The sequence below is a fragment of the Rhodoblastus acidophilus genome, from assembly GCF_900187365.1.
GTDB lineage: Bacteria > Pseudomonadota > Alphaproteobacteria > Rhizobiales > Beijerinckiaceae > Rhodoblastus > Rhodoblastus acidophilus.
In genome coordinates this window covers 334853-390828 of the sequence record NZ_FYDG01000002.1, presented here as the reverse complement: position 1 = coordinate 390828, position 55976 = coordinate 334853, and the positions used below count along the sequence as shown (strand labels likewise).

Sequence of the window (55976 nt, the reverse complement as noted above, 5' to 3'; positions counted from 1 at the left end):
TCGAGGCGGCCGCGCTGTCGGAACGGACGCGGAAACCCAACTATCGCGTGCGCGTGCGCCACACCATGGTCTATTCCCGGCCCGACATCAAATCGGCGCCGCTGGACGCGCTGCCGTTCGGCGCCGAGGTTCATGTCGTCGCCGCCAGCGCCGAATTTTGCGAACTGGCCGACGGCGGCCATGTGTTCAGCCGCCATCTCGCGCCGAGCGCCCGGCCTTTGAGCGATTTCGTCGGGCTGGCCGAGATGTTCCTGCACACGCCCTACCTGTGGGGCGGCAAGACCGACATGGGCATCGACTGTTCCGGCCTGGTGCAGGTGACGCTCAACGCCATCGGCGTGGCGGCGCCGCGCGACACCGACCTGATGGAGGCCACGCTCGGCCGTCCCGCCGACGTCGACGACCGCATGCGGGGCTTGCGGCGCGGCGACCTGATCTTTTGGCGCGGCCATGTCGCGCTGATGGTGGACGAGCACAACATCATCCACGCCAACGGCCATTCGATGACGGTGACGGTCGAGCCGCTGCAGATCGCCCGCGACCGCATCCGGTCGAAGAATTTCTCCGAGGTGACGGCGGTGCGGCGGGTTTAGGCCCCGCCGTCAGTCATCAGGCCGCGAGCACCGTCTTCAGAAACTTGTCGAGCGCCCCGTTCAGTTCCTCGTTGCGCAGAGACAGCGTCTTGGCCGCATTGCGGACGCTGGCCGAGGCGTCGCGGGATTGGCGCGCATGTTCGGCCACGGTCGCGATGGCGTGGGAGACGGTGTCGGCGCCGCGCGCCGCCGCGGTCACGCTCGACGCGATGTTTTGCGAGGCGACGCCTTGCTGCTGGACGGCGGACGAAATCGACCCGCAACATCCGTTGAGATCGTGGATCAGCGCATTGATCGCCTCGATGGCCTGAACCGAATCTCCCGTCGAATCCTGAATGTCCCGGACCTGCTGGGTGATCTCGCTGGTCGCCTTGGCGGTCTGCCCGGCGAGGGTTTTGACTTCCTGCGCCACCACGGCGAATCCCTTGCCGGCCTCGCCGGCGCGCGCGGCCTCGATCGTCGCGTTGAGCGCGAGCAGATTGGTCTGCTCGGCGATGGTGGCGATCAGGTCGACGATCGCGCCGATCCTGTTGGCGGATTCGGCGAGCCGCCGCACCTTGGCCGACGTGTCGGAGGCGTTGGCTTCCGCCTGTCCCGCCATCCGGGCGGAATCGGCGGCGCCGCGGCCGATCTCGCCGACCGAGGCGCTCAATTGTCCCGTGGCGTCCGCCACCGTCCGCACATGGCTCGACGTGTGGTCGGACGCGGCCGCCACCTCCGCGATCTGGCTCGAGGTTTCGTCGGCCGACCGGGTCATGGTTTCGGAACAGCTGCGCAGCTCCCCGGCGGCGTGGGCGACGTCGGCGATGACGCCGCTGACCGACGACTGGAATTCATGCACGATTTCCGCGATGACTTGCTGGCGATGCGCCGCGCGTTCGTCGTCGGCGCGGGCCTGAAGCACGCGCAGATCTTCGGCTTCCCGCAACTTGTGCTGGAAGCGGCGGGTCGTTTCCCACAGGTCGCCGATCTCGCCGCCCATGACGTTTCCGGGCACTTCGACCGACAAATTCCCGATCGCCATCGACTGAAGCACATTGGTCACCTGCTTCAGCGGATGGGCGATCTTGGCGGCGCCGAACCACAAAGCCGCGGCGACGCCGACGATCAGCATCGCCACCGACGACGCGATCAGCACCACCGTGGTCATTTGCGAAAAATGCTGCTTTTCCGCGCGTAAAATCGCCAATTGGCGGGTCACGGCGTCGACGTTGTCGGACAGCGTCTTTTGCAGCGCCAGCCTCTGTTCGCGCACCTCCGGCGCCTTGAGCGCGTTCATGCCTTCCTCGGCCCCCGATTGCGCCGCGAGATCCTGTAAAGCGAGGCGCTGTCGGATGAAATTGCCGGCTTCGGCGCGAAACGCGTCGAATTTCGCGGTTTCCTCGGGCGGGATCAGGCGGCTCCAATCGGCGACCGAGGCTTCCAGCGCCTTGATGTTGCGCCCCATTTCCTTGCGGTAGTCGTCGCGCTCGGCCGGGGTGCGGGCGATGATCGCGCCGCGGTTGGACCCGGTGACCGCCGCGATGGAGCCGTTGATCTGTTCGGCGTGGAACGCCCGTTGCGCCAGGGCGTCGAGTTCATCGGCATAGGCGCTCTGCTTCTGCAGCGCATAGACGCCAAGACCGGCGGACGCGCCGACCGCCAGCCCCAGCATCAGCACCAGAATTAAAATTCGACCTTTGACGGTCATCGAACATCCTCGCGCAATGATTGAAGATAATGTCGATCACGCTTTTAAATTGCATTGGATATGAACTGTTTAATGCAGTCGCGCGCCTTTTCGCCCGCGCGACGTCCAAGCGCCGGCGCCGGCGGGCCTGCGGCGCGGCCATGTGCGGTAAAACAATATAAAACAGGGTGTTATCGGTTGTTCGTCCGCGTCTATTCCATTTTCGCAACCCAGCCGGCCAAATAGGGCATGGGTCGAAATCGCGCGGCCGTCAAAGCGTCCGCCGCGCCCGCGCCGCCAGTTCCCCGATCAGCCCGCGCCGGAACGCCAGCACGCAGATCACGAAAATCGCGCCCTGGATCACCGTCATCCATTGCGAAAAATTCGGGCCGCCGATGCGGTTCAGCACTTCGGGAATCGCCATCACGAAGATCGCGCCGATCACCGGGCCGGTCATGGTTCCCATGCCGCCGAGCAGGACCATCAGGATCACTTCGCCCGACATGGTCCAGTGCATGTCGGTGAGGGTGGCGCTTTGCGTCACCAGCGCCTTGGCGCCACCGGCGAGGCCGGCGAGCGCCGCCGACAGGCCGAAAGCGACGCGCTTGTAGGCGTCGACGCTATAGCCGAGCGAAATCGCGCGGGACTCGTTCTCGCGGATCGCCTTGAGCGCCGCGCCGAACGGCGAATGCACGATGCGGTGGATCGCCAGCAGGCCGGCGAGGAAAAGCGCGAGGACGAAATAGTACATCGCGCGGTCGTCGCTCAGCGGCAGCAGCCCCAGCAACTTGCCGCGGGGGACGCCCTGAATCCCGTCCTCGCCATGGGTGAGCGGGGCTTGCAGGGCGAGAAAATAGCCCATTTGCGCCAAAGCGAGGGTGATCATGGAGAAATAGATGCCCTGCCGCCGGATCGACAGCGCGCCGACGCCCAGGCCCAGCGCGCCCGCGAAGGCGGTGGCCGCGATCAGCGCCAGTTCGGGCGGCCAGGCCCAGACTTTGGCGGCTTGCGCGGCGACATAGGCGGCGCCGCCGAAAAACAGCGCATGGCCGAACGACAGCAGCCCGGAATAGCCGACCAGCAGGTTGAAGGCCGCCGCGAACAGCGCGAAGCACAACGCCGTCGCCAGAAAGAACGGATAGATCGCCAGCGGCGCGACGGCCAGCAGCGCCGCGAGCACCGCGAAAGCGAGAAATTCCGCCGGTTTGGGCCGGGCCGCCGTGGGCTGCGAGGAGGGAAGCGCGTGGGTCAAATTTTCTTTCCGAACAATCCCGCCGGCTTCACCAGCAGCACGGCGACCATGATGACGAAGACGACGACATTGGCCGCCTGCGGGTAAAACACTTTGGTCAGGCCCTCGACCAGGCCGAGCAGGAAGCCCGCGCCGATGGCGCCGAGGATCGAGCCCATGCCGCCGATCACCACCACGGCGAAGACGACGATGATGAAATCGGCCCCCATCAGCGGGCGCACCTGATAGATCGGCGCCGCCAGCACCCCCGCGAGCGCGGCCAACCCCACCCCGAAGCCGTAGGTCAGCGTGATCAGGCGCGGCACGTTGAGGCCGAAGGCGCGCGTCAGTTCGGGGTTCTCGGTGCAGGCGCGCAGGATGGCGCCGAGCCGCGTCTTCTCGATCATGAACCAGGTGAACAGGCAGACCGCCAGCGAGAAGACGACGACCCAGGCGCGATAGGCCGGCAGGTACATGAAGCCGAGATTAAAGCCGCCTTTCAGCAGGTCGGGCGGCGGGTACGGCTGGCCCGAGGCGCCGAACAGGTTCTGGAACACGCCCTGGATGATCAGGGCGAGGCCGAAAGTGAGCAGCAGGCCGTAAATGTGATCGAGGCCGGCGAGGCGCTTCATCATGGTGCGTTCGAGCGCCATGCCGAGCAGCGCCACGCCGACCGGCGCCAGGACCAGCGCCGGCCAATAACCGATGTGGAACGTGTTGAGCAGGAACCAGGCCACGAAGGCGCCGACCATGTAGAGGGCGCCATGGGCGAAATTGACGATGTTCAGCATGCCGAAAATCACGGCGAGGCCCAGGCTTAACATGGCGTAAAACGCGCCATTGATCAGGCCGAGCAGGAGTTGGCCGAAAAGGGCTTGAGTCGAGATGCCGAGCAGCGGGATCATGTTGGACGCCCAGTGACGGCGCCTCTCCCTCTCCCCGCGCGCGGGGAGAGGGCAGGGGTGAGGGGGGCCTGCGAATTAAAGAGCATTTGTTCAGGAGACCGCGACCCGCGCGGCGGACAAGTCAAGGCCAATCCGAGAGTCCCCCTCACCCTAACCCTCTCCCCGTAAACGGGGAGAGGGGATTGGGCGTCGCGCTTCACCAAGTTCGTCACTTCTTCACCAGCGGGCATTCGCTTTGCGACAGCGGGCGGAACGCCTCCTCGGCGGGGATGGTGGCGACCACCTTGGCGTAATCCCAGGGATATTTGGATTCCGCCGGGGTCTTCACCTGCAGCAGATAGGCCGGGTGGATCTTGCGGCCGTCCTCGCGAATGGACCCCTTGCCGAACGCGTCGTCGTCGGTCGGCAGCGCCTTCATCTTCGCCACCACCGCCGCGCCGTCGGCGGGCGAACCCAGCGCGTCCACGGCTTTCAGATAATGCAGCGTCGCCGAATAGACGCCCGCCTGCACCATGGTCGGCTTGGCCGCGTTGCGGGACTTTTTCGAGAATTTTTCCGCGAAGGCGCGCGCGCCGTCGTTGAGGTCCCAGTAATAGGTGGCGGTGAATTCGAGGCCCTGCGCCACGGTGAGGCCGATCGAATGGATGTCGGACAGGAAGATCAGCAGCGCCGCCAGTTTCTGGCCGCTATGGGTGACGCCGAACTCCGCCGCCTGCTTGATGGCGTTGGCGGAATCGGCGCCGGCGTTGGCGAGGCCGATCACCTTGGCCTTGGACGATTGCGCCTGCAGCAGTTGCGAGGAGAAATCGGCGTTGTTGAGCGGCGCCATCACATCGCCCAGCACCTGCCCGCCATTGGCCTTGACCACCGCCGAGGTGTCGCGCTCCAGCGCCTTGCCAAACGCATAGTCGGCGGTGATGAAATACCAACTGTCCCCGCCCGCTTTGGTCAGCGCCTTGCCGGTGCCGTTGGCCAGCGCATAGGTGTCGTAGGTCCAGTGGATCTGGTTGGGCGTGCAGGCTTTTCCCGTCAGATCGGAGGTCGCCGCGCCGGAGTTGAGAAAAACCTTGTTCTTGTCCTTGACGATCTGGCTGACCGCCAGCGCCACCCCGGAATTCAGCGTGTCCACGATCACGTCGGCCTTGCCCTGGTCGAACCATTCGCGGGCGAGGCTGGCGCCGACATCGACCTTGTTGAGATGGTCGGCGTAAATCAGCTCGACTTTCCAGCCTTTTGCGGCCAGGCCGGATTCGTCGATCGCCAGTTGCGCCGCAAGTTGCGAGCCGACGCCGCCGACATCGGCATAGGGGCCGGACCCGTCGGTGAGCACGCCGACCTTGACCACCTTGTCGGCGGCGAAAGCGGCGCCCGCGAAGGCGGCGCTCGCCAGACACGTCAGCGCGACGCCGAGCGAAATCGCTTGTTTCATCAACGGTCCTCCCAGTCCCGCTCCTTTGCGGAGCCTTGAAATTCAGACGCCGAGATAGGCGTGGAGCTTGTCCATGTTTTCGGGCAGCTCGGCGGCGGCGAAGGCGTCGATGACCCGGCCGTGCTCCATCACGTAAAATCGGTCGGCGAGGCCCGAGGCCCAGCGAAAATTCTGCTCGACCAGCAGCACGGTGAAGCCGCGCGGCTTCAAGCGCCGGATCGCCGCGCCGATCTGCTTGACGATGATCGGGGCCAGCCCCTCCGTCGGCTCGTCGAGCATGAGCAGGCGGGCGCCGGTGCGCAGGATGCGGCCGATCGCCAGCATCTGCTGCTCGCCGCCGGACAGCTTGCCGCCCATGCTGGTCGAACGCTCCCGCAGGTTGGGGAACAGCTCGTAAATTTCATCGAGCGACAGCCCGCCCGGCGCGATTTTCGGCGGCAGCAGCAGATTTTCCAGCACGGTGAGGCTGGCGAACACGCCGCGCTCCTCCGGGCACAGCGCGACGCCGCGCCGGGCGATCTTGTCGGAGGGCAGGGCGATGGTTTCGGCGCCGTCGAAACGGATCGAGCCTTCGCGCCGCGGCGCCATGCCCATGGCGCATTTCAGCGTGGTGGTCTTGCCGGCGCCGTTGCGGCCGAGCAGCGTGACCACCTCGCCCGCGCGCACCTCGAAATCGACGCCGTGCAGCGCATGCGATTCGCCATACCAGGCTTGCAGGCCGGACACTTTGAGCAGCGGCTCGGACTTCGTCCGATCAGACATGGTCCGGTCAGACATGGGCCGGCTCCGCCATTTCGCCAAGATACGCCTGCTGCACCGCGGGGTTGGCGGAGACGGCGGCGTAGTCGCCTTCGGCCAGAATCTTGCCGCGCGTGAGCACCGTGATCACGTCGCACAGGCTGGCGACGACGTTGAGATTGTGCTCGACCATCAGCACCGTGCGCCCCTCCGCCGCGCGCTTGATCAGGGCGGCGATGCGCCCGACGTCCTCCTGGCCGAGGCCCGCCAGCGGCTCGTCGAGCAGCAGCATTTTGGGGGCGAGCGCCAGCGTGGTCGCCAGCTCCAGCGCGCGCTTGCGGCCATACGGCATTTCCCCGGCGAGCGTCTCCTCCCAGCCGGTCAGCCCGACTTCGGCCATCAGGGCGCGGGCGTCGGCGTCATAGCGTTTAAGGATTCGATCCGAGCGCCAGAAGTCGAAGGATTCGCCGCGCCGGCGCTGCAGGGCGGCGCGCACGTTCTCCAGCGCGGTGAGGTGGGGGAAGACGGCGGAGATCTGGAACGAGCGCGCCAGTCCCATCCGCGCCACTTCGGCCGGACCCGCCCGCGAAATGTCGGCGCCCTCGTAAAGGATGGTCCCGCGCGTGGGCGCGAGAAATTTCGTCAGCAGGTTGAAGCAGGTGCTCTTGCCGGCGCCATTGGGCCCGATCAGCCCGTGGATCGTATGGCGGCGCACGCGCAGGCCGACGTCGCTTACGGCGGTAAAGCCGGCGAATTGCTTCGTCAACCCCGAGGTTTCCAGGGCATAGACCGTCATAAGGCGGCATTCCTCCCGACGGCGCTTGCGCGCCGCCATTCCCGACGGAGTTTCGGCTCCGTTGTCACACGGTCCCTTGTGGGACTCTCTGCCACCCAGAGTAGGCGCCGGCGCGGCGTGGAATCAAGCGGTGACGCGCGGAAATTCTCGTTCTTTAGTCCAAAGTCTCAGGTTCGTGGCGGCGCTGTGTCGCCGCCGAACCCTGGCTATTGGGCGAAAGTCGGCGCGACAAAGTGTCGCAATTCTCTTGCAAAGTTCGCGTGATGGTCTCGCCATAGCCTGTGTTTGGCGCTATGGAGGCGGCGGAACGCGTTATTTGACTTGCGTCAATGAACGCGTTGCCAGGGGCGGGCAATGGTCCGCGCAATGGCGATCTGGTAGGCTTTACGGCGCTGGATTGATTTCATTGGGGCGAAAACATGGCGCAAGCAGACTCACTCACCACGGCGCCGCCATCCGGCGGCAAAAGCATGACCTTTGGCGAAATCACGATGATCGTGGTGTCGCTCGTCGGCGCGATCGGCGCGCTGTTCATCGCATCGAAGGCCTACACCGCCCCCTATGCGTTCCACATGATCGTTTTCGCCCTGGCGGGTTTCGGCGGCGTCATTGCGACGCTCAAGCGGTACAAGAGCCGTCCCGCGGTGATCCCGCAGGAAATCGACGGCAAGCCGAACTATAATTACGGCCCGATCAAGTTCACCTCCATCGCGGCGGTGTTCTGGGGCATCGCCGGGTTCCTGGTCGGCCTGATCATCGCGCTCGAACTGGCCTTCCCCGACCTGTCGATGGGTCTGCCCTGGCTGAACTTCGGCCGTCTGCGCCCGCTGCACACTTCGGCGGTCATTTTCGCCTTTGGCGGCAACGTCCTGCTCGCGACCTCGTTCTACGCCGTGCAGCGCACCTGCCGCGCCCGCCTCGCCGGCGAAATCGCGCCCTGGTTCGTCGTGCTCGGCTACAACCTGTTCATCGTCATCGCCGGCACCGGCTACCTGCTGGGCATCACCCAGTCCAAGGAATACGCCGAGCCGGAATGGTATTCGGACCTCTGGCTGACCATCGTCTGGGTCGGATACCTGCTGGTGTTCCTGGCGACCTTGTGGAAGCGCAAGGAGCCCCACATTTACGTCGCCAACTGGTTCACCCTGGCGTTCATCATCACCATCGCCATGTTGCACCTTGGCAACAACGCCTCGATCCCCGTCTCGATCTTCTCGCCCAAGTCCTACATCGTCTGGTCCGGCGTGCAGGACGCCATGTTCCAGTGGTGGTACGGCCATAACGCCGTCGGCTTCTACCTGACCGCCGCCTTCCTCGCGATCATGTATTACTTCGTGCCCAAGCGCGCGGAGCGCCCGGTTTATTCCTATCGCCTGTCGATCATCCACTTCTGGGCCCTGATCTTCATGTATATCTGGGCCGGCCCGCACCATCTGCACTATACGGCGCTGCCGGACTGGACGCAGACGCTCGGCATGACCTTCTCGATCATGCTGTGGATGCCCTCGTGGGGCGGCATGATCAACGGCCTGATGACGCTGTCGGGCGCCTGGGACAAGCTGCGCACCGACCCCGTCCTGCGCATGCTCGTCGTGTCCGTCGCCTTCTACGGCATGTCGACCTTCGAAGGTCCGCTCATGTCGATCAAGGTGGTCAACTCGCTGTCGCACTACACCGACTGGACCATCGGCCACGTGCATTCCGGCGCTCTGGGCTGGGTGGGCTTCGTCTCCTTCGGCGCGCTCTACTGCCTGATCCCCTGGGTGTTCAATCGCAGGCTCTACTCGCTGAAGCTGGTGAACTGGCACTTCTGGATCGCCACCATCGGCATCGTGCTCTACATCACGGCCATGTGGGTGTCGGGCATTCTGCAGGGTCTGATGTGGCGCGCCTACACCGCCAACGGCTTCCTGGAATATTCCTTCATCGAGACCGTCGAAGCCATGTTCCCCTTCTATGTGATCCGTGCGGCGGGCGGCGGCCTGTTCCTGATCGGCGCGCTGATCATGGCCTTCAACTTCTACAAGACCATCCGTTCGCCTGAACAGGCGAGCGCCCCCGAAGCCGCTCTCGCGCTTGCCGAATAAGGAGATCGAACATGTCCCTGTGGAGCAAGCACGCGATCTTCGAAAAGCACTCGCTGGTGCTGACCGTCGGCATTCTCATCGTGGTCGCCATCGGCGGCCTCGTGGAGATCGGCCCGCTCTTCTACCTGAAGAGCACCATCGAAACCGTCGACGGCGTGCGTCCCTACACGCCGCTCGAACTCGCCGGACGCAACATCTACATCCGCGAGGGCTGCTATCTCTGCCATTCGCAGATGATCCGCTCGCTGCGCGACGAGGTGGAGCGTTACGGCCATTACTCGCTGGCCGCGGAGTCCAAATATGACCATCCGTTCCAGTGGGGCTCCAAGCGCACCGGTCCCGATCTCGCCCGCATCGGCGGCAAGTATTCGGACGACTGGCAGCGCGGCCATCTGAACAATCCGCGTTCGGTGGTGCCCGGCTCGGTCATGCCGCGCTATGGCTTCCTCGAAAGCGCGCCGCTCGATTACGCGCACATTCAGGAAGACATGAAGGTGCTGCAGATCGAAGGCGTGCCCTACACCGACGAGATGATCGCCAAGGCGAAGGACGACCTGAAGGTCCAGCTCAACGCCGAAGATGGGGCGACGGCCGATCTGGCCAAGCGCTATCCCAAGGTCGCCGCGCACGCCAGCAATGGCGCCGCCGGTCCGACCGAGCAGGACGCGCTCGTGGCCTATCTGCAAATGCTGGGCACGACGGTGGACTTCTCGCAGTTCAACGACAAGGCCAACTGGCGCTGAGAGGCGAACATGGACGTCGAAGTTTTCTTCGCTCAAATGAAAATCGTGAGCATCCTGCTGGTCGTGATCGCATTCCTGGGCGTGATCGCCTTCGCGCTCTGGCCATCGAAGAAGAAAAGCTTCGACGCCGCCGCGCGCCTGCCGCTCAACGAGGATTGAACGATGGTTGATCACACGCATCAAGACATAGACGCGGCCACGGGCACAGCCACCACGGGCCACGAATGGGACGGCATCAAGGAATTGAACACGCCGCTGCCGCGCTGGTGGCTGTGGGTGTTCTACGCCTGCATCGTCTGGGCCTTCGGCTACTGGGTCGTCTATCCGGCGATCCCGCTGCCCGGCGGCCACACCAAGGGGCTCTTGAACTGGGCCTCGCGCGACGCCGTCATGCAGGAAGTCGAAAGCCTCAAGGCGACCCGCGCGCCCTTCGTCGGCAAGATCGAGCAGGCCTCGCTGCAGGACATCAGCGCCGATCCGAAACTGGCCGAATTCGCCCGCGCCTACGGCAAGTCGGCGTTCGGCAACAATTGCGCGCCCTGCCATGGCTCGGGCGGCCAGGGCGCCGTCGGCTATCCCAACCTCGCCGGCGACCGCTGGCTGTGGGGCGGTTCGCTCGACCAGATCGCCGCGACCATCACCCATGGCGTGCGCAGCGGCGACGCCGAAGGCCACGACCCGGCCGGCGCGGCGGGCATGCCCGCCTGGTCGCAGATGGGCCTGAACGCCCAGCAGATCGACCAGGTCGCCGATTACGTCGTGTCACTGATCGCGCCGACCAAGGCCGACGTCTCCGCCGGCCAAAAAATCTTCGCGGAGAATTGCGTGGCCTGCCACGGCGAGGACGCGAAGGGCAACACCGATCTGGGCGCGCCCAACCTGACCTCCAAGTCCAAGTGGCTCTACGGTTCGGACAAGGCGACGGTGGTGCAGACCATCGCCAACGGCCGCGCCGGCCACATGCCGGCCTGGGGCGCCAAGCTCGACACGGCCACCATCAAGTCGCTGACGATCTACGTCCACTCTCTGGGCGGCGGCCAGTAAGCCGCGCGGAACGCCGCGACCCTCTGCGGCGAAGCCGGTCATGCCGGCTTCGCCTTTTCGTTTTAAATTTCGCCAAGCTCTGGCGATTATAATCAAGGCGAACCTTGATTTTACTCAAATGAGAGCGAATTAAGCATCGACTGCGCAGGCGCGCGGGGCCTATAGAGCAGGACGCTCCCCCCTTTTCGGCCGCGCGCAGGCGCGATGCAACGGATACGGCGACATGACGGTCAGCGCGCAAAAAGCCCCTATCATCCGGAAAGCGGCGCCGGAGCCCGAACCCTCGGACTCGCTTTACGAGGGGCGCAAGCAGATCTATCCGCAGAGCGTGTCCGGCCGGTTCCGCAACATCAAATGGGGCCTGCTGATCGGCGGCATGCTGCTCTATTATTTCCTGCCGTTCGTGCGCTGGGACCGCGGTCCAGACCAGCCCAGCCAGGCTGTGCTGGTCGATCTGGCCAACGGCCGCTTCTATTTCTTCGGCGTCGAGATCTGGCCCCAGGAAGTCTATTACATCACGGGACTGCTGATCCTCGCCGCCTTCACCTTGTTCCTGATGAATGCGCTCGCCGGGCGCGTCTGGTGCGGCTATCTCTGCCCGCAGACCGTCTGGACCGATCTCTTCCTGCTGATCGAGCGCTGGACCCAGGGCGAGCGCCGCGAGCGCCTGAAAAAGGCGGGCCAGCCGTGGACGTTGCAGACGGTGGTCGAGACGGCGCTGAAACATGTGCTGTGGCTGGCGATCGCCTGGTGGACCGGCGGCGCCTGGGTGCTGTATTTCGCGGACGCGCCGACGCTGGTGAAGCAGCTCGCCACCTTCCAGGCGCCGATGGAGGCGTATGTCTGGATCGGCATCCTCACCTTCACCACCTATACGCTGGCCGGCTTCGCCCGCGAACAGGTCTGCCTGTACATGTGCCCGTGGCCGCGCATCCAGGCGGCGCTGACCGACGAATGGGCGCTCAACGTCACCTATCGCGTCGATCGCGGCGAGCCGCGCGGCTCGGTCAAGAAGGCCAAGGTTTTACGCGCGGAGGGGAAGCCTGCGGGCGATTGCGTCGATTGCAACCAATGCGTGGTGGTCTGCCCGACCGGCGTCGACATCCGCAACGGATTGGACATGGGCTGCATCCAATGCGGCCTGTGCATCGACGCCTGCGACAATGTGATGAGCCGGATCGGCCGTCCCACCGGCCTGATCGGCTATGACACCGACAACAATGTCGAGCGCCGCGCCCAGGGGCTTGCGGCGCTGCCGCCGAAAATCCTTCGCGCCCGCACGCTGATTTATATCGCGCTGATCGCCGGCGTCGCCGCCATCATGGGCGTCAGCCTCGCCACCCGGAACACCCTGGGCATCGACGTGATGCACGACCGCAACCCGATCTATGTGGCGCTGTCCGACGGGTCGCTGCGCAACGGCTATACGATCCGCGCCCTCAACAAGCACGGGTCCGCCCGCGATTTCAAATTGACGCTGGAGGGTCTGCCGCGCGGCCAGATCGAGATCCTCGGCCAGAAAGCCGAGGGCGGCGCCGTCAGCGTCCACGTCGAAGCCGACCAGACGCTGGAACTGCGCGTGATGGTCACCACGCCGCCGGACGCGCCGCCGCCCGCGAGCACGCCGATCAAGCTGGTGCTCACCGACCCCAAGACGGGCGAGCAGACGACGCGCGCCGATTTTTTCAAAGGCCCCTGAGATTGCCGGAAGGACAAAAAATGATTGAAGACAGTGATTATCATCCGAAGGGCGCGCCGCTCACCGGGCGCAAGGTGCTCCTGATCCTGATCGGCTTTTTCGGCGTGATGCTGGCGGTCAATTTCTACATGGCGCGCGCGGCGATCAAGACCCATCCGGGCCTCGACATCGCCCATCCCTATGACGCCGGCGTCGCCTATAACAAGGAAATCGCCGCCGCCAAGGCGCAGGAGGCGCTGGGCTGGACGGTTGACCTGAGCCGCGTCGTCCAGGGCGCCGTCACCGCCATCACGGTCACGGTCAAAGACCGCGACGGGCGCCCGGTCAACGATTTGGTGGCGAGCCTGCATTTCGTCTATCCTGCGACCAGCCGGCTCGACCAGGTGGTGGTGGTCGGCTCCGTGGCCGACGGCGTCTACGCCGGGGCGGCCGAGTTGCAGCGCGGGCATTGGGAGGTCGAGGTGGTGCTTCAGCGCGAGGGCCAGCAGATATTCCGGTCGCGCAACACGTTCAACGTCGAGTAAGCGATGGGCGCCGCGCCGGATTTCTCGCATTTCGTTCGCAACGACGAGGACGGGCGCTCGCGCCTCGACCTCGCCATTGACGGCATCACCTGCGCGGCCTGCCTGCCCGATATCGAGACGGCCATGCGCCGGTTGCCTGGCGTAAAACTGGCGCGGCTCAACCTCACCAGTCACCGGCTCGCGCTCACCTACGATCCGCAGCAGGTCGAGCCGGGGCGCTTCACCGGCGCGCTCGAGGCGATCGGCTATCGCGCCTATCCCTACGAGCAAAGGCAGGTCGAGGCGGACGAGCAGGCCCGCTTCAATCTGCTGCTGAAATGCCTGGGCGTGGCCGTGTTCGCGGCCATGAACATCATGCTGCTGTCGATTTCGGTCTGGTCGGGCCAATCGACGTCGCTGCCGCCGGAAACCCGCGATTTCTTCCATTTCGTTTCGGCGCTGATCGCGCTGCCCGCCGCCGCCTATGCGGGACAGCCGTTTTTCAGTTCGGCCTGGGCGGCGATCCGGCAGCGCCGGCTCAACATGGACGTCCCCATCACCATCGGCGTGACGCTGGCGCTGGGCCTGTCGGTCTATGAGACCCAGCATCATGCGGATCACGCCTATTTCGATTCCGCCATCATGCTGCTGGCGTTTCTGCTGGCGGGCCGCGTGCTGGATCAGGCGATGCGCCGCCGCACAAAAACCGCCGCCGGCAATCTCGCCGCGCTGAAAGGCGAGAACGCCTTGCGGCGCGACGGCGCGGAATGGGTTCTGGTGCCCGTCGCGGCGCTGGCGGCGGGCGACCGCCTGCTGGTGCGCGCCGGCGAGCGCGTGCCCGCCGACGGCGTGATCGTCGAGGGGGCGAGCGCGCTCGATGAAAGCGCCATCACCGGCGAGACCGATCCCAAGCCGGCGCAGGCCGGCGACAATGTCTATGCCGGCACGGTCAATGGCGAGGGCGCGCTCACCGTCGATGTCACCGCCGCCGGCCATTCCGCCCTGATCGACGAGGCGGCGCGGCTGATCGAGCAGGCGGGGGCGGCGCGCTCGAAATACATGCAGCTGTCGGATCGCGTGTCCCAGTTTTACGCGCCCGCAGTGCATCTCACGGCGCTGGTCACGGGCCTGTCCTGGTGGCTGTTCTTCGGCGCCACGGCGCACGATGCGCTGGTGATCGCCATTTCCGTCCTGATCATCACCTGCCCCTGCGCGCTGGCGCTGGCCGTGCCGACCGTGCAGGCGATGGCGTCGGGCGCCTTCTTCCGCTCCGGCCTGTTTCTCAACGACGCGCGCGGGCTGGAGAAACTCGGCGAGATCGACGCGGTGGTGTTCGACAAGACGGGCACGCTGACCCTGCCGCAGCCCGGAATCGCCAATGCCGACGCGATCCCCGCCGACCTGCTGGAGCTCGCCGGACGGCTCGCGCGCTCAAGCCATCATCCGCTCGCGCTGGCTCTGGCGCGCAGTCTGCGCGGCGGCGCGCCGCTGCCGGACGCGCGCGAGACGGCGGGGCAGGGGGTCGCGGCGCCTTATGAGGGTTTTGAGGCGCGGCTCGGCTCGGCCAGCTTTTGCGACGCCGAATTTTTGGCCGCCGAAGCGGAGGTCAGCGCGATTTATGTGCGCGCCGGCGAAAAGGTCGCGCGCCTCGATATCCGCCAGAGTTTGCGGCCCGACGCGGCAAAAATTGTCGCCCACCTGCGCGCGGAAAAGCTCGACCTGCACATTCTCTCCGGCGACCGCCCCGAGGCGGTGGCGCCGGTTGCGGACCAACTCGGGATCGCCGACTGGCGCGGCGGCCAGAAACCGGCCGACAAGATCGCCTTTGTCGAGCGGCTGAAGGCGCAGGGCAAGAAGGTGCTGATGGTCGGCGACGGTTTGAACGACGCCCCCGCGCTCGCCGCCGCCCATGCCTCGATCTCGCCGATCGACGCCGTGCATCTGACCCAGGCGCAGGCCGACGCCGTTTTCCTTGGCGAAAAGCTGCTGCCGGTCGCCGCCGCCCAGGCCATCGCCCGGCGGGCGCGGGCGCTGATGACCCAGAACCTGACCTTCGCCATCCTCTATAACGCCGTCGCCGTGCCCGTCGCCATGGCGGGACAGGCCTCGCCGCTGTTCGCCGCCGCCGCAATGTCCGGATCGTCCATTCTGGTGACGCTCAACGCGCTGCGCTTGCGCGGGCCGGGGAAACGCGTCACTCTCCTGGCCAAATCGTAAAGCGAGAGATCAGCCATGAACGTTCTGGTCTTCCTCATTCCCTTGGCGATTCTGCTGGGGCTGCTCGCGCTCTACGGTCTGTTCTGGTCGCTCAAGCGCAATCAATATGAGGATCTCGACGGCGCCGCCTATCGCATCCTGCTCGACGACGACATAGAGAAGAAATGACCGCCATCGACCGGGGCAGCGACATGCCGGAGCCTCAGGACGGCGCAGGCCTCGCCCGCGCCGGGCGTCTCGCCTGTTTCTGCCCGCCCGGCGCGCCCGCGCCCGGTTCCGCCGGCCTTGAAGCGGAGGGCCGCTGGAGCCCCGGCGTGGCCACGCTGGCCGGCGGCTTCGCGCTGTCGGTGCTGTCGCAGAGCCTGACCCTCGGCATGCTGCCGCTGGCGGGGCGGTTGCTGGCGCCGTCGCCGCATCTGATGTCCGCGCCCTATATCGCCATGCTCTCAGGCGCGGCGCTGGCGACTTTTCCGGCCTCTTTCCTGCTCGACGCTTTCGGGCGCCGCGCCGCGCTGGCGCTGGGCGCGAGCCTCGGCGTCGCCGGCGGTCTGATCATGGCCTGGGCCTTGAGCGTTTCGCTATTCGCCCCGTTCTGCCTCGGCGCCTTCTGGCTCGGCGTGGCCCAGGGTTTTTCGCTGTTCTACCGTCATGAGGCGGCGCTGGGTTCCGATTCTCGGGGTCGCGCGCGGGCGGCGTTGATCGTGTTCGGCAGCGGCGCGCTGGCGGGCCTGATCGGCCCGGCGCTCGCGGGCCTCGTCGCGCAATATGCGCCGGAAAAATTGTTCGCCGCGACGGCGCTGGCCGCCGCCGCCACCCAGGTTCTCGTGCTGGTTCTCGCCGTGCTGACCACGGCGCGCGCGCCGATCCTGCCGTCCGCCGCCGTTTCGCGCGCGACCGAGGCGCCGGATTGGAAGGCGTTCGTCGCGCCGAGCGCGATCGCCGCGCTGGCGTGGTTCGGCATGACGGCGGCCATGGTGGGCGCGCCCGGCGCCATGTCGGGCTGCGGCGTCGCCGCGCCCGATATTTTCTCGGTGGTGTCCTGGCACGTGATCGCCATGTACGCCCCGGCGTTTTTCGCCGGCGCGCTGGCGCGGCGTCTCGGCGCCGACGCCACGGCGGGGCTGGGTCTGGCGCTGGTCGCGGGCGCCTGGGCGCTGGAAATCCACGCCGGCGACGCCTGGCGCTTCGCCGCCGCGCTGATTGTGGTCGCCATGGGCTGGAGCCTCGCCACCGCCGGGGCGTCGCTGCGGCTATATCGCGCGCGAAAAAAGCCGTCGCGCGCCATGCTGGCGGCGCATGACGCGCTGCTGTTCGTTTCGGCCATGGGCGGCGCCTTCGCCGCCGCTTTCCTGCCGGTGAGCTGACATGGTGGGGATCGCCAAAATCCTGTCGATCGCCGGCTCCGACCCGTCCGGAGGCGCGGGAATCCAGGCCGATCTGAAAACCTTTTCGGCCCTGGGTTGCTATGGCATGGCGGCGATCAGCGCCCTCACCGCGCAAAATACGCAGGGCGTGCGGGCGGTCAGCATGGTCGCCCCCGATTTTTTGGCGCAGCAGATCGAGGCCATTTTCGCCGACATTGACGTCGACGCGGTGAAGATCGGCATGATCGGCGCGCCCGACAATGCGCGGGTGATCGGCGCGGCCCTGAGTTCGGCGCGGGCGAAAAACATCGTGCTCGATCCCGTTCTGGTGGCGACCAGCGGGCATGAACTCGGCGGCGACGTGATGGTGGCGCCGTTGCAAGAAATGTTTCCGCTGGCGCGGCTCATCACGCCCAATCTGATCGAAGCCGCGCGCCTTGTCGGCGGCGCGGGTCCCGGCGGGGCGGAGGACATGCGGGCGCTGGCGCTGCGGCTGCGCGACCTCGGCGCGCCGGCGGTGCTGGTGAAAGGCGGCCATCTCGCCGAAGGCGATGCGCTCGATGTGCTGTATGACGGCGCCGATTTTATCGAATTCACCGCCCCGCGCATAAAAACGCGCAACACCCATGGCACCGGCTGCGCCTTGTCCTCGGCCATCGCCGCTTTGCTCGGGCAGGGGCGGGGTTTGCGCGAGGCCGTCGGCGAGGGCAAGGCGTGGCTGACGCGGGCGCTGCAGGCGGGGGCCGAACTGCGCATCGGCGCGGGTCACGGGCCGCCGGATCATTTCTGCGATTTCCGTCGCTCTTGAACCGTCGCGCGCGCGTCACGGCGAGGGGGTATTGCTAATGAAACGCCGCGAGCCGACCATGGATCTGATTGTCGAAAAGCGCCGCATGACCATTCCCGAGCTGCGCCTGCTCGGCGGCGCCGCGCTCAGGGACGTTCCCGTGGGTTTCGAGGCCTACGGACGGCTGGCCCCGGCGCGCGACAATGCGATTCTCGTCTGTCACTATTTTTCGGGAACCAGCCACGCCGCCGGCCGCTATTGCGCCGAGGACGCCAAGCCCGGCTATTGGGACGAGATCATCGGCCCGGGCAAGGCGGTGGACACGGAGAAATTCTTCGTCATTTCGGTCGATACGCTGTGCAATCTCAACGCTTTCGATCCGAACGTGACCACGCTGGGACCGGCCAGCCTCAACCCGGCGACAGGCGAGCCCTATGGCCTGCGCTTTCCCGCCGTCGCCATCGCCGATTTCGTGCGGCTGCAAAAGGCCGTGCTCGACGCGCTGGGCATCGGACGGCTGCACGCGGTGATGGGGCCGTCGATGGGCGGGCTGCAGACGTTTGAATGGGCGGCGTCATTTCCCGATCGTGTCGGCCGGATCGTCCCGGCGATCGCCGCGCCGAATTTCGGCGGCTGGCTGATTGGCTGGCTGTCGCAATGGGCGCAGCCGATCCGGCTCGATCCCGCCTGGCGCGGCGGCGACTATTACGCAAGTGGCGCGCCGAAAGCAGGGTTGGAAGCGGCGCTGCGGCTGATCACGCTCAACGCGTTCGACGCTGATTGGGCCGACCATGTCATCGGCCGGGGGCTGAAGCAGGGCGGCGATCCCGCAGATCTGGCCGCCGAGCCTTTCGCCATCGAGCAGGCACTCACCGACGCGGCGCGCGAGAAAATGCCGCTGATGGACGCCAACGCCTTGCTCTATCTCGTGCGCGCCAATCAAACCTACATCCCCGGCGCGGGCGCCGGGGCGCGCGACGCCGATGACGGCTTGAGCCGCATCATATGCCCGTCCCTGATGATCCATGCGCCGGGCGATCAGGTTTTTCGCGCCGAATGGGTCGAGGCGGCCGCGCGGAAGATCGGCGCCGAAACGGTTCCGCTGCATGGGCCTTACGGCCATTATAACGGCATTCTCAAGATCGCCGACGCGGCGGAGCGCATCCGGGATTTTCTGGAAGGATGAGCGCGCCGGCGCTCACGCGCCGAGGCGGGTCACCAGTTTTTCGTAGAGCGGGTTTTTCGCCGTGAACACGTAATCGCTCTGGCGCACGATCACGTCTTCCGCGCCCTGGCCGATCAACCAGTCGGCCAGCGCCGGCGCCTGCGCCTTGGGCGCGAACATGGTGATGCGGCCGTCGGCGTTGCGGCGGCGCAAGCGCGCGCCAAAACCGTCGAGGCTTTTGGCGAATCCGTCCGGCTCGCTGTGCAGCGTCGCCACCAGCTCGCGGGTCGAGCGGGCCTCTTCCTCGGCCGCGATGCGCGCCAGGATTTGCCGCGCCGTCTCGCGCAGGTCGGGGCTCCAGGGCGCCGTCACCGACGCCACCAGATTGGCCTCCGAGCGCAGGATCACGCCGTCGTCCAGCACTTTCAAGCCATTGGCGACCAGCGTCGCGCCGGTCGAGGTGATGTCCACGATCACTTCCGCCAGCCCGGCGGCGGGCGCGCCCTCGGTGGCTCCGAGGCTTTCGACGATGTGGTAGTCGGTGACGCCGTGATCCCGGAAGAAGGCGCGGGTGGTGTTGACGTACTTCGTCGCCACCCGCATCCGCATGCCGCGCCGGGCGCGAAAACTCAGCGCGACATCGTCGAGATCGTCCATGTCGCGCACGTCGATCCAGGCCTGCGGCACGGCCACCACCACATTGGCGTGGCCGAAGCCGAGCTTGGTCAGCAGTTCGACCTTGTCCTGCGCCTCGGCCTCGACCACCAGATCTTCGCCGGTGATGCCGAAATGCACCGCGCCGGAAGCGAGATTGCGCACGATTTCGGAGGCGGACAGGAAGGCGACCTCGACATTGTCGACGCCCCCGAGCACGCCGCGATAGTCGCGCGCGCCGCGCGCCTGCTGCACGGCGAGGCCGGCGCGGGCGAAAAAGGCGTTGGCGTTTTCCTGCAGGCGCCCTTTCGAGGGCACCGCCAGAACGAGTTTTTCGCTCATGTCAGAGCCGCTCCATCCAGATGGCGGCGCCGACCGCCGGAATGTTGGTTTTCGCGCCGAGCGTCTTCAACAGGCCGTCGTAGCGCCCGCCGGCGATGGCGGGCCGGGCGACGGCCGGGTCGCCCTTGCAGGCCTCGAACACGAAGCCGGTGTAATAATCGACATTGCGCGCGAAGCCGGCGGAAAACTCCAGCGTGTTGAGGTCGATGCCGCGCGCGGCCAAAAAGTTCAGGCGGCGGTCGAAGCCGTCCATCTCCGGCCCGAGGTCGAGGGCGGCGGCGTCGAACAGCGCGCGCAATTGCGCGGAGGCCTGATCGGGCTGGCCGGCGATGGCGAAGAATTCCTGCAGCAGGCCGCGCTTGGCGGCGTCGAGGCCGCTGCCGCCGCGCAGCTCCGCCTGTTCGAGGAAGCGGTCGGCGATTTCGCCGGCGGTGCGGCCGCCGAGCGCGGAAATGTCGGCGATCTTCAGCAGATCTTCCACCAGCGCGCGGGCGCCGGCCTTGTCGGCGCCGTCGAGCGCGGCCAGCACGCCGGAATGATCGGATTTGTCAGGCTTGGGGCTGAAAATCTCGTCGATGGCCTGGCCCTTGGCGAGACCGGACCTTATGCGGCGCAGCCAGACGGCGGGCAGTTCAAGCCGGTCGAGCAGCGCCGAGATCAGCGAGGCGTCGCCGATGCGCACGCGCCAGGAATCCCCGCCGGCGCCGGCCGTCTCCAGCGCCAGGGCCAGGATTTCGGCGTCGGCGGCCTCGCGGTCGGCGCGGCCGAAATTTTCCAGGCCCGCCTGAACGAATTCCGGCTTTTTGCCGGCGCTGAGCCGGAACACCGGGCCGCCCGCGCAGACTGCGGCGGGCTTGCCGGCGTCGGGCGAGCCGAGATAGGCCAGCGACAGCGGAATGGTGAATTCGGGGCGCAGGCAATATTCGCGCGTCCCGTCGGAGGTGAGCAGCAGCCGCCCGCGCATGTCCTCGCCGGACAGGTCGAGAAACACCGCCGCCGGCTGCAGGATGCCGGGATCGCAGGCGCGATAGCCCGCGCCCTCCAGCTTCCGCAGTAAACCCTCTATGTCCTGCCCGGCGCTCATTCCCTGCTCCGCCCGAAATTTGGACCCGCTTTAGCAAGATTGCGCGCGGAAAGCACCCCATTTTCCCCGCCAGGGTTTACGGGGCGGCGTCATTCCGGCGTTTTCAGGCTCTTGTCCTTGCGGCAGGCGGCGAGCGGCTTGCGCGCGAAGCCCGTGATCTTGACCACCGTGTGATTTTTCGCGTCGAACGCGCCGGTCACGCAGCCGCAGGCGTAGCCGTAAGAGCCGTTGGTCTTGACGAAATCATGCGTGGTGAGGTCGGGGATGAAGTCCATGCCGGGATCGCGGTCCTGCCCTTGCGTCCTCATGATCCAATCGGCCTTGTTGTCGGTGATCCACCAATTGCCCGGCGTGGGATTGACCACATAGCCGCAGCGGGTTTCGGCGAGCGCGGCGCCGGCGCAGGTTTGGCTGGCCAGCAGGGCGACAAGGGCGAGGAAGCGCATGGAGAGCCTTTCGGATTGGGGAGGCGGGGCGAAAAACCCCGCTGGTCAAAGGTTGTGGCGCGCCAGAATGTCCTGCACGGCGCTGACCATTTCGTCTTCGCTGACGGAAATCTGCGCGGGCCGCGCCGCCTTCCATTCCTCGTTGGAGGCGATGGCCGCCGCCGCCTGCGCGCCGTCGATCAGATCCTTGATCTGGACTTCGCCCTTTTCGCGCTCGTTGGAGCCCTGGATGATCACGCAGGGGCTGTGGCGCTTGTCGGCGTATTTCATCTGCGCCTTCATGCCGGCGCCGCCGAGGTAAAGCTCGGCGCGCAGGCCGGCCTGGCGCAGCCGGGCGACCAGGGTCTGGTAATGGGCGAGATGGTCGCGGTCCATCACCAGCACCACCACCGGGCCGCGATGCGGCTGGGCCGCGACCAGCGGCGAATCGATCGCCTTGAGCGCCGCGAACAGCCGGGACACGCCGATGGAAAAGCCGGTGGCCGGCGCGTTTTCGGCGCGGAACCGGCCGACGAGGCCGTCATAGCGGCCGCCGCCGCCGATCGAGCCGAAGCGGATCGGCTGGCCCTTGTCGTCCTTGGCGGTGAACGTGAGTTCGGCTTCGAACACCGGGCCGGTGTAATATTCGAGGCCGCGCACCACCGACGGGTCGATCAGCAGCCGGCTTTCATTATAGTCGCCGGCCTTGGCCAGCGCGTCCATGGCGCGCAGCTCCTCGACGCCTTCCAGGCCGCGCGGCGAGGCGGCGACCAGGGCGGCCAGCGCCTCCAGCGTCTGCGCATTGTTGCCGCGCCGCGCTTCGGTGAAGGCGATCACGGTTTCGATGGCCTGTTCGGACAGCTGGGCGCCCTTGGTGAAATCGCCGGACTCGTCCTTGCGGCCGGCGCCGAGCAGGTCGCGCACCCCGCGCGGCCCGAGACGGTCAAGCTTGTCGATGGCGCGCAAAACCACCAGCCGGCGCGCGGCTTCGGCCTCGCCGCCCAGCCCGATGACTTCGAGCACGCCGTCGAGAATCTTGCGGTTGTTGATCTTCAAGAGATAGTCGCCGCGGGCGACGCCGAGTTTTTCCAGCGTGTCGGCCGCCATCATGCACAATTCGGCGTCGGCGGCGGGGCTGGCCGAGCCGACCGTGTCGGCGTCAAACTGCATGAACTGGCGGAAGCGGCCCGGACCCGGCTTTTCGTTGCGGAACACGAAGCCGGAGCGATAGGAGCGGTACGGCTTGGGCAGGCTCTCGAAATTTTCGGCGAAATAGCGGGCGAGCGGCGCGGTCAGGTCATAGCGCAGCGACAGCCATTGCTCGTCGTCGTCCTGAAACGAGAACACGCCGGCGTTGGGGCGGTCCTGGTCGGGCAGGAATTTGCCCAGCGCCTCGGTATATTCCACCGCCGGGGTCTCGACGGCTTCGAAGCCGAACAGTTCATAAGCCTCGCGAATGGCGTCCAGCATGGCGCTGACGGCGCGCAGCTCGTCGGCGCCGCGATCGACGAATCCGCGCGGCGCCTTTGCTTTCACGAGAGTGGGTTTGGCGTCGGTCATAAGTGTGGGTCCTGTTTTCGGTTTCATAGGCGGGGCGCGGCGTAGACACAAGTGCGGGCGCGGCCCGGGCGAGCCCGCATGGGGGCGTTGAGGGTTGACTCGCGGGACCGCGACGGTTAGCCGCAAGGCATGACCGACAGCAGCGCCGCCGACACGCCCACCCGCCTCGTTTCACGTCCCGCCGGGCTTGCCGCTATTGCAGGCCGCTATGACGCGGTTCTGTGCGACATCTGGGGCGTGCTGCACGATGGCGCCAAGGCGTTTCCCGCCGCCCCCGGCGCCTTGCGCGCCCTGCGCCGCGGCGGCAAGCCGGTGGCGCTGGTCACCAATGCGCCGCGCCCCGATTATGAAGTGGCGGCGCACCTGACGGATTTGGGGATCGCCCCCGATTGCTACGACGCCATCGCCACCTCCGGCGACGTCTGCGCCCGCGCCATCGTCGGGCGCGCGCCGCAAAAGCCGTTCCAGATCGGCCCGGAGCGCGACTTGCCGGTGTATGACGCGGCCTCGCGCATGGCCGGATTCGAAATCCGGCCCGTCGCCCTTGATGAGGCCGGCTTCGTGGTCTGCACCGGGCTGGTCGAGGACACGGTGGAGACCCCCGCCGATTACGAGGCCGTTTTGCAGGCCTGTCGCGCCAAAAACCTGCCGATGATCTGCGCCAACCCCGATCTCGTGGTCTATCGCGGCGAGCATCTGGTCTATTGCGCCGGCGCGCTGGCCGAACGCTACGAGCAATTGGGCGGGCGGGTCGAGCAGGCCGGCAAGCCCTATGCGCCGATCTACCGCGCCGCGCTGGCGATGCTGGAGACGGCGCGCGGCGCGCCGCTGTCGCCAAGCCGCGTGCTCGCCATCGGCGACGCCATGCACACCGACATCGCCGGCGCGCAGGCCATGGGCATGGATTGCGTGTGGATCACCACCGGCGTCCACCGCGAGGATGTGCATGGGCAGGACGGCGCGCTCGACGTCGAGGCGCTGAAGCAGTTTTTCCAGGAGCAGGACACGCCGCCGACCTACCACATGGACCGGCTGGCCTGGTGACGGCCTCCCTTCGGCCAATGGACTTTCGCCCGCGCTCGCGCTTTCTGAGGCGATGGTTAAGCCGAAAGGGGAGCGTCAATGACCGCGAAGTGGAAGACTTATTATTTCGAGGACCTGAGCCTCGGCATGCGCGAAACCATCGCCAAGACGGTGACGCATGACGATATCGTGAGCTTCGCGCATCTGTCGGGCGACCACAATCCGCTGCATCTCGACGACGATTTCGCCGCGCAGACCCAGTTCGGCAAGCGAATCGCCCATGGCCTGTTCACCGCCAGCCTGATTTCGGCGGTGATCGGCACCCATATGCCCGGGCCCGGCGCCATCTATTTGCAGCAATCGCTGACCTTCAAGGGGCCGGTGCATATCGGCGACGAAGTCATCGTGTCGGTCGAAGTGGCCGAACTGATCGAGAGGGGCGCGCGCTGCAAGCTCTATTGCCTCGCCACAGTCGCCGGCAAGCCCGTGCTGGAGGGCGACGCCCTGGTGAAGGTGCCCGCGCGCAAGACGGCGGCGCCGAAGGAAACGGCCCAGGCCTGATCGGATGGTTTGATCCGACGCCTGATCTGACTTGACGTTTGGCGGGCGGCGCCGGTTAAAAGGCGCCGACGCCAAATGTCGGCCGGTGGATTCATGAAGTCTGACACATTCGTTCTGAGCGTCGATCCCGAGGCGCCGCCGCCGGGGATCGCCGGCGCCGTCGTCGCCATCGGCAATTTCGACGGCGTGCATCGCGGCCATCGCGCGGTGATCTTTCGCGCCAAACAGCTGGCGAAAAAGCTCGGGCGCCCCTGCGCCGTGCTGACCTTCGAGCCGCATCCCGCCGATTTCTTCGCCGGGGCGCCGACGATCTTCCGGCTCACCTCCCGCGACGCCAAGGCGCACCGGCTGCGCGAACTCGGCCTCGACGGCATGGTGGTGATGAGTTTTGACGCGCGACTCGCCGGTCTCGAGGCCGAGGATTTCCTGCAGGACATTCTGTTGCGGCGGCTGGGCGCGGCGGGCGTGGTGGTCGGCTACGATTTCCATTTCGGCGCGAAACGCTCGGGCACGCCGGAGTTTTTGCGTCGGCGCGGCGCCGAACTCGGGCTGACCGTCGAGATCGTCGAAAAAGTCACCGCCGACGAGCAGGGGTCGATCGAAGCGGTCTCCTCGACGGCGACGCGCGAGGCGCTCGCCGCGGGCGATGTCGCGGCCGCCGCCGCCCTGCTGGGCCATCCCTGGTCGGTCACCGGCGAGGTCATTCACGGCGCCAAGCTCGGCCGCACGCTCGGCTATCCCACCGCCAATCTGGCGCTCGACCGGAACTGTGGGCTGCGCCACGCCATTTATGCGGTCGAGGTCGAGCTTGACGGCGCACGCCTCAAGGGCGTCGCCAGTTTCGGCCGGCGCCCGACGGTGGAGGACAATGGCCCGCCGCTGCTCGAAATCCATATTTTCGATTTCAACGGCGATCTCTACGGCCGGGAGATCGAAGTGTTTTTCATCGCCTTCCTGCGGGCGGAAGAACAATTTTCCTCGCTCGACGCGCTGCAGGAGCAAATCCGCCGCGATGAGGCGGAGGCGCGGCGCATTCTGGCCGCATGAAGAAAATTTAAGTCGCAATTCCGCCCCGGGCCTGCGCTAATCGGCGCCTCCCGCAAATTTCGATCGTTCAGGGTCACGCATGAAAATTCTGGGACTCGCCGTCGCCGCCTTCGCCCTCGCCGCCGCAAGCCTGGGACTCGCGCAAGGCGACACGATGCTGCAACTGCTCGGAGGCTTCAGCCTGGCCGCCGCTCTGTGCTGCTGGCGCAGCGGCCCGGTCTCGGCCTTTCTGAAAATCTTCATCGCGCTGTTTTCGGTCGAGATCGTCGTGTTCGGCCTGGGCGATTTCGCCGCGCGCTTCGACTATTGGCCGGCGGCGCTGGCGGATGCGAAATTCCCGGCGACGCTGCCGCTCAGCGTCGCGGTCTTCGCCGTTCTGACCTTCGCGGTGTCGCATCTGCCGGTGGTGCGCAAACTGACCCGCATCGCCGACCGGTTTTTCAACGCCGCCGGGACCACTGTGGCGCATTACGGCCCGATCCGTTTCGCCGCCACGGAGCGCGGACTGGCGACCGGCATGGCGGTCTTCCTGGTGCTGATCAATCAGGCGCAGGTGGCGATCACGGTGCGGCTGAGCTTTTTCAGCCGCGATTGGTTCAACGCCATTCAGGAGAAGAACGAGCCGGAGTTCTGGCATCAACTGCTGTGGGTTTTCACCCCCTGGGCCTTCATCATCGTCTCCAGCTATGTGATCGAATTTGTCGTCACGTCTTATCTGGTGATTCGCTGGCGCCGCTGGCTGACGCAATTCTACATTTCGCATTGGCTGGCCGGACACGCGCATTACCGGATGTCGCTCGCGGACGGCGGCGCCGACAACCCCGACCAGCGCATTTCCGAAGACGTGGCGCGTTTCATCGACGGCGGCGACGGCGGCTCTTACGGGTACGGCGTCTATAATTATTCGATCATGCTGATTTCGACGCTGTCGTCGCTGGTGTCTTTCGCGTTGCTGCTGTGGGGGCTGTCGTCCAATTTCACCCTGCCGGGGACCGAGATCGCCATTCCCGGCTTCCTGTTCTGGGTGGCGCTGATCTATGCCGGCGCCGGCACGGCCATCACCCATCTGATCGGCCGGCCGCTGGCGCGCATCCTGTTCACGCGGCAGAAGGTGGAGGCGGATTTCCGTTTTTCGCTGGCGCGCTTGCGCGAATATAGCGAGCAGGTGGCGCTGCTGAAGGGCGAGAAGGCGGAAGCCGCCAATCTCAAGGGTAAATTCGGCGCGCTGATCGGCAATTATCTGGAAATGGTCGATCAGCGCAAAAAACTGACCGCCTTCACCCAGTTCTATGGCCAGCTCAGCCCGATCATTCCCTATGTGTTCGCCGCGCCGTTTTATTTCGCCGGCAAGATCACGCTGGGGGTGATGACGCAGACCGCCTCCGCCTTCGGGCGGGTCGACAGCGCGCTGACCTTCTTCATCACCTATTACACCTCGCTCGCCGGTTTTGGCGCGGTGCTCAATCGTCTCTCCACTTTCGACGCCGCCATCGAGGCCGCGCAGACCCCCGGCGGGTTCAAGGTGGAACATGCCGAGGCGCCCGGCCTGCGCGGGGCGAATATCGCTTTGCCCGATGGCCGGGTTCTGCTGAACAATGTCGATCTGCCGTTGCAGCGCGGCCGCAACCTGCTGGTCACCGGCCCGTCCGGCTCGGGCAAATCCACTCTGTTCAGGGCGCTGTCAGGGCTCTGGCCGTTCGGCGCGGGCGCGGTCGATCTGCCTGCTGACAAGGTGCTGCTGCTGCCGCAAAAGCCATACATTCCCATCGGCCCGCTGCGCGACGCGGCGGCCTATCCGGCCGAGCCGGACACATATGGGGACGCCGCGATCAAGGCGGCGCTGGTCGACGCGCGCTTGCCGCATCTGGCCGAAAAGCTTCATGAGAGCGACAATTGGAGCCAGCGCCTTTCGGGCGGCGAGCAGCAGAGGCTGGCCATCGCCCGCGCCCTGCTGGCCAAGCCCGAATGGCTGCTGCTCGACGAGGCCACCGCCGCGCTCGACGAGGAGACGGAGGCCGCGATCTACAAAATGCTGGCGGAGCGTCTGCCCGAGACCACGCTGGTCTCGATCGGCCATCGCGCCACGCTCAACGCCTGGCACCAGGCCAAGGCGCAGGCGCGGGGCGACGGCCTGCTGGCCGTGTCCTGAGCCCTCCGCGCGGAGGGCTCACAGCAGCGGCGCGCCCGCCAAACCGTGCAGCCAGAACAGGGTCACGGCCCAGGCGACGCCGCCGCCTGCCAAAGCCTTGACGTCGCCGGTCCAACCTTTGGCCGGCGCCTTCAGCGCGACGCCGCGCGCCATCACCGAAACCCTGTCGTAGATCGAGTACAGCAGGAACGAGCCGAACAGCAGCAGCGCCAGCAGGTCGCCGTTGGCGATGAGATGCGCCAGCGCCCAAACCGTGATCGACGCGACCATCGGATGTTTCACGGCGTCGCGGATTTTCGAGGGAATGTTGGCGGCGGCGAGCAGGACGAAGGACACGAACATCAGCGCGAAGGCGAGGTGGCGCGTCCACAGCGGCGGCGTCCACAGCTTGATGTCCTCCGGCGTTCCCCGAAACGCCGACGCCCCAAAGATGATCAGCAGCAGTCCGGCGAAGGAGGGCAGGGTGACCAGGCCCTTGTAGCCGTTGAGCCCGAACCGCTTGACCAACCCTTCGCGCAGGGTGGGGAAGGTCGGGATGAGGTGACCGCCGATAAACAGAATAAGACCAAGAATGAGCAAGGCCATGGCGACTTCCGGTTAAGTTATGATCGCGGCATTCTAGCCGAAACGCGCGGGCGGCGAGACACAATTTTGCGCCGCCGCCGCTCAGTATAGGCCGGGCTGCGGCGGGGGCGTGTCCATCGGGCTGGCGGCGGCGGGGCGCGGAGCGACGCGTTTTTTCGCCACGGCCTCGGTTTTCGCTTCCGCCTTGCCTTTGCTGTCCTTGGGCTCGGGCGTCTCGGCGAGACGCATGTTGAGCGACAGGTCGCGGGCTTCGGTCAGGCGCAGGGCGCAAAAGCCATGCGCCTCCTCGCGCTCGTAGTCGCGGCAGGTTCGGGCGCGGGCGGCGGCGAAATCCGCCTGCTCCTTCACCAGCGTGGTGGCGAGTTCGGGATCTTTCTTGGCGCGCCCCAGCAGCGCGCGGAAGCGCGCCTGCACGGACTTCTCCAATCCCGCGCGCTCCCGTTCGAACGTCTTGATCTGGCTTTCGCTGAACGAGGCGCCGGGCGGTCCCCACACGCCCGCGACATCGGCGCGGCAATCGGCCTGAAGGAAAACGCAGGCGCCGAACGGCGTGCTGACGCGCACCGCGCCGCCGAGCAGGTCGAGCAGGATCGGACAGGCGGAGGACTGCAGTTCGAACCGGCTCGCGCCATCGGGCGATCCCAGCGGTTTCAGCGCGATCGGCGCGTCCTCTCCCATCACGACTTCGCAGGCCTGATTGGGACGCGACACTTTGGCGCCGGCCAGCGCCAGCCGGACGGCGCGCAGATCCGCGCCGTTGCGTTCGATCTGCAGCGCGCCGCGGGTTCCGTTGAGGCTGAGGGTCTGGCCGAGCACGGCGCTTTCCGCCGGCGGTTTTGAGCGCGAGATCGTCATCGCGCCGGAGGACGACTTGCCGCGCGCGGCGGCTTGCGGTTTGGGCGGCGCCAGAACCTCGCCCTCGGCCGTCGGCGCCACTGCGCCGGGCAGGGCGAGCTGCGCCTGCGCCGGCCAGGGCGCGAAGGCGAGGGCGACAACCAGAACACAAGCGCGCATCTGAAGACTAGCGATCGATCGGACCTTCATGCGCCGCGCGCCTGGAAAAAGCCCCCCGGGGTTCGGAGGGCCCGATTTGCGAGGGAGGCTCAGTATTTGGCGAGCACGGGGCCGGCGTCCGGGCCGCCGAAGCGATAGACGATGCCGGTCGAGAGGATCCACGGTTCGAAATGCAGGTGCTGCACCACCTGGCTGCCCTTCAGCGGGCCGGACTTGACCGTGCCGTGGCCGTCGAGATAGGCGAACGCCTTCTTCACGTCGAGGCTGACGCCCCAGTGCTCGTTGACCATGTAGTCCAAGCCGAAGGTGATCACCGTGTTGAGCGCGCCGCTCAGTTTCACGTTGGTGAGGTAGGCGTCCTTGTTCGAGAACGAGAAGCCGGGGCCGGCGCCAATGCCGACATACGGCTGCACCGGGCCGAAATTGTCGAAGTGCCAGGCCACGGTGATCGGGATGATCGCCGGCAGGGCTTCGGTGAGCGACGTGCCGTTCGGCGCATATCTCGCGATCGCCGGGTTCGGGCTGGTTCCCTTGACCTTGTCCTTGGCGGGCAGCGGGATGCCGCCGGAGACGTTGATGGAGATGTTCTTGGTGATGAACCAGCCGGCTTCGAAACCGAGGGTCGCGACGTCTTCCACCGTGGCGCCCACGCCGGCGTCCAGGCCGTTGGCGTACATTTTGGAATGCGACTGGTTGATCGCATAGGCGAAGCCGAGCTTCATGAAATAGGGCTGATAGGCTTCCGCGACGGGCGGGAGCGAAAGCGGCGCCTTGACGCTCGGCAGGTCGGCGGCTTGCGCGGCGGCGGTCGCGGCGCACACAAGAGCGGTTGTCGCCAACGCCTTGGCCAGCAGTTTCGAAATCATTGAGCCTCTCCCTTTTTGGTTATCAGTTCACCTGTGAACTTTTTTTTCAAGCTGCAGGTTGGGGGCGAAAATGTCAACGCATCCTAGCATTGTTCGAGCGCGGCGCGCGACCCCGCCTTCTCCGCGCCATCTTTGTTAATCAATTGTTTTTATTTGATGTTGTATGCTGTTTTCCCCAGGGAGCGGCCGGTTGCGCGCGTAATTTGCCACACACGTGGCGAAATTGTCACAATCTGGCGGCTGGCGGGGGAATGCGGGCCTTTCGCCTTGCAGGCAAAAAACCGCGCCCCTATATCAGCCACGCTCTTGCATAAGCGCTTCGCGCTCCCAATCTCACTCATCGTCGGGGACCGGGCGACTACATGGAATCGCCCAGGCCGGACCGCTCCGGGGTCCGGCGGTTCTGCGAGGAAAGGACGAAACACAATGGCTAAAGTTATCGGCATCGATCTCGGCACCACCAATTCCTGCGTCGCGGTGATGGAAGGCTCTGCGCCGAAGGTGATCGAAAACGCCGAAGGCGCGCGCACCACGCCGTCGATCATCGCCTTCACCGACGACGGCGAGCGCCTCGTCGGCCAGCCGGCCAAGCGTCAGGCCGTCACCAATCCGGAAAAGACCTTCTTCGCGATCAAGCGCCTGATCGGCCGCACCTTCGCCGATCCGATGACGCAGAAGGACATGGGCCTCGTGCCCTACAAGATCGCCAAGGGCGGCAATGGCGACGCCTGGGTCGAGGCGAGCGGCAAGGCCTATTCGCCGTCGCAGATTTCCGCCTTCACTCTGCAGAAGATGAAGGAAACGGCGGAAGCCTATCTCGGCCAGGGCGTCACCCAGGCGGTGATCACCGTTCCCGCCTATTTCAACGACGCCCAGCGCCAGGCCACCAAGGACGCCGGCAAGATCGCCGGCCTTGAAGTGCTGCGCATCATCAACGAGCCGACCGCCGCCGCGCTGGCCTATGGTCTGGACAAGAAGGGCTCCGGCACGATCGCGGTCTACGATCTCGGCGGCGGCACTTTCGACGTGTCGATCCTGGAAATCGGCGACGGCGTGTTCGAGGTGAAGTCCACCAACGGCGACACCTTCCTCGGCGGTGAAGATTTCGACATGCGCCTCGTCGAATATCTGGCCGACGAGTTCAAGAAGGACAACGGCATCGACTTGAAGAAGGACAAGCTGGCCCTGCAGCGCCTGAAGGAAGCTGCGGAAAAGGCCAAGATCGAACTGTCCTCGGCGACCCAGACCGACATCAACCTGCCGTACATCACCGCCGACGCTTCCGGCCCGAAGCATCTGACCTTGAAACTGACCCGCGCCAAATATGAGGCGCTGGTGGACGACCTGATCCAGCGCACCATCGAGCCCTGCAAGAAGGCGCTCAAGGACGCCGGCCTGTCGGCGGGCGAGATCAACGAAGTGGTTCTGGTCGGCGGCATGACCCGCATGCCGAAGGTGCAGGAAGTCGTCAAACAGTTCTTCGGCAAGGAGCCCCACAAGGGCGTCAACCCTGACGAAGTCGTGGCCATCGGCGCGGCGGTGCAGGCCGGCGTGCTGCAGGGCGACGTCAAGGACGTGCTGCTGCTCGACGTGACCCCGCTGTCCCTCGGCATTGAGACGCTCGGCGGCGTGTTCACCCGCCTGATCGACCGCAACACCACGATCCCGACCAAGAAGAGCCAGGTGTTCTCCACCGCCGAGGACAACCAGACGGCGGTGACGATCCGGGTGTTCCAGGGCGAGCGCGAAATGGCCGCCGACAACAAGGCGCTTGGCCAGTTCGACCTCGTCGGCATCCCGCCGGCCCCGCGCGGCATGCCGCAGGTGGAAGTCACCTTCGACATCGACGCCAACGGCATCGTGTCGGTGACGGCGAAGGACAAGGCGACCGGCAAGGAACAGCAGATCCGCATCCAGGCCTCGGGCGGTCTGTCCGACGCCGATATCGACAAGATGGTGAAGGACGCCGAAGCCCACGCGGCGGAAGACAAGGCGCGCCGCGCTTTGGTCGACGCCAAGAATCAGGGCGAGGCGCTGACCCACTCCGCCGAGAAGTCGCTGGCCGAATTCGGCGACAAGGCGTCCGAAGCCGACAAGAGCGTGATCACCGCGGCCATCGCCGCGCTGAAGACCGCGCTGGAAGGCGAGGACGTCGAGGCGATCACCGCCAAGACCAACGAGCTGGCGCAGGCGCAGATGAAGCTGGGCGAGGCCATGTACAAGGCCGAGCAGGCGGCGGGCGCGGAAGGCGGCGCCGCCAAGCCGGAAGAGGACGTGATCGACGCCGACTTCAAGGAAGTCAAGGACGACAAGAAGGGTCACTGACCCCTCTCTGTTCGCTGGGACCGGCGCGCGGCGCGCGCCGGTCCTGGCATTGTTTCATCGGCGCAGCTTGCTTTTCGCGCGCGCAAGCCTTAGCTCGCCGCAACGCAACAGCGTTTTCAAGCGAAGTGGATTTCCGTTCGCGGCAAGAAAACGCGTCATATGAACGTGAGGCGTCATCGCGCGCCGCGAAGATCTGGATCCCGCCGCTATGGCCAAGCGTTGTTATTATGAAGTCCTTGGAGTCGCCCGCACAGTTTCGGAAGGCGAGCTGAAAAGCGCGTTCCGCAAGCAGGCGATGCAATATCACCCGGACAAGAATCCGGGCGACCACACTGCGGAAGCCAAGTTCAAGGAAATCAACGAGGCCTACCAGATCCTCTCCGACCCGCAGAAGCGCGCGGCCTATGATCGCGGCGGCCACGCCGCCTTCGAGCAGGGCGGCGGCGGCTTCGGCGGCTTCGGCATGGGCGAGGGCTTCGCCTCCTCGATGGCCGATATTTTCGACGATTTGTTCGGCGACGTGATGGGCGGCCGTCGCGGCGGGCGCGGCGCGGGCCGCGAGCGCGGCGCCGATCTGCGCTACAATATGGAAGTCACTTTGGAGGAGGCGTTCCGCGGCAAGTCGGCGGCGCTGAAAATCCCGACCTCCATCGCCTGCGAGACCTGTTCGGGCAGCGGCGCCAAGGCCGGCTCCAAGCCGAAGACCTGCGCCACTTGCGGCGGCCACGGCCGCGTGCGCGCGCAGCAGGGCTTTTTCTCGATCGAGCGGACATGTCCGGGCTGTCAGGGCCGCGGCGAGGTGATCGACAATCCCTGTCCGGCCTGCGCCGGTTCCGGCCGCGTCACCAAGGAGCGGTCGCTGTCGGTCAACATTCCCGCCGGCATCGAGGACGGCACCCGCATCCGTCTGGCGGGCGAGGGCGAGGCCGGCATGCGCGGCGGCCCCTCGGGCGATCTGTATATTTTCCTCTCGATCAAGCCGCACCCCTATTTTCAGCGCGAAGGCGCGGACCTGTACTGCCGGGTGCCGATCTCGATGGTGCAGGCGGCGCTCGGCGGCGAGGTCAAGGTGCGCGGCGTCGATGGCGTCGAGATCAAGATCAAGATCGACGAGGGCACGCAGTCCGGCAAGCAGTTCAAGGTCAAGGGCCGGGGCATGCCGGTGCTGCGTTCGCGCGATTTCGGCGATCTGTACATCCAGGCCAATGTCGAGACGCCGCAGAACCTGACGCGGCGGCAGAAGGAATTGCTGCAGGAATTCGACAGCGAGTCGACCAACAAGACCCACCCGGAATCTTCGGGCTTTTTCGCCAAGATGAAGGATTTCTTCGATCTGGCCTGAGGGTTTCTTGCTGCGATTCGAGCGGAGGCGCGACGCTGAGTCGCGCCTTCAACCATTGTAAGCCCGCAAAAGAGCTTGCATATCTGTCGTAGATGACGCTTTCTTGACGTGGCCTGCTTCGCCACTATTTATTGACAGGCTTCTGGTCCATTTTGATAGGCACTATCCGTGAGCGCGCAAAAAAATCCGGTGTCGAGGGAGTCGCGACCCAAATTTGCTCTGGATGTCGATCTGGCCGACGAGGCGCGCTTCATCCGGTCGTGGATTGAAAATCCGAAGATCGCTGGGGCCATCGCGCCGTCCGGTCGCTTTCTGGCGCGGGCGCTGGCGCAATGCGTCAACCCGGCCGCGCGCGGCCCAATCATCGAGCTCGGCCCGGGCACCGGCCCGGTGACGCAGGCGCTGCTGGCGCGCGGCGTGCCGCGCTCGAAGCTGGTGCTGGTCGAATATGAGAAACGATTCTGCTCGCTGCTGAGCAAGAGATTCCCGGGCGTCAAGATCGTGCGGGGCGACGCCTATAATCTCGCCGATACGTTGAAGGGGATTTTGACCGAGGCGCCGTCGGCGATCGTGTCGAGCCTGCCTTTGCTGACGGCGCCGGAGGATGACCGGCTGACGCTGTTGCAGCAGGCGTTCGACCTGATGGGCGAGGGCGGGCGCTTCGTGCAATTCACCTATGGCGTGAAGTCGCCGGTGCCCACGCATGTCGGCGAAAACCTGCATGTGCGCATCCAGGCGCTGGCGCCGATCTGGCTCAATATTCCCCCGGCGCGCATCTATATCTATCGGCGGGCGCAGGGTCCGACCCAGTTCCGCGAGCCGCCGGACGTGCTGGACGTGATCTGGCGCCGGTCGCGGCAGGCGGCGCGCGAGATCCGCGACGAGTTCAAGTTCATCGAGGCGCGCGCGCGGCGGGCGGCGAACGGGCGGGGCCGCTAGCAGTCCCTGCGCCGGCAGATCGTCGGGCGAGCGTCCAAATATTTTGCGCTTGCGCGCGCCGGCGCTATAAGGCCGGGAAAACCATTGCGGGACGCCCCATGCCTTCCAACCGTCTGATTGTCGCGCTCGATCTGCCCGATGTGGCGCAAGCTCGCGACATGGCCGCCACGCTTGGCGACGCCGTCTCCTTCTACAAGATCGGCATGGAGCTGGCCTATGGCGGCGGGCTGGCTCTGGTCGAGGAATTTTCCCGCGCCGGCAAGCAGGTTTTCGTCGATTTGAAACTGCACGACATCGGCGCCACCGTCGAGAAGGCCACGGCGCAGATCGCCCGGCTCGGCGCGCGCTTCCTGACCGTTCACGCCTTTCCGCAGACTTTGGCGGCGGCGCGGCGCGGCGTGGGCGATTCCCCGCTCCAGGTGCTCGGCGTCACCGTGATGACCTCCTATGACGATTCCGATCTCGCCGCCTGCGGCTATCGGCTGAATGTGCGCGATCTCGTCGCCCTCCGCGCCAAACAGGCGCAGGAGGCGGGCATCGCCGGGCTGATCCTGTCGCCGGAGGAACTGGTCGCCACCCGCGAGGCTGTGGGACGCGCGCTGCTGCTGGTCACGCCGGGCGTGCGGCCTGCGGGCGCCGCGCTCGGCGATCAGAAGCGCGTGGCTACGCCGGCGCAAGCGTTCGCGCGCGGCGCCGATTACATCGTGGTGGGGCGTCCGATCCTCGCCGCGCCCGAGCCGCGCGCCGCCGCGCTGGCCATTCAAGCGGAAATCGCAACAGCGACGTCCTGAAAAAGGTAACGCCGGGCGTACCTCCGGCCCGGCGTCGCGTCCGCTTACGGTGGGGGCATCGCCGGCGGACGGATGATGATTAACGGCCCATTGTGAAAGCGCCGTGACGATGAGGGGACGAGATCAAGACATGGCCAAAGCCTATATCATCGCCAGCGTGGACGTGAACGATTCGGAGGCTTACGCCCGCTATGCGGCGCTGGCGCCCGAGGCGATGAAGAAATATGGCGCGCGCGTGCTGGCGCGCGGCGGCCGGTCCGAAGCGCTGGAGGGGACCGCGCGCGGGCGCAACGTCATTCTGGAATTCGACGATTACGAGACGGCTCAGGCCTATTACCACTCGGTCGAATATCAGAACGCGCGCGCGCATCGCATCGGCGCCGCCGATTTTCATATGACCTTGGTCGAAGGCGTCTGAGCTTTCGGAGCCGGGGCAAAGAGCCCAAGCAGGATTTCCGAAAAGTGGCCGCCGGTTTTCGGATAAAAATCCTGCAAAAATAGAGGAGCCTAAGCAGACATTCGTTGGAAAGCCAACGAATGTCTGCTTAGAACAGCAGGCAGGAGTTTGACGCATGGAGAAGATGCGGCTTGTCGTGGTCGGCGCCGCCGGCCGGATGGGGCAAATGCTGGTGAAGGCGATCGCCGCTTCCGATGGCGCGACGCTGGCTGGGGCGCTGGAGCGGCCGGGATCGCCGGCGCTCGGCCGCGACGCCGGCGAGGTCGCGGGGCTTGGCGCGCTCGGGGTCAAGATCGCCGACGACCCGCTCAAGGCGCTGCTCGACGCCGACGGCGTGATCGACTTTTCGGTCCCGGCCGTGACGGTGGAGATCGCGGCGCTGGCGGCGCAGGCGCGCATCGTTCATGTGATCGGCACCACCGGGCTTTCGCCAAGCGATCTCGACAAGCTGGAGGCGGCCGCCCGCCACGCCACGCTGATCCGCTCCGGCAACATGAGCCTGGGCGTGAATCTGCTGGCGGGGCTGGTCAAGAAGGTCGCGGCGACGCTCGGCGCCGATTGGGACATCGAGATTCTCGAAATGCACCACCGCATGAAGGTGGACGCCCCCTCCGGCACGGCCTTGCTGCTGGGCGAGGCGGCGGCGGCGGGACGCGAGGTCGCGCTGTCGGATGTGAGCGTGCGGCAAAGAGACGGCCATACCGGGGCCCGCAAGCCCGGCGACATCGGGTTCGCCACGCTGCGCGGCGGGTCGGTGGTCGGCGACCACAGCGTGATTTTCGCCGGCGCGGGCGAGCGCATCGAACTGGTCCATCGCGCCGAGGACCGCAGCATCTTCGCCAATGGCGCCGTGCGCGCGGCGCTTTGGGGACGCGGCCAAAAGCCGGGAATTTATGCGATGGCCGACGTGCTCGGCCTGTAAGTCAAGGAGTTCGCCATGTCCGAGCGTTTGTTGGTTCTGGTTCGTCACGGCCAGAGCGACTGGAATCTGAAAAACCTGTTCACCGGCTGGAAAGACCCCGGCCTGACCGATCTCGGCGTGTCCGAGGCCAAGGCGGCGGGCCAGCGGCTCAAGGCCCTGGGCCTGACCTTCGACACGGCCTTCACCTCCGCGCTCACCCGCGCGCAGAACACGCTGGGCCTGATCCTCGACGAACTGGGACAGGGAACCCTGCATGTCGAGCGCAATCAGGCGCTCAACGAGCGCGATTACGGCGACCTCTCCGGCCTCAACAAGGACGACGCCCGCAAGAAATGGGGCGAAGAGCAGGTCCATCTGTGGCGCCGCTCCTATGACGTGCCCCCGCCCGGCGGCGAGAGCCTGAAGGACACGGTCGCGCGCGTGCTGCCTTACTACAACCAGCACATCCTGCCGGCGGTGCTGCGCGGCGAGCGGGTGATCGTCGCCGCGCACGGCAATTCGCTGCGCGCCCTGGTGATGGTGCTGGATGGCCTGACCCCCGAGACCATTCCGAGCATGGAGCTGGCGACCGGCGTGCCGCTGGTCTATCGCCTCAAGGCGGATTCGACGGTCGAGTCGAAGCAGGTTTTGGAAGCGGCCAAGGCCGACGCCTGACCGCTCAGAGCGTTTTCACAAGAAAACGCGTTGAAACAAAAAGCTGGAGCCCGAAGGGGCTCCAGGGTCGCGCGCTCGGCGATTTTTCACGCGCGCGCCGGCTCCTCCGGTTCGAGCGCGTCGAGCAGATCGGTCGAAATCACGCCAAGCGGGGCGGCGCGGGTCGATTCGAGGCCGGGGTGATACACCCAATAGGTCCGGCGGTTGTCCGCGTCGCGCTCCAGCCACAGCACGATCTCGCCCGCGGTGGTGGCGATCACCGCCTTGAGCGGCGCCTGCGCCGGGGCGTGCGGCGCGTGCGGGTAATGCAGGGTCGAGAGCGCCGCGATCAGCGCGGCCGGGTCGATGCGCTCGCCCTCGACCACGGCGGAATGCGGCGCGCGGGCGAGGACGCGCATGATTTCGCGCCGCGCCGCCCAGGCGATCGCCTCGGGATCGCCGCCCTCATAAGGGCCTAATCCGATCGGACGCAGCGAATCGAGCTTGGCGGCGTCGCGGGCGGCGGCGGCGGCGCGCTCAGCCTGGCGGCGGATGAGATAATTGCGCAGGGCGATGCCCCAGAATACCGCCACGGCCGCAATCATCACCCATTGAAACAACGAATAAGCATCAGAGAAAGACATGTCGCCGCCGTCTGTTGGGCGCGCTCTATCGCGCGCGTCTCAGGGTCAGATTAATCCGGCCGGGCGGCTCCAGCAAAGTTGAAGTTCCCGGCAGGATGCGGTCGACGCCATGGAACATTTTCCGCGCGGGACCGCCGAAAATCAGCACGTCGCCGGAGTCCAGCGTCAGGGCCTGCGTCGATCCGCCGCGGGTGTCGCCGCCAAAGCGGAATCGGCAGGAATCGCCGAGCGACGCCGAGACGATGGGGGCGGAAAAATCCTGCTCGTCCACATCCTGATGCGCGCCCATCTTGGCGTTGACGTCGTAATAATTGATCAGGCAGGCGTCGGGATCTTCAGGATAATCGGCGAGATCGCTCCATAGCCGCAGCAGGGCGTCGGGGATCGCAGGCCAGGGCTGTCCGGTGACGGGATGGTCGGGCTGGTAGCGGTAGCCGGCGCGGTCCGACACCCAGCCGAGCGGGCCGCAATTGCTCATGCGCACCGAAAAAGCTTTGCCCGTGCGCGGCATGGTCGGTTGGAACAGCGGCGCGGCGCGGAGAATTTCGCGGATTTCATCGCGCAAGGATTCCTGCGCGGCCCGGTCGAGCGCGGCTTTGTAGAGACGCAGGCCGGGGCGAATCTCGACAGCGGTCAATTCAGCCTCGATCTTCTCCCTCTCCCTGCGCAAATCGAGCGGCCCCGATTTGCGTGCTCGAAGATGACGAAGTCGGCGTCAGCCGACTTCGTTGCGGGGCGAGGGGACCACTTGTGGCGCTTCGCTCAGGCCTTGGGGCCGCCGCGGGCGACGCCGACCTTGGCCGGGCGCAGCACGCGCTCGCCAATGGCGAACCCGTCTTCCACCACCTGGGCCACCGTGCCGGTGGGCACGCTCTCATCGGGGATTTCGAACAGGGCCTCGTGGAAATTCGGATCGAATTTCTGGCCTTTGGGTTCGAGCTTGCGCACGCCGTGGCGCTGCAACCGCGACAGGAAATCGCGCTCGGTGAGTTCGATGCCCTCGATGAACGTCTTCAGCGCCGGGTCGCTCTCGCGCGCGTCCGCCGGCACGTTGTCGAGCGAGCGGCGCAGGTTGTCGGCGAAGGTGAGCATGTCGCGGGCGAAGGAGGTCACGCCATAGATTTTCGCGTCGGCCACCTCCTTTTCCGTGCGCCGGCGCAGGTTTTCCATCTCGGCGAGGGTGCGCAGCGCCTTGTCCTTCAGGCTGGCGTTTTCGGCGATGAGGGCCTGAACGGCGGCGGCGTCGCGCTCGGCGTCCGATTGCGGCGCGCCATTCGGCTGGGCGCCCGTTTCGGCGGCGGTCTCGACGCTCTTGGGCGATTCCGCCTCGGTTTTCGCGGTTTGTTCGTCGCTCATGGGGTCTCTCATTGTGGGGGTCGTGGCCTGCATTTAAGCCGCTTGGACTAAAAATCAAGCCAAGTCCAAGGGGCGTTGCGCCATTGCGCGTTTAGCGAAGCCGTGCGGCAAACCCGCTTCCGTCTCCATGTGAGTCGCGCCTCCGGCGAAGATGTTCATTCGTCGCTGGAGGCGCCTGGATGGCTTCGCTTCGCGCGCCATGACGGCGTTCGGGCATTGGCTTGACGCCAAAATCCCATTTTCGCGGTCAGAACGGCCGCACGATGACGAAAATCACGATGGCGATGGTCGCCAGCGCCGGCGCCTCATTGGCGAAGCGCAGGGTTTTTTCGGCGACCGGGCGCTGGCCCCGGCTCATCTTCTTGCCCAGGCTGACCATCCACATATGGTAGATCGACAGCAGCGCCACCACGCCGATCTTGGCGTGCATCCAGATATTGCCGGAAAAGCCGATGTTAAAGGCCAGCGACAGGCCGAAAACCCAGGACACGATCAGGGCCGGCGTCAGGATGATATTGCGCAGCCGGTTGCAGCGCGAGGTCCATTGCGTCTCTTCCAGCGAGCCCGGCTTGGTCGCGTGCATGTAGATGAGGTAGCGGGGCAGGGCGAACAACCCGGCGATCCAGAAGAACACGAATATCACGTGGACCGCCTTCACCCACAAATAACCGTCGCCCAACCAACCGATCATCGTCCACTCCAAATTTCAATTCCTGCGGTTTCCGAGCGGAAACCGATTACGCCGATTTCGGGACGCGCGGCTTCGGCGCGAACACCTCGATGAGATGGCGCCGCAACGCCGCCTGCCGGGCGGGGTTGGTCACCTTCGCCCCGGTCAGATCCGTGACATAGAATGTATCCACCGCCTTTTCGCCGAAGGTGACGATATGGGCGGAGGCGATGTTCAGATTCAGCCGCGACAGGGTGAATGTCAAATCGTGCAGCAGGCCGGGCCGGTCGAGGCCGGACACCTCCACCACCGAATATTTGTGGGAGAGGCTGTTGTCGATCACCACATCGGGCGGAACAATAAACGTTTCGGCGCGGTTCGGCGCGGTCTTGGTCTTGTCCGCCAGCAACGCCGTGACGCGGATTTCGCCGCGCAGCGCCTGCTCGATGGATTTGGCCACCCGCGCGGCGCGGCGCAATTCGTCGGAATCCTGGTCGAAGGCGCGGCTGATGCTGATCGTGTCCAGCGCCAGCCCGTCGGCGGTGGTGAAGACCTGGGCGTCCACGATATTGGCGCCGCCGAGCGCGCAGGCGCCGGCGATGATCGACAACAGGCGCGGATGGTCCGGCGCGACGACGGTCAGTTCGGTGACGTCGCGAAAGGCGTCGGTGGAATATTCCGTCGCCAGCGAATTCAGCTCGACGGCGGAAGCGTAGAGCAATTGCGCGTGCTGGATCCTGTGCGGCAGATCGACCTTGAGCCAATAGGCCGGATAGTGCCGCGCCACGTAATCGGCGAATTCCGGGTCGGACCAGGCCGGCAGTTTTTCGCGCAGCTCCCGCTGCGACCGCTCCACCCGGCTTTTCCGGTCGACGGAGGAATGGCCACCCGCCAAAACCAGCTCGGTTTCCCAATAAAGCGTGCGCAAAAGCTCGCCCTTCCAGCCGTTCCAGACGCCGGGGCCGACGGCGCGGATGTCGGCCACCGTGAGCACGGCGAGCATCTTCAGCCGCTCGATGGTCTGGACCTTGCCGGCGAAGCCCTGGATGGTGCGGGGATCGGCGAGGTCGCGGCTCTGCGCGATATTGGACATGGTGAGATGCTGCTCGACCAGCCAGGCGGCGGTTTCCGTTTCGGCGTCGCTGAGGCCGAGGCGCGGCCCGATCTTGCGCGCCAGCGCCGCGCCGGCGATGGAATGATCCTCCGGCCGGCCCTTGGCGATGTCATGCAGCAGCACGGCGAGATAGAGCGCGCGCCGATGGGTGATGGTCGGCATCAGCTCGCTGGTGAGCGGCAGCTCCTGCTTGTAATGGCCCAGCTCCAGCGAGGCCAGTTCGCGGACGGCGCGCAGCAGATGCTCGTCCACCGTATAATGGTGGTACATGTTGAACTGCATCAGCGCGACGATGCGGCCGAATTCGGTGATGAAGCGGCCGAGCACGCCGGCCTCGTTCATCAGCCGCAGCGCCCGTTCGTTGGAATTGGCGTTGGTGAGGATTTCCAGGAACAGCCGGTTGGCTTCGGCGTTGGCGCGGAGCTTGGCGTCGATGCGCGGCAGGCTTTGCGTCACCAGCCGCAGCGCGTCCGGGTGGATCGGCAGCTCGTTATGGGCGGCGACCCAGAACAGCCGGATCAGATTGACGGGATCGCGGGCGAACACGTCGTTCGACGGCACGGTGACGCGGTCGGTCTCGATGGCGAACGGGCCGAGGTCGCGCGGTTTCGAGCGGCGGCGCAGCGAGCCGAAAATGCGGTCGAACACGGCGCGGGGCTTGGCCTGGCGCTCCTCCAGCGCGGCGCAGACGATGTTGGTGAGGTCGCCGACATGCTTGGCGGTGACGAAATAACGCTTCATGAAGCGTTCGACCATCGACAGGCCGGCGCCGGGCTTGAAGCCAAGCTTTTCGGCGAGCACGCGCTGAATGTCGAAACTCAGCCGCTCCTCGGCGCGCCCGGTGTGGAAGTGCATGTGGCAGCGCACTGACCACAGGAAATTCTCGCAGCGGCGGAACAGGCGCAGCTCCTGCTCGCTGAACAGGCCGGCGGCGCACAGCGCCTCGGCGTCGTGGACGCGATAGGCGTATTTGGCGATCCAGAACAAGGTGTTGAGATCGCGCAGGCCGCCTTTGCCCTCCTTGACGTTGGGTTCGACCAGATAGCGGGAGGATCCGGCGCGGCGCACGCGCTCGTCGCGTTCGGCCAGTTTGGCGGCGACGAATTCCGGCGCGGTGACGCGCACGATTTCCTGGTCGAACCGCGCCAGCAGCGTGTCGAGCAGGCCCTCGTCGCCGAGAATGCAGCGGGTTTCGATCAGGGTGGTGCGGATGGTCATGTCCGCCCGCGCCTGCTTCAGACATTCCTCGACGGTGCGGGTGGCGTGGCCGACCTTCTGCTTGAGATCCCACAGGAAATACAGCATGGCCTCGACCACGGCCTCGGCGCGGCCGCGATTCTTGCCATTGAGCAGGAACAGCAGATCGATGTCGGAGCCGGGCGCCAGCGCGCCGCGGCCATAGCCGCCCACCGCCACCACGCACAGGCGGGTGGAGGCGGCGTCCGGCAAGATATGTTTCAGCACGCAGGCGTGGATGGCGCGCAGGATTTCGTCTTCGACAAAGGCCAGATGCGCGCCGCAGGCGAGGCCGCCGCCGCCCGATTCAAGCTCCGCCCGGGCGATCTCCGCGCCTTGGGCGAGGGCGTCGGCGAACACCTGCACCGCCGCCTTGCGGAACGCCGGCGTTTCGCCGCCGTGACATTCGGCGAGCTGGTCGAGATCGGCCTCGAGCTGGGCGCGGTCGATCAGCGTCTTCATCGGCAATTCGAGGCGGGGGCCGTTCCATTTGGCGTGCGACGGCGGCGCGGCGAGCGCGGTCATTGCGCGTTGACCCTCGCCTCGATCGCATCCCAGATGGCGACGGCGAGGTCGGGGCCGCCGGTGCGCTTGATCGCTCGGACGCCCGTGGGCGAGGTGACGTTGATTTCCGTCAGCCAGCCGTCGATCACGTCGATGCCGACGAAGATCAGGCCGCGCCGCTTCAGTTCCGAGCCGATGGTCGCGCAAATCTCCCGCTCGCGCTCGGTGAGGTCGGCGGCCTCGGCCGCGCCGCCGCGCACCATGTTGGAGCGGATGTCGTTCTCGGCCGGCACGCGATTGACCGCGCCGGCGGGCTGGCCGTCGACCAGGATGATGCGCTTGTCGCCCTTCTTCACCGCCGGCAGGAATTTCTGCACCACCCATTGCTCGCGGAACGAGGTGGCGAACAGGTCATACAGCGAGCCGTAATTGGCGTCCTGGTTTTGCAGGCGGAACACGGCGGCGCCGCCATGGCCGTGCAGCGGCTTCATCACGACTTCGCCATGCTGGGCGCGGAAGGCGTCGATGGCGGCGCGGTCGCGGGTGATGAGCGTCGGCGGCATCAGCTGCGGGAAATCCATCACGAACAGTTTTTCGGGCGCGTTGCGCACGCTGACGGGATCGTTGACCACCAGGGTCTTGCCGCCGATCTTCTCGAGCAGATGCGTCGAGGTGATGTAGGACAAATCGAACGGCGGATCCTGGCGCAGCAGCACCACGTCCATGTCGCGCAGGAAGATTTCGCGCGGCGTTCCCGCGGTGAAATGGTCGCCGGCGATGTCGCGCACCGACAGGGTCTGCGCCGTGGCGACCACGTCCTGGCCGCGCAGCGACAGTTTGTCCGGCGTGTAATAGAGAATTTCAAAGCCCCTGGCGCGGGCCTCCAGCAGCAGGGCGAAGGTGGAGTCGCCGGCGATGTTGATTCGCTCGATCGGGTCCATTTGCACGGCGATACGGGTGATCTTGCTCATTCTGCTTCTCTTTTGGGAAATCCGGTTGTCGCTGATGTCCACGCACTCCATGGGAACATGGCGACGGCCGCGGCCTTTTTCGAGCCGCGTCTGACGGCGCCGGATCGCGCAAGGCCCGACCCCGTTCCGGATGGCGAACCCTATCCCAAATTGATTCGCGATCAAGCTTTTGTGGCGGGTCGCGCCGGCGACGGCGCGGTGCGGGGTCAGGCGCCGCCGCGGCGGCGGCGCGCTTTTCGCCAGACCGGGATAGATTCGCGGCGCATTTGCTTTATACGGCTTCATCATACGGTCACGCGGCGTGGCCAGAACAGCTCGCCCAAACCTCCGGGGATCGCCATGGATTATTTCCGCCGGTTCAACTTCCTGCTTTGCGCGCCCTCGTTCGACCCGGACGAGCTGGAAGGCACGCGGCTCGCCCATATCGTGCTGGCGGTGGAGAAATCCGGCTTCGAGGTCACCCGCGCGCGGCGTGTGGAAGATGCGGAGCTTGCGATCAAGACCGACGCCGCCATCGGCTGCATGATCGTCGATTGGGGCAAAAAGGGCATGAACTCCAAGACGGCGGGCCTCATTTCCTATGTGCGCAAGCGCGGCCTGGAAATGCCGATCATCCTGCTGGTGCGGCGCAAGCGTTTCGAGGACCTGCCCATCGACGTGCTCGACAATGTCGACGGCTATGTGTTCCTCGCCGAGGAAACACCGGAATTCATCGCCAAAAACCTGGTGTCGCGGCTCAAGCAATATGCCGAGACCATGAAGACCCCGTTCTTCGGCGAGCTGGTGGATTACGCAGAAGAAGGCAACATGCTCTGGACCTGCCCCGGCCATAACGGCGGCGTGTTCTACAGCCGCAGCCCGATCGGCCGGATTTTCGTCGAGCATTTGGGCGAAGCGATTTTCCGCGACGACCTCGACAATTCGGTCTTGGAACTCGGCGATCTCCTCACCCACGAAGGCCCGGCCTTGCGCGCGCAAAAAGAGGCGGCCAAGATTTTCGGCGCCGAGCGCACCTATTTCGTGCTGAACGGCACCTCGGCCTCCAACAAGGTCGTGCTGTCGGCGCTGGTGGCGCCCGGCGATCTCGTGCTGTTCGACCGCAACAATCACAAGGCGGCGCATCATGGCGCGCTGATGCTCGGCGGCGGCGTGCCGATCTATCTCGAAACCGACCGCAACGCCTTCGGCCTGATCGGCCCGATCGACTATGAGGCGCTGGACGAAAAGACCATCCGCGAGAAAATCCGCGACAATTCGCTGGTGACCGACCCGGAGGCGTGGAAGCGCGAGCGCCCGTTCCGCGTGGCCGTGATCGAGCAATGCTCCTATGACGGCACGATCTATAACGCCGAGGTCATCCTCAACAAGATCGGCCATCTCTGCGACTACATCCTGTTCGACGAGGCCTGGGCCGGCTTCATGAAGTTCCACCCGATTTTTGGCGGCCATTTCGCCATGGGCCTGCAAAATCTCGGGCCGAACGCGCCGGGCATCATCGCGACGCAATCGACCCACAAGCAGCTCGCCAGCTTTTCGCAGGCGTCGCAGATTCATTTCAAGGATCGCCACATCAAGGGGCAGAGCCGGCGCATCGAGCACAAGCGTTTCAACGAGACGTTCCTGATTCACGCTTCGACCTCGCCGTTCTATCCGCTGTTCGCCTCGCTCGACGTCGGCGCGCAGATGATGAAGGGCAAGTCCGGCGTGGTGCTGTGGGACGACACGATTCGGCTCGGCATCGAAATCCGCAAGAAAATCCGGGCGCTCGGCCGGGAATTCCATGAAAAGGCCAAGGACAAGGCCAACGCCTGGTTCTTCGATCCGTTCGTGCCCGACGAAGTCGAGACCGAAGACGGCTGGATGCCCTGGGAGGATGTGTCGACCGACGACCTCGCCGAAAATTCCGCCTACTGGACGTTTGCGCCCGGCGCCAAATGGCATGGATTCCAGCATATCGACGAGAATTATGCGCTGACCGATCCGTGCAAGCTCACGCTGATCACGCCCGGCTTCAACCGCAAGACCGGCGAATATCTCGACCATGGCGTGCCCGCGCCGGTGGTCGCGCAATATTTGCGCGAAAACCGCATCGTTCCCGAAAAGAACGACCTGAATTCGCTGCTGTTCCTGCTCACGCCGGGCGTCGAGTCGAGCAAGGCCGGCGCGCTGATTTCGGCTCTGGTGGCGTTCAAGACCTATCATGACGAGAACGCGCCGCTCGAAGACGTCATCCCCGAATTCGTGGCGCGCCGCCCGCAGAAATACGCCAAAATGCGGCTGCGCGACCTGTGCGCCCAGATGCACGCGTTCTACAAGGCGGCGAACACGTCGGATTTGCAGCGCCGCCAGTTCCGGCCCGAGCATCTGCCGACCAAGGTGATGCGCCCGCAGGAAGCCGTGCAGAAGCTGACCCGCAATCAGGTGCGCTACCTGCCGCTCGATGAAATGTACGGCAAGATCGCCACCACTCTGTTCGTGGTCTATCCGCCGGGCATCGCCACCATCGCGCCCGGCGAGATTCTCGACGACCGCGCCAAGCCGATGCTGGAATATTTGAAGACGTTCGAGCGCGGCGCCAACCTGTTCCCCGGTTTCGAGGCGGAAATCCAGGGCCTGCACCGCGAAGTGGATGAGAACGGCGTGATCCGCTTCCACGCCTATGTCGCCGACCCCGAATAGCCGCGCGTTTGCGGGGGGCTGACCGCCCCCCGCTTCAGGTCACGCCTGATTCATGCGGTTGGCGATCAGGTCCGAAATCACGTTTGAATCCGCCAGGGTCGAGGTGTCGCCCAGCGAATCCTGTTCGTTGGCGGCGATCTTGCGCAGGATGCGGCGCATGATCTTGCCCGAGCGCGTTTTCGGCAGGTCCGTCGCCCATTGGATCTCGTCGGGCGAGGCGATCGGGCCGATCTCCTGGCGCACCCATTTCACCAGTTCGCGGCGCAGCTCGTCCGAGGGCGTCTGGTCCGCGTTGAGGGTGACATAGACATAAATGCCCTGGCCCTTGAGGTCATGGGGATAGCCGACCACGGCGGCTTCCGCGACTTTGGGATGCGCCTCCAGCGCGGCCTCGATCTCCGCCGTGCCCAGCCGATGGCCGGAGACATTGATCACGTCGTCGACGCGGCCGGTGATCCAGTAATAGCCGTCGGCGTCACGCTGGGCGCCGTCGCCGGTGAAATATTTGCCGGGGAAGGCGGAAAAATAGGTCTGCACGAAGCGGGCGTGATCGCCGTAAATGGTGCGCGCCATGCCCGGCCACGGCTGGGCGATGCACAGCGCGCCCTCGCAGGCGCCTTGCTGCTCCTGGCCCTGATGATCGACGATCGCCGGGCGCACGCCGAAATACGGCTTGGTCGCCGAACCCGGCTTGACCCCGAAGGCGCCGATCAACGGAGCGATCATGAAGCCGCCGGTCTCCGTCTGGAACCAGGTGTCGGCGATGGCGCAGCGGCCTTCGCCGACCACGTCGTGAAACCACAGCCACGCCTCCGGGTTGATCGGCTCGCCGACGCTGCCGAGCACGCGCAGGCTGGCGCGGCAGGTCTTTTTCACCCAGGAATCGCCCTCGCGCATCACCGCGCGGATGGCGGTGGGCGCGGTGTAGAAAATGTTGACCTTGTGCTTGTCGATCACCGACCAGAACCGCGAGCAATCCGGGTAATACGGCACGCCCTCGAAGATCAGCGTGGTCGCGCCATTGGCCAGTGGCCCATAGACGATATAGCTGTGGCCGGTGATCCAGCCGACATCGGCGGTGCACCAGTAGATTTCGCCGTCCTTGTAGTCGAACACGTCGCGGTGGGTCACTGCGGTGTGCAGCAGATAGCCCGCGGTGGTGTGGACCATGCCCTTGGGCTTGCCGGTCGAGCCGGAGGTGTAGAGGATGAACAGCGGGTCTTCCGCGCCCATCGGCTCGGGTTCGCACAGCGGCGAGACCTTGGCCATTTCCTCGTCATACCAGAGGTCGCGCCCCTCGACCCAATCGACCTTGCCGCCGGTGCGCCGCACCACCAGCACGTTTTTCAGGCTGGGGCAGGCGGCGGCGGCGCGGTCGGCGCTGGCCTTGAGCGGCACGCGGCGGCCGCCGCGCAGCCCCTCGTCCGCCGTGATCAGGAAGCTGGCTTGGCAATCCAGAATCCTGTCCTTGAGACTGTCGGAGGAGAAGCCGCCGAACACCACCGAATGCACCGCGCCGATCCGGGCGCAGGCCAGCATGGCGTAAGCGGCCTCCAGAATCATCGGCAGGTAGATCGTGACCCGGTCGCCCTTCCTGACGCCGTGCGCTTTCAGCACATTGGCGAGGCGGCATACCTGCTCGTGCGCTTGCTTGTAGGTGACCGACTGGCTCTCGCCGGGATCGTCGCCCTCAAAAATCAGCGCGACCTGATCGCCGCGCGTCGCCAGATGCCGGTCGAGGCAATTGGCGCTGGCGTTGAGCACGCCGTCGGCGAACCAGCGCACCTGCGCGTCGCCCGCGAACCCGCCTTCGATCACCGAAGTGAACGGCTTGATCCAGTCGAGCCGTCCGGCCTGCTCGCGCCAGAAGCCCGCGGGGTCGGCTAGCGAGCGTTGATAAAGCCGGGAATAGTCGGCCGCCTTGATCCAGGCGGCGGCGGCGGCTTCGGGGCGGACCGGAAACAGGTCGGGTGCGGTCATGGGCGGTTCTTCCTTGTTTTTTATAGGGGTTGGGCGTGACGCAACGTTCGCCGAGCGCCTGGGTCGGAAGGCGTCTCACGGTGCGGGCCGCCGGACGGGCGGGGGGACTGAGGCAATTCATCGCAGGGCCGTCGCGTGGGGCCCATAATCACGCAAATTGCTGATTTTTAAGTTTTTTTGTCGGTCATGGCCGGGGTCCTGCGCTGGGCGGCATAGGGATTGTTCGTTCTTTGCAACCCCGCCGCCTCTCGTTAAGGTCAATCTCAACCGCGAGGAACCAGGGCCGGTCGGCGTGCGCCGCAGGACCGATTTACCCTAAGTTTACCGAGGCTCTTATTCACTTCGGCTGGGACCGTTTTCAGAAAAAATGAGCGAGCTGCGCAAAGCCACCTTGCGGCAAATCCGTTACCTTGCGGCGGTGCTGCGCACCGGCAGCGTGACGGCGGCGGCCGCCGAGCAGCATGTGACCCCCCCGGCCATCACCGGACAGATCAAGGCGCTGGAGGAACTGGCCGGGGTGGCGCTGGTCGAGCGCAGCGGCGACCGCTTCCGCGCCACGCAGGCCGGGCAGGAGGTGGCGACGGCGCTGGCCCAGATCGAGGGCGCGCTGACCAATTGCGACCACGCGCTCGACCGGATGCGATATGCCGACCAGGGCTGCGTCTCGCTCGGCATCGTCAGCCCCGTGCAATATTTCGCGCCGAAAGCGCTGGCCGACTTCCAGCGTCTCCAGCCCGGGGTCAAGCTGCGCATCCAGATCGGCAACCGCGAGACGATTCTGGCGGCGCTGCTGCGCTGCGACCTCGATCTGGCGATCACCGGCTCGATGCCGCCGGAATGTCCTGTCATCGCCGAGGAGATCGGCGACCATCCCATGGTGATGATCGCCTGCCCCGGCCACGAACTGGCGGCGCGCTCGGGCCTGAGCTTCGCCGATCTGGCGGGCGAGACCTTTTTGGTGCGCGAGCCGCGCTCGGGCACGCGGGGATGGTTCGAGCGCCTGACCAGCCGGGTGCCGGCGCTGGCGCAGCGGCGCGAGATCATGCTGCCGTATAACGAGACCATCAAGCAATCGGTGATGGCCGGTCTCGGCGTCGCCTTCATTTCAGCCCACGCCATCGTCGCGGAGCTGGCGGCGCGCCGTCTCGCGGTGCTGGACGTGCTGGGCACGCCGGTGATGCGCAAATGGTATGTGGCGCATCACGCGCGCAAGCGTCTGCAGCCGGCGACCGCCGCGCTGCGGCGATTCTGGCTCGCCCACGGCTGCGAATATCTGCCGTCGTTTTCCGCGGCTTCGACGTTCATGTGAGGCCGGCGCCAATTTCGCCGGTTTTGCGGCGAAGAGTCGGAGCCTGCCCGGTTTTCATGTGAGACGCCGGGCGGCGATCCACACAGGAGACCAGGGCGATGGCGGGAGATGCGGATGTTCGGAGGGGCCAGTGCCATTGCGGCGCGGTGCGGTTTGAGGCGCGACTCAGCGACGGCTTCAATACGATCTGCCGTTGCAACTGCTCCTACTGCCGCATGAGAGGCGCCGTCGTCGCCGCGGCGGCGGGCGGGGTCAAAATCCTGCAAGGCGAGGACGCGCTGACAAGCTATCGCTTCAACACTGGCGTGGCGCAGCACTTCTTCTGTTCCCGCTGCGGAATCTACACGCATCACCAGCGGCGCTCCGATCCAACTCAGTTCGCCGTGAACGTGGCCTGCCTGGAAGGGGTCAGTCCGTTCGATTTTCCCGAAGTGCGCGTCACGGATGGCGTCAATCACCCCAACGACACCGGCAAGCCGCCGCGTCTGGCGGGCACGCTGCGTTTTTTCCGCGCGGAGTGACGTTGGGCGGCGCCCTTGGCGCTCAGGCCACCCCGGCTTTCAGCAGATCGTGAATGTGCAGGATGCCGACGGGCTTGCCGGCGTCGAGGATGAACAGCACGGTGATCTTGCGCCGGTTCATCGTCTCCAGCGCGGCCGAGGCCAGCGAGCCGACATTGGCCGTGCGCGGGCCGCGCGTCATGATTTCAACGGGGCGGCGGTCCTGCATGTCCGGCCCCCAGTTGCGGCGCAGGTCGCCGTCGGTGATGATGCCGCTCAGCGCGCCCACCTCGTCGACGAGGCCGACGCAGCCGAAACGCTTGCCCGACATGACCAGGATGACCTCGCTCATGCTGGCGCTTTCCGGCAGCAGCGGCATGTCCTCGCCGGCGTGCATGAGGTCGTCGACCTTGTTCAGCCGCGCCCCCAGCTTGCCGCCGGGATGGAAAATGCGGAAGTCGCGCGCCGTAAAACCGCGATCCTCGATCAGCGCCACCGCCAGCGCGTCGCCGAGCACCAGCTGAATCGTGGTGGAGGTGGTCGGCGCGAGGCCGTTCGGGCAGGCCTCCTCGACCTGCGGCAGCAGCAGCAGCACGTCGGCGGCGCGGCCGAGCGCGCTGTCGCGGCGCGAGGTGCCGGCGATCAGCGGCACGGTGAATCGTTTGGAATAATCAATGAGATCGGCCAGTTCCGCCGTCTCGCCCGACCAGGAGAAGGCCAGCAGCACGTCGTCCTGGGTGACCATGCCGAGATCGCCATGGCTGGCTTCGGCGGCGTGGAGGAAAAAGGCGGGCGTGCCGGTGGAGGCCAGCGTCGCCGCCACCTTGCGGCCGATATGGCCGGATTTGCCCATGCCCGAGACCACCACGCGGCCGCGCGCGTTGCGGATCAGCTCGATCGCTTGTTCAAGCGCGTGGCCGAGATCGCCGTCGAGCGCGGCGCGCAAATGCGCCATGCCCTTGGTTTCGATCTCGACGCTTTTGCGTGCGGCTTCCAGTGCGATCCGTGTCATGCGACCCTCTTTATCGCCGCGTTCCCTAACCCATTGGCTCGAACTCGGCAATGCGCGGGGCGCGCGGCGGCGGTTTACGGCTTCTTGCAGGTGTCGATCCCGAGCAGGGCGTAGGGCGGGCACCAGCGAATCAGTCCGGTCAGCAGCGGAACGACGCCAACCCAGCCCCAGGGCGTTTGCGGGCCGACGAACACAAGCGAAATCAGCGCGAGGCCGAGGACGATGCGGATGGCGCGGTCGAGTTGTCCGATATTTCTGGTCATGGCGGTCTCCTGTTTGGGTCACGCCTCCCGATTAAGCCGCGCGCGGCGGCAAGTCGGTGACTTCGGTCACGCACCGGACAGGTCTTCGAGGCCGGCGCGGTCGCCGATCTCGATTCGGCCGCGCGCCAGCCGCACCAGCCCGGCGCGCTGGAACAGCGCCAGCTGCCGGCTGACCACTTCGCGCGCGGCGCCAATATCCTCGGCCAGATCCTGGTGCGTCGCCTCGAACCCGGCGGCGTTTCCCGCGCGCGAAAGCACCGCCGAGGCGAGGCGGGCGTCCACCCGCAGGAAGGCGATGCTCTCGACCAGCCGGGTCATTTCCGAAAGCCGCGCGCCGAACCGTTCGAACACGAATTCGGCGAAATCGCCGGAATCCCGCAGCAGGCGCTTGAACAGCGGCGGCGGGACGATCGCGAGCCGAACCTCGGTTTCGGCCACGCCCTCCGCCGTGTAGTCGAGGCCGCCCATCAGGCACAAAGTGGTCTGCACGCAGGTTTCGCCGGGCGCCACGCGATAAAGCACGAGGCGCCGCCCGTTCTCGCCGGTGACGCTGACCCGCACCGAGCCCTGGCGCAGCAGCACGAAGCCCTGGCAGGGCGATCCGGCCGAAAACAGGGTTTTGCCTTCGGGGAACGTCAGCTCCGGCAGGCGTCCCAGCGCCTCGCGCGTCGCCGAGTCGCATGTCGTCAAGCGCGCGAAAGAGTCCATCGGTCAGAAGGCGGCGTTGGCCACGAGAAAATCGCGGAACGCCTGGATGCGCGCGACATTCTTCATTTCGGCGGGATAGGCCAGCCAGCAGTCGAGCACCGGCATGTCCACATGCAGATCGAGCCGCGTCAGCGGCGAGGCGTCGTCGATGACATAGTCCGGCAGCACGGCGATGCCGGCGCCGCGCTCCACCGCCTGCCGCACCGCGAACAGGTTGTTGATGGAAATGGCCGGCTCGCGCGGCTTTTTCGGATCGCGCCCCGCATAGAGCAGCAGGTTCAGATTGTTGAGATAGGGCGCGCCGGACACGCCGAAGGCGAGGATGCGGTGGGAATCGAGATCCGCCGCGCTCTGCGGCTGGCCGTGGCGCTGGACATAGGCGCGCGACGCATAGGCCGAATAGGTCAGCGAAAACAATTTGCGGCGGATCAGCTCGCTCTGGGTCGGCTCGCGCAGGCGCAGGGCGACGTCGGCCTCGCGCATGGTCAGGTCAAGCTCGTCGTCGGTGAGAATCACGGTGACGGTGATGTTGGGATAAAGCTCGCGGAATTCGGCGAGGCGCGGCGCCAGCCAGGAGGCGCCGAAACCGGTGTTGGCGGTGACGCGCAATTCGCCATGGGGTTTTTCGCGGGCGTCCGACAGTCTTACGCGGGCGCCTTCCAGCTTGGCCAAAACCTCCTGCACCGTGCGGTACAGCATCTCGCCCTGCTCGGTCAGCAGCAGTCCGCGGGCGTGGCGATGAAACAAGGTGGTCTTGAGATCGTACTCGAGAGCGCTTACCTGCCTGCTCACAGCGGACTGGCTCAAGTGCAGCGCTTCGCCGGCGTGGGTGAAAGACCCGGCCGAAGCGGCTGCGTGAAAAATGCGTAGCTTGTCCCAGTCCATCGGGTCCCCGCCCGTCATGATGCCCTCGCCATGAATCCTCGGCATGGGAGTCATGCGTTCCTTGCAGCACCGTTTACGCCATAAGTAGGAGGGCGTCCATGTTCGCCATTGGAAAAAAGTCGAAACTGCCCGGCCCGTCAGAGGCCTTGCCCGGACGGCGCGAGCCGCTCGACCCCGGCAAGGTCCACTTCGTCAATGGCGCGGTCCTGGCCGGTCCCTATCCGCGCGGCTGCGAGGCCATCCAGTTCGGCATGGGCTGTTTCTGGGGCGCGGAGCGCAAGTTCTGGCAGACCGAGGGCGTGCATGTCACGGCGGTCGGCTATGCCGGCGGCCTCACGCCCAATCCGACCTATGAGGAGGTGTGCTCCGGCCGCACCGGCCATGCCGAAGTGGTGCTGGCGGTTTACGACCCCGGCCGGGTGTCGCTGGACAAGTTGTTGAAAATCTTCTGGGAATCGCACGATCCCACCCAGGGGATGCGGCAGGGCAACGACATCGGCACGCAATATCGGTCGGCTATTTATTTCACCAGCCAGACGCAGCGCGTCGCGGCCGAGGCCTCCAAGGCGGCCTATCAATCGGCGCTGTCGCGCCACGGCTACGGGCCGATCACGACCGAAATCGCCCCGGCGGGGCCGTTCTATTTCGCCGAGGCCCATCACCAGCAATATCTCGCCAAGAATCCGGGCGGCTATTGCGGCCTGGGCGGCAGCGGGGTTTCCTGTCCGATCGGGCTTGAGACCTGAGCCGAAATCCGAATAAGCTTGGCGGCGCGCGACAATCGGTCGCGCGCGGTCACACGCAAACAATTGCTTGAAACCGTTTGAGAGGAGCGCATATGCGTTTGGGCAAGAGGATCGAGCGCGCGCTCGAAACGTTGCTGTTTTCCAGCCGCTGGCTGTTGGCGCCGTTCTTTCTGGCGTTGATCCTTTGCCTGGTGGCGCTGCTGATTCAGGCGGGCCTGCATGTCTTTCACGTGTTGCAGACCGTGTTCACCGCCTCGGAAACCTCGGTGGTGCTCGATGCGCTCAGCCTGATCGACCTGAGCTTCTGCGGCGCGCTGGTGGTGCTGGTGATTTTCTCCGGCTACGAGAATTTCGTCTCGCGCATCGACCATATCGACGAGCCGGACGGCGGCCTGAAGGCCGCCGCGTCGCAAGCGTCCTGGCCGGAATGGATGCGCCATATCGACTTCAACGGGCTGAAACTGAAGCTGTTGTCGTCGATCGTGGCGATTTCCGCGATCCAGACCCTGCGGGTGATGCTGGACATGCAGAACCGCAGCAATGCGGAAATCGCCTGGACGGTGGGCATCCATCTGTCGTTCGTGGTCTCGGCCCTGCTGCTGGCCCTGATGGACCGGATCAGCCACGACGAGAAACATTAAAGCGCGTCGGCCATGGCCTGAAAAACGCCGGCCCAGTCGTCGCGCGCGGGCTGGCGGAACAGCCGGACGCTCGGATACCATGGCGTATCCGTGCGTTCGCGGCGCCAGCGCCATTCCGCCACATGCTTCAAAGCCAGCCAGGTCGGGCGCCCCAGCGCGCCCGCCAGATGCGCGATCGACGTGTCGCAACTGACGATGAGGTCGAGGTTTTCCATCACCGCCGCCGTGTCGAGGAAGGCGTCGGGACCCTGGTCGAAATCCGGCAGGGTTTCGATGCGGGCCTCCGGCGGCGGCGGGGCGTCGCCGGCTTCGCGCCGGTGCAGCGAGATCAGCCGGACGTCCGGGCGATCCGCGAGAATTTTCAGCAGGGCGGGGTCGTAGCCGCGGTCGCGGCCGGCCGCATTGGCCAGATGCCCGCGCCAGGCGACGCCGATCTTGCGGCCGCCCGCGCCGAGCCGGTCGCGCCACAGCGCGACGCGTTCGGGTTCGGCGCGCAGATAGGGCGTCAGCGCGGCCCAGCTCTCGGGTTCCGCGCCGAACAGGCCCGGCGCGCTCATCATCGGCAGATGCGCGTCGAAAGCGTCGGGCGCCTCGTCCTCGTCGAGCCAGACGATGTCCTCGCCCAACGTGCGCAACAGCCGGTGCAGCCGGCGCGGCGCCGCCGCCGACACAAGGGCGCCGCGGTCCGCCGCATAGCGGGCGAAGCGGCAGAATTGCAGCACGTCGCCCAACCCCTGTTCCCAGAACATGAACAGGCGGCGGCCGGCGAGCGGCGCGCCTTCCTCAAAGCGATTCGGCAAGCCGCGCCGCGAAAAACGGTCGGTGACGCACGTGCGGTCGAACCGGCTTTCGTAAAGGCGCCAGCCCTCGGCGAACCGGCCCATGCGCAAGGCCCAGTTGGCGGCGCTGAAGCGGATTTCGGGATCGTTGGGCTTGAGCGCCAGCGCCCGCTGGTAGCAGGCGTCCGCCTCCTCCTGCCGGTCGAGTTCGACCAGAGCGTTGCCGCGATTGTGAGAGGCGTCGGCGTAATCGGGGGAGAGTTTTAGCGCCAGATCATAGGCCACCAGCG

53 protein-coding genes (2 of these 53 running past the window's edge) are annotated in these 55976 nt (G+C 65.9%); 28 read left to right on the top strand and 25 right to left on the bottom strand.

All coding sequences use genetic code 11. From position 1 onward, the window contains the following. Nucleotides 1-593: the 3' portion of a C40 family peptidase gene (locus CFB24_RS07100; protein ID WP_088519874.1), read on the top strand. 256 nt of this gene lie to the left of the window's left edge; the window shows 593 of its 849 coding nt (coding positions 257-849); its start codon lies beyond the left edge, outside the window; the stop codon is at nucleotides 591-593. Between the two features lie 16 nt (nucleotides 594-609). On the opposite strand, the gene CFB24_RS07095 is transcribed toward CFB24_RS07100, so the two are convergent. The 6 genes from CFB24_RS07095 to CFB24_RS07070 form a co-directional block, all read right to left on the bottom strand. Further along, nucleotides 610-2283 (bottom strand): methyl-accepting chemotaxis protein, encoded by a 1674-nt coding sequence (locus CFB24_RS07095; RefSeq protein WP_088519873.1) that lies wholly within the window; start codon nucleotides 2281-2283, stop codon nucleotides 610-612. 250 nt (nucleotides 2284-2533) lie between these two features. Beyond that, nucleotides 2534-3514, bottom strand: a complete 981-nt coding sequence (locus CFB24_RS07090; RefSeq protein WP_088519872.1) for a branched-chain amino acid ABC transporter permease — start codon at nucleotides 3512-3514, stop codon at nucleotides 2534-2536. Continuing rightward, the gene (locus CFB24_RS07085) at nucleotides 3511-4398 is read right to left on the bottom strand and encodes a branched-chain amino acid ABC transporter permease (RefSeq protein WP_088519871.1); all 888 of its coding nucleotides are present in this window, start codon (nucleotides 4396-4398) and stop codon (nucleotides 3511-3513) included. The genes CFB24_RS07090 and CFB24_RS07085 overlap by 4 nt, the downstream gene beginning before the upstream one ends. Nucleotides 4399-4606: 208 nt before the next feature. After that, nucleotides 4607-5827: an ABC transporter substrate-binding protein gene (locus CFB24_RS07080; protein WP_088520118.1), complete on the bottom strand. Its 1221-nt coding sequence runs from the start codon at nucleotides 5825-5827 to the stop codon at nucleotides 4607-4609. 42 nt (nucleotides 5828-5869) lie between these two features. Then, on the bottom strand, nucleotides 5870-6604 hold the full coding sequence (locus CFB24_RS07075) for an ABC transporter ATP-binding protein (protein WP_088519870.1): 735 nt from the start codon (nucleotides 6602-6604) through the stop codon (nucleotides 5870-5872). Continuing rightward, nucleotides 6597-7361, bottom strand: a complete 765-nt coding sequence (locus tag CFB24_RS07070) for an ABC transporter ATP-binding protein (RefSeq protein ID WP_088520117.1) — start codon at nucleotides 7359-7361, stop codon at nucleotides 6597-6599. The genes CFB24_RS07075 and CFB24_RS07070 overlap by 8 nt, the downstream gene beginning before the upstream one ends. 470 nt (nucleotides 7362-7831) lie before the next feature. On the opposite strand from CFB24_RS07070, the gene ccoN reads away from it, so the two are divergent. The 11 genes from ccoN to CFB24_RS07015 all read left to right on the top strand — a co-directional run bounded on the left by ccoN (nucleotide 7832) and on the right by CFB24_RS07015 (nucleotide 18991). Further along, on the top strand, nucleotides 7832-9448 hold the full coding sequence (ccoN, locus tag CFB24_RS07065) for a cytochrome-c oxidase, cbb3-type subunit I (RefSeq protein WP_088520116.1): 1617 nt from the start codon (nucleotides 7832-7834) through the stop codon (nucleotides 9446-9448). 11 nt (nucleotides 9449-9459) lie between these two features. Next, a complete protein-coding gene (gene ccoO, locus CFB24_RS07060; RefSeq protein WP_088519869.1) occupies nucleotides 9460-10191 on the top strand; it encodes a cytochrome-c oxidase, cbb3-type subunit II in 732 nt (243 codons plus the stop codon). Between the two features lie 9 nt (nucleotides 10192-10200). Further along, complete coding sequence (locus CFB24_RS07055; protein WP_088519868.1) at nucleotides 10201-10350, top strand: cbb3-type cytochrome oxidase subunit 3; 150 nt, start codon at nucleotides 10201-10203, stop codon at nucleotides 10348-10350. Between the two features lie 3 nt (nucleotides 10351-10353). Next, nucleotides 10354-11235: a cytochrome-c oxidase, cbb3-type subunit III gene (gene ccoP, locus CFB24_RS07050; protein WP_088519867.1), complete on the top strand. Its 882-nt coding sequence runs from the start codon at nucleotides 10354-10356 to the stop codon at nucleotides 11233-11235. 223 nt (nucleotides 11236-11458) lie between these two features. Then, nucleotides 11459-12934, top strand: a complete 1476-nt coding sequence (gene ccoG, locus CFB24_RS07045) for a cytochrome c oxidase accessory protein CcoG (RefSeq protein ID WP_088519866.1) — start codon at nucleotides 11459-11461, stop codon at nucleotides 12932-12934. Between the two features lie 20 nt (nucleotides 12935-12954). Next, nucleotides 12955-13458 (top strand): FixH family protein, encoded by a 504-nt coding sequence (locus CFB24_RS07040; protein ID WP_141098381.1) that lies wholly within the window; start codon nucleotides 12955-12957, stop codon nucleotides 13456-13458. A 3-nt stretch (nucleotides 13459-13461) separates the two neighbouring features. Next, entirely contained in the window at nucleotides 13462-15654 is a 2193-nt protein-coding gene (locus CFB24_RS07035; protein WP_088519864.1) for a heavy metal translocating P-type ATPase, read from the top strand. Nucleotides 15655-15669: 15 nt separating this feature from the next. Beyond that, nucleotides 15670-15822, top strand: a complete 153-nt coding sequence (ccoS, locus tag CFB24_RS07030) for a cbb3-type cytochrome oxidase assembly protein CcoS (RefSeq protein ID WP_088519863.1) — start codon at nucleotides 15670-15672, stop codon at nucleotides 15820-15822. Beyond that, nucleotides 15819-17018: an MFS transporter gene (locus tag CFB24_RS07025; protein ID WP_176440417.1), complete on the top strand. Its 1200-nt coding sequence runs from the start codon at nucleotides 15819-15821 to the stop codon at nucleotides 17016-17018. The genes ccoS and CFB24_RS07025 overlap by 4 nt, the downstream gene beginning before the upstream one ends. A 1-nt stretch (nucleotide 17019) precedes the next feature. Continuing rightward, entirely contained in the window at nucleotides 17020-17826 is an 807-nt protein-coding gene (gene thiD / locus CFB24_RS07020; protein ID WP_088519862.1) for a bifunctional hydroxymethylpyrimidine kinase/phosphomethylpyrimidine kinase, read from the top strand. A gap of 58 nt (nucleotides 17827-17884) precedes the next feature. Beyond that, nucleotides 17885-18991, top strand: a complete 1107-nt coding sequence (locus CFB24_RS07015) for an alpha/beta fold hydrolase (RefSeq protein WP_244593072.1) — start codon at nucleotides 17885-17887, stop codon at nucleotides 18989-18991. A 12-nt stretch (nucleotides 18992-19003) separates the two neighbouring features. Here the strand turns inward: CFB24_RS07015 and hisG are convergent, their stop codons facing one another. From hisG to hisS, 4 genes are all read right to left on the bottom strand, one after another. Continuing rightward, the gene (gene hisG / locus CFB24_RS07010; RefSeq protein WP_088519860.1) at nucleotides 19004-19966 is read right to left on the bottom strand and encodes an ATP phosphoribosyltransferase; all 963 of its coding nucleotides are present in this window, start codon (nucleotides 19964-19966) and stop codon (nucleotides 19004-19006) included. Between the two features lies 1 nt (nucleotide 19967). Continuing rightward, nucleotides 19968-21050: an ATP phosphoribosyltransferase regulatory subunit gene (locus CFB24_RS07005; protein ID WP_088519859.1), complete on the bottom strand. Its 1083-nt coding sequence runs from the start codon at nucleotides 21048-21050 to the stop codon at nucleotides 19968-19970. Between the two features lie 89 nt (nucleotides 21051-21139). Next, entirely contained in the window at nucleotides 21140-21496 is a 357-nt protein-coding gene (locus CFB24_RS07000) for a DUF4087 domain-containing protein (protein WP_088519858.1), read from the bottom strand. Between the two features lie 45 nt (nucleotides 21497-21541). After that, entirely contained in the window at nucleotides 21542-23035 is a 1494-nt protein-coding gene (hisS, locus tag CFB24_RS06995) for a histidine--tRNA ligase (protein ID WP_088519857.1), read from the bottom strand. 129 nt (nucleotides 23036-23164) lie between these two features. Here hisS and CFB24_RS06990 point away from each other — a divergent pair, with 129 nt between their 5' ends. The 4 genes from CFB24_RS06990 (at nucleotide 23165) to CFB24_RS06975 (ending at nucleotide 27815) form a co-directional block, all read left to right on the top strand. Next, a complete protein-coding gene (locus CFB24_RS06990; RefSeq protein ID WP_088519856.1) occupies nucleotides 23165-24079 on the top strand; it encodes a TIGR01459 family HAD-type hydrolase in 915 nt (304 codons plus the stop codon). A gap of 78 nt (nucleotides 24080-24157) precedes the next feature. After that, nucleotides 24158-24619 carry a MaoC family dehydratase gene (locus tag CFB24_RS06985; RefSeq protein WP_088519855.1) on the top strand — a complete coding sequence of 154 codons (462 nt, stop codon included), beginning with the start codon at nucleotides 24158-24160 and terminating at the stop codon, nucleotides 24617-24619. A 93-nt stretch (nucleotides 24620-24712) separates the two neighbouring features. Then, a complete protein-coding gene (locus CFB24_RS06980; RefSeq protein ID WP_244593073.1) occupies nucleotides 24713-25666 on the top strand; it encodes a bifunctional riboflavin kinase/FAD synthetase in 954 nt (317 codons plus the stop codon). 79 nt (nucleotides 25667-25745) lie between these two features. Next, a complete protein-coding gene (locus tag CFB24_RS06975) occupies nucleotides 25746-27815 on the top strand; it encodes an ABC transporter ATP-binding protein/permease (RefSeq protein WP_088519853.1) in 2070 nt (689 codons plus the stop codon). Between the two features lie 18 nt (nucleotides 27816-27833). Here the strand turns inward: CFB24_RS06975 and CFB24_RS06970 are convergent, their stop codons facing one another. From CFB24_RS06970 to CFB24_RS06960, 3 genes are all read right to left on the bottom strand, one after another. Next, nucleotides 27834-28400: an NnrU family protein gene (locus CFB24_RS06970; protein ID WP_088519852.1), complete on the bottom strand. Its 567-nt coding sequence runs from the start codon at nucleotides 28398-28400 to the stop codon at nucleotides 27834-27836. An 81-nt stretch (nucleotides 28401-28481) separates the two neighbouring features. Then, on the bottom strand, nucleotides 28482-29444 hold the full coding sequence (locus tag CFB24_RS06965; RefSeq protein ID WP_141098380.1) for a hypothetical protein: 963 nt from the start codon (nucleotides 29442-29444) through the stop codon (nucleotides 28482-28484). Between the two features lie 59 nt (nucleotides 29445-29503). After that, nucleotides 29504-30280 (bottom strand): OmpW/AlkL family protein, encoded by a 777-nt coding sequence (locus CFB24_RS06960; protein ID WP_088519850.1) that lies wholly within the window; start codon nucleotides 30278-30280, stop codon nucleotides 29504-29506. Nucleotides 30281-30706: 426 nt separating this feature from the next. Here CFB24_RS06960 and dnaK point away from each other — a divergent pair, with 426 nt between their 5' ends. The 7 genes from dnaK (at nucleotide 30707) to CFB24_RS06925 (ending at nucleotide 37710) form a co-directional block, all read left to right on the top strand. Then, complete coding sequence (gene dnaK, locus CFB24_RS06955; protein ID WP_088519849.1) at nucleotides 30707-32605, top strand: molecular chaperone DnaK; 1899 nt, start codon at nucleotides 30707-30709, stop codon at nucleotides 32603-32605. 208 nt (nucleotides 32606-32813) lie between these two features. Next, nucleotides 32814-33947 carry a molecular chaperone DnaJ gene (gene dnaJ, locus CFB24_RS06950; protein WP_088519848.1) on the top strand — a complete coding sequence of 378 codons (1134 nt, stop codon included), beginning with the start codon at nucleotides 32814-32816 and terminating at the stop codon, nucleotides 33945-33947. Between the two features lie 168 nt (nucleotides 33948-34115). Then, nucleotides 34116-34886: a class I SAM-dependent methyltransferase gene (locus tag CFB24_RS06945; RefSeq protein WP_244593074.1), complete on the top strand. Its 771-nt coding sequence runs from the start codon at nucleotides 34116-34118 to the stop codon at nucleotides 34884-34886. Between the two features lie 98 nt (nucleotides 34887-34984). After that, nucleotides 34985-35677 (top strand): orotidine-5'-phosphate decarboxylase, encoded by a 693-nt coding sequence (gene pyrF / locus CFB24_RS06940; protein ID WP_088519847.1) that lies wholly within the window; start codon nucleotides 34985-34987, stop codon nucleotides 35675-35677. A 130-nt stretch (nucleotides 35678-35807) separates the two neighbouring features. Further along, entirely contained in the window at nucleotides 35808-36095 is a 288-nt protein-coding gene (locus CFB24_RS06935) for a DUF1330 domain-containing protein (protein WP_088519846.1), read from the top strand. Between the two features lie 163 nt (nucleotides 36096-36258). Continuing rightward, complete coding sequence (dapB, locus tag CFB24_RS06930) at nucleotides 36259-37056, top strand: 4-hydroxy-tetrahydrodipicolinate reductase (RefSeq protein WP_088520114.1); 798 nt, start codon at nucleotides 36259-36261, stop codon at nucleotides 37054-37056. 15 nt (nucleotides 37057-37071) lie between these two features. After that, nucleotides 37072-37710: a 2,3-bisphosphoglycerate-dependent phosphoglycerate mutase gene (locus CFB24_RS06925; protein ID WP_088519845.1), complete on the top strand. Its 639-nt coding sequence runs from the start codon at nucleotides 37072-37074 to the stop codon at nucleotides 37708-37710. 86 nt (nucleotides 37711-37796) lie between these two features. Here the strand turns inward: CFB24_RS06925 and CFB24_RS06920 are convergent, their stop codons facing one another. The 6 genes from CFB24_RS06920 to gshB form a co-directional block, all read right to left on the bottom strand. Next, entirely contained in the window at nucleotides 37797-38333 is a 537-nt protein-coding gene (locus CFB24_RS06920; RefSeq protein WP_141098379.1) for a hypothetical protein, read from the bottom strand. 25 nt (nucleotides 38334-38358) lie between these two features. Beyond that, on the bottom strand, nucleotides 38359-38970 hold the full coding sequence (locus CFB24_RS06915) for an alpha-ketoglutarate-dependent dioxygenase AlkB (RefSeq protein ID WP_088519843.1): 612 nt from the start codon (nucleotides 38968-38970) through the stop codon (nucleotides 38359-38361). 125 nt (nucleotides 38971-39095) lie between these two features. Then, nucleotides 39096-39689: a nucleotide exchange factor GrpE gene (grpE, locus tag CFB24_RS06910; protein ID WP_206605431.1), complete on the bottom strand. Its 594-nt coding sequence runs from the start codon at nucleotides 39687-39689 to the stop codon at nucleotides 39096-39098. 247 nt (nucleotides 39690-39936) lie between these two features. Beyond that, the gene (locus tag CFB24_RS06905; RefSeq protein ID WP_088519842.1) at nucleotides 39937-40380 is read right to left on the bottom strand and encodes a CopD family protein; all 444 of its coding nucleotides are present in this window, start codon (nucleotides 40378-40380) and stop codon (nucleotides 39937-39939) included. A gap of 46 nt (nucleotides 40381-40426) precedes the next feature. Next, nucleotides 40427-43234, bottom strand: a complete 2808-nt coding sequence (locus CFB24_RS06900) for a [protein-PII] uridylyltransferase (protein ID WP_244593075.1) — start codon at nucleotides 43232-43234, stop codon at nucleotides 40427-40429. Next, a complete protein-coding gene (gene gshB, locus CFB24_RS06895; protein ID WP_088520111.1) occupies nucleotides 43231-44184 on the bottom strand; it encodes a glutathione synthase in 954 nt (317 codons plus the stop codon). Before gshB ends, CFB24_RS06900 begins: the two co-directional genes overlap by 4 nt. A 339-nt stretch (nucleotides 44185-44523) precedes the next feature. On the opposite strand from gshB, the gene speC reads away from it, so the two are divergent. Beyond that, nucleotides 44524-46863 (top strand): ornithine decarboxylase, encoded by a 2340-nt coding sequence (gene speC, locus CFB24_RS06890; protein WP_088519841.1) that lies wholly within the window; start codon nucleotides 44524-44526, stop codon nucleotides 46861-46863. Nucleotides 46864-46902: 39 nt separating this feature from the next. Here speC and acs read toward each other — a convergent pair whose 3' ends face one another. Further along, on the bottom strand, nucleotides 46903-48843 hold the full coding sequence (gene acs / locus CFB24_RS06885) for an acetate--CoA ligase (RefSeq protein WP_088519840.1): 1941 nt from the start codon (nucleotides 48841-48843) through the stop codon (nucleotides 46903-46905). Between the two features lie 367 nt (nucleotides 48844-49210). Here acs and CFB24_RS06880 point away from each other — a divergent pair, with 367 nt between their 5' ends. Together CFB24_RS06880 and CFB24_RS06875 are read left to right on the top strand one after the other, a co-directional pair. Continuing rightward, the gene (locus CFB24_RS06880) at nucleotides 49211-50152 is read left to right on the top strand and encodes a LysR family transcriptional regulator (protein WP_088519839.1); all 942 of its coding nucleotides are present in this window, start codon (nucleotides 49211-49213) and stop codon (nucleotides 50150-50152) included. A 98-nt stretch (nucleotides 50153-50250) separates the two neighbouring features. Then, complete coding sequence (locus tag CFB24_RS06875) at nucleotides 50251-50673, top strand: GFA family protein (RefSeq protein WP_088519838.1); 423 nt, start codon at nucleotides 50251-50253, stop codon at nucleotides 50671-50673. A 22-nt stretch (nucleotides 50674-50695) separates the two neighbouring features. On the opposite strand, the gene CFB24_RS06870 is transcribed toward CFB24_RS06875, so the two are convergent. The 4 genes from CFB24_RS06870 to CFB24_RS06855 all read right to left on the bottom strand — a co-directional run bounded on the left by CFB24_RS06870 (nucleotide 50696) and on the right by CFB24_RS06855 (nucleotide 53565). Next, nucleotides 50696-51664, bottom strand: a complete 969-nt coding sequence (locus tag CFB24_RS06870) for a KpsF/GutQ family sugar-phosphate isomerase (RefSeq protein WP_088519837.1) — start codon at nucleotides 51662-51664, stop codon at nucleotides 50696-50698. A gap of 74 nt (nucleotides 51665-51738) precedes the next feature. Beyond that, on the bottom strand, nucleotides 51739-51927 hold the full coding sequence (locus tag CFB24_RS06865; protein ID WP_088519836.1) for a YgaP family membrane protein: 189 nt from the start codon (nucleotides 51925-51927) through the stop codon (nucleotides 51739-51741). Nucleotides 51928-51993: 66 nt separating this feature from the next. Continuing rightward, entirely contained in the window at nucleotides 51994-52617 is a 624-nt protein-coding gene (locus CFB24_RS06860; RefSeq protein ID WP_158255113.1) for a Crp/Fnr family transcriptional regulator, read from the bottom strand. Nucleotides 52618-52638: 21 nt separating this feature from the next. Beyond that, complete coding sequence (locus CFB24_RS06855; RefSeq protein ID WP_244593076.1) at nucleotides 52639-53565, bottom strand: LysR family transcriptional regulator; 927 nt, start codon at nucleotides 53563-53565, stop codon at nucleotides 52639-52641. 53 nt (nucleotides 53566-53618) lie between these two features. On the opposite strand from CFB24_RS06855, the gene msrA reads away from it, so the two are divergent. Both msrA and CFB24_RS06845 read left to right on the top strand, forming a co-directional pair. After that, on the top strand, nucleotides 53619-54266 hold the full coding sequence (gene msrA, locus CFB24_RS06850) for a peptide-methionine (S)-S-oxide reductase MsrA (protein WP_088519833.1): 648 nt from the start codon (nucleotides 53619-53621) through the stop codon (nucleotides 54264-54266). Between the two features lie 92 nt (nucleotides 54267-54358). Next, complete coding sequence (locus CFB24_RS06845; protein ID WP_088519832.1) at nucleotides 54359-54907, top strand: TIGR00645 family protein; 549 nt, start codon at nucleotides 54359-54361, stop codon at nucleotides 54905-54907. On the opposite strand, the gene CFB24_RS06840 is transcribed toward CFB24_RS06845, so the two are convergent. Further along, nucleotides 54904-55976, bottom strand: partial view of a tetratricopeptide repeat protein gene (locus tag CFB24_RS06840; protein ID WP_158255114.1) — the 3' portion only. It continues 589 nt past the right edge of the window; 1073 of the gene's 1662 nt are visible here — the last part of the coding sequence; its start codon lies off the right edge, out of view; the stop codon is at nucleotides 54904-54906. The genes CFB24_RS06845 and CFB24_RS06840 overlap by 4 nt on opposite strands.

Excerpts from the sequence above, each read along its gene's own strand:
- CFB24_RS07095 (WP_088519873.1), bottom strand. The coding sequence starts at position 2,283 with ATGACCGTCAAAGGTCGAATTTTAATTCTGGTGCTGATGCTGGGGCTG.
- CFB24_RS07085 (WP_088519871.1), bottom strand. The coding sequence starts at position 4,398 with ATGATCCCGCTGCTCGGCATCTCGACTCAAGCCCTTTTCGGCCAACTC.
- CFB24_RS07080 (WP_088520118.1), bottom strand. The coding sequence starts at position 5,827 with ATGAAACAAGCGATTTCGCTCGGCGTCGCGCTGACGTGTCTGGCGAGC.
- CFB24_RS07075 (WP_088519870.1), bottom strand. The coding sequence starts at position 6,604 with ATGTCTGACCGGACCATGTCTGATCGGACGAAGTCCGAGCCGCTGCTC.
- CFB24_RS07070 (WP_088520117.1), bottom strand. The coding sequence starts at position 7,361 with ATGACGGTCTATGCCCTGGAAACCTCGGGGTTGACGAAGCAATTCGCC.
- ccoN (WP_088520116.1), top strand. The coding sequence starts at position 7,832 with ATGACCTTTGGCGAAATCACGATGATCGTGGTGTCGCTCGTCGGCGCG.
- ccoO (WP_088519869.1), top strand. The coding sequence starts at position 9,460 with ATGTCCCTGTGGAGCAAGCACGCGATCTTCGAAAAGCACTCGCTGGTG.
- CFB24_RS07055 (WP_088519868.1), top strand. The coding sequence starts at position 10,201 with ATGGACGTCGAAGTTTTCTTCGCTCAAATGAAAATCGTGAGCATCCTG.
- ccoP (WP_088519867.1), top strand. The coding sequence starts at position 10,354 with ATGGTTGATCACACGCATCAAGACATAGACGCGGCCACGGGCACAGCC.
- ccoG (WP_088519866.1), top strand. The coding sequence starts at position 11,459 with ATGACGGTCAGCGCGCAAAAAGCCCCTATCATCCGGAAAGCGGCGCCG.
- CFB24_RS07040 (WP_141098381.1), top strand. The coding sequence starts at position 12,955 with ATGATTGAAGACAGTGATTATCATCCGAAGGGCGCGCCGCTCACCGGG.
- CFB24_RS07035 (WP_088519864.1), top strand. The coding sequence starts at position 13,462 with ATGGGCGCCGCGCCGGATTTCTCGCATTTCGTTCGCAACGACGAGGAC.
- ccoS (WP_088519863.1), top strand. The coding sequence starts at position 15,670 with ATGAACGTTCTGGTCTTCCTCATTCCCTTGGCGATTCTGCTGGGGCTG.
- CFB24_RS07025 (WP_176440417.1), top strand. The coding sequence starts at position 15,819 with ATGACCGCCATCGACCGGGGCAGCGACATGCCGGAGCCTCAGGACGGC.
- thiD (WP_088519862.1), top strand. The coding sequence starts at position 17,020 with ATGGTGGGGATCGCCAAAATCCTGTCGATCGCCGGCTCCGACCCGTCC.
- CFB24_RS07015 (WP_244593072.1), top strand. The coding sequence starts at position 17,885 with ATGGATCTGATTGTCGAAAAGCGCCGCATGACCATTCCCGAGCTGCGC.
- hisG (WP_088519860.1), bottom strand. The coding sequence starts at position 19,966 with ATGAGCGAAAAACTCGTTCTGGCGGTGCCCTCGAAAGGGCGCCTGCAG.
- CFB24_RS07005 (WP_088519859.1), bottom strand. The coding sequence starts at position 21,050 with ATGAGCGCCGGGCAGGACATAGAGGGTTTACTGCGGAAGCTGGAGGGC.
- CFB24_RS07000 (WP_088519858.1), bottom strand. The coding sequence starts at position 21,496 with ATGCGCTTCCTCGCCCTTGTCGCCCTGCTGGCCAGCCAAACCTGCGCC.
- hisS (WP_088519857.1), bottom strand. The coding sequence starts at position 23,035 with ATGACCGACGCCAAACCCACTCTCGTGAAAGCAAAGGCGCCGCGCGGA.
- CFB24_RS06990 (WP_088519856.1), top strand. The coding sequence starts at position 23,165 with ATGACCGACAGCAGCGCCGCCGACACGCCCACCCGCCTCGTTTCACGT.
- CFB24_RS06985 (WP_088519855.1), top strand. The coding sequence starts at position 24,158 with ATGACCGCGAAGTGGAAGACTTATTATTTCGAGGACCTGAGCCTCGGC.
- CFB24_RS06980 (WP_244593073.1), top strand. The coding sequence starts at position 24,713 with ATGAAGTCTGACACATTCGTTCTGAGCGTCGATCCCGAGGCGCCGCCG.
- CFB24_RS06975 (WP_088519853.1), top strand. The coding sequence starts at position 25,746 with ATGAAAATTCTGGGACTCGCCGTCGCCGCCTTCGCCCTCGCCGCCGCA.
- CFB24_RS06970 (WP_088519852.1), bottom strand. The coding sequence starts at position 28,400 with ATGGCCTTGCTCATTCTTGGTCTTATTCTGTTTATCGGCGGTCACCTC.
- CFB24_RS06965 (WP_141098380.1), bottom strand. The coding sequence starts at position 29,444 with ATGAAGGTCCGATCGATCGCTAGTCTTCAGATGCGCGCTTGTGTTCTG.
- CFB24_RS06960 (WP_088519850.1), bottom strand. The coding sequence starts at position 30,280 with ATGATTTCGAAACTGCTGGCCAAGGCGTTGGCGACAACCGCTCTTGTG.
- dnaK (WP_088519849.1), top strand. The coding sequence starts at position 30,707 with ATGGCTAAAGTTATCGGCATCGATCTCGGCACCACCAATTCCTGCGTC.
- dnaJ (WP_088519848.1), top strand. The coding sequence starts at position 32,814 with ATGGCCAAGCGTTGTTATTATGAAGTCCTTGGAGTCGCCCGCACAGTT.
- pyrF (WP_088519847.1), top strand. The coding sequence starts at position 34,985 with ATGCCTTCCAACCGTCTGATTGTCGCGCTCGATCTGCCCGATGTGGCG.
- CFB24_RS06935 (WP_088519846.1), top strand. The coding sequence starts at position 35,808 with ATGGCCAAAGCCTATATCATCGCCAGCGTGGACGTGAACGATTCGGAG.
- dapB (WP_088520114.1), top strand. The coding sequence starts at position 36,259 with ATGCGGCTTGTCGTGGTCGGCGCCGCCGGCCGGATGGGGCAAATGCTG.
- CFB24_RS06925 (WP_088519845.1), top strand. The coding sequence starts at position 37,072 with ATGTCCGAGCGTTTGTTGGTTCTGGTTCGTCACGGCCAGAGCGACTGG.
- CFB24_RS06920 (WP_141098379.1), bottom strand. The coding sequence starts at position 38,333 with ATGTCTTTCTCTGATGCTTATTCGTTGTTTCAATGGGTGATGATTGCG.
- grpE (WP_206605431.1), bottom strand. The coding sequence starts at position 39,689 with ATGAGCGACGAACAAACCGCGAAAACCGAGGCGGAATCGCCCAAGAGC.
- CFB24_RS06905 (WP_088519842.1), bottom strand. The coding sequence starts at position 40,380 with ATGATCGGTTGGTTGGGCGACGGTTATTTGTGGGTGAAGGCGGTCCAC.
- CFB24_RS06900 (WP_244593075.1), bottom strand. The coding sequence starts at position 43,234 with ATGACCGCGCTCGCCGCGCCGCCGTCGCACGCCAAATGGAACGGCCCC.
- gshB (WP_088520111.1), bottom strand. The coding sequence starts at position 44,184 with ATGAGCAAGATCACCCGTATCGCCGTGCAAATGGACCCGATCGAGCGA.
- speC (WP_088519841.1), top strand. The coding sequence starts at position 44,524 with ATGGATTATTTCCGCCGGTTCAACTTCCTGCTTTGCGCGCCCTCGTTC.
- acs (WP_088519840.1), bottom strand. The coding sequence starts at position 48,843 with ATGACCGCACCCGACCTGTTTCCGGTCCGCCCCGAAGCCGCCGCCGCC.
- CFB24_RS06880 (WP_088519839.1), top strand. The coding sequence starts at position 49,211 with ATGAGCGAGCTGCGCAAAGCCACCTTGCGGCAAATCCGTTACCTTGCG.
- CFB24_RS06875 (WP_088519838.1), top strand. The coding sequence starts at position 50,251 with ATGGCGGGAGATGCGGATGTTCGGAGGGGCCAGTGCCATTGCGGCGCG.
- CFB24_RS06870 (WP_088519837.1), bottom strand. The coding sequence starts at position 51,664 with ATGACACGGATCGCACTGGAAGCCGCACGCAAAAGCGTCGAGATCGAA.
- CFB24_RS06865 (WP_088519836.1), bottom strand. The coding sequence starts at position 51,927 with ATGACCAGAAATATCGGACAACTCGACCGCGCCATCCGCATCGTCCTC.
- CFB24_RS06855 (WP_244593076.1), bottom strand. The coding sequence starts at position 53,565 with ATGCCGAGGATTCATGGCGAGGGCATCATGACGGGCGGGGACCCGATG.
- msrA (WP_088519833.1), top strand. The coding sequence starts at position 53,619 with ATGTTCGCCATTGGAAAAAAGTCGAAACTGCCCGGCCCGTCAGAGGCC.
- CFB24_RS06845 (WP_088519832.1), top strand. The coding sequence starts at position 54,359 with ATGCGTTTGGGCAAGAGGATCGAGCGCGCGCTCGAAACGTTGCTGTTT.